At 69.8% G+C, this 57,671-nt stretch carries 42 protein-coding genes and 1 pseudogene (2 of these 43 running past the window's edge); 32 read left to right on the top strand and 11 right to left on the bottom strand.

Going from position 1 to position 57,671, the window contains the following annotated elements; all coding sequences use genetic code 11:
• Both AC1G9L_RS19335 and AC1G9L_RS19330 read left to right on the top strand, forming a co-directional pair.
• Positions 1-1,869, top strand: partial view of a glycoside hydrolase family 3 N-terminal domain-containing protein gene (locus AC1G9L_RS19335; RefSeq protein ID WP_481069745.1) — the 3' portion only. 309 nt of this gene lie to the left of the window's left edge; only the last 1,869 of its 2,178 coding nucleotides appear in the window; the start codon falls outside the window, past its left edge; it ends in the stop codon at positions 1,867-1,869.
• 168 nt (positions 1,870-2,037) lie between these two features.
• Positions 2,038-3,183, top strand: a complete 1,146-nt coding sequence (locus AC1G9L_RS19330; RefSeq protein WP_481069744.1) for a PQQ-dependent sugar dehydrogenase — start codon at positions 2,038-2,040, stop codon at positions 3,181-3,183.
• A 221-nt stretch (positions 3,184-3,404) separates the two neighbouring features.
• On the opposite strand, the gene AC1G9L_RS19325 is transcribed toward AC1G9L_RS19330, so the two are convergent.
• A complete protein-coding gene (locus tag AC1G9L_RS19325; RefSeq protein WP_010341635.1) occupies positions 3,405-3,713 on the bottom strand; it encodes a hypothetical protein in 309 nt (102 codons plus the stop codon).
• A 169-nt stretch (positions 3,714-3,882) separates the two neighbouring features.
• Here AC1G9L_RS19325 and AC1G9L_RS19320 point away from each other — a divergent pair, with 169 nt between their 5' ends.
• Positions 3,883-4,386: a CcdC protein domain-containing protein gene (locus tag AC1G9L_RS19320; RefSeq protein WP_019801084.1), complete on the top strand. Its 504-nt coding sequence runs from the start codon at positions 3,883-3,885 to the stop codon at positions 4,384-4,386.
• Positions 4,387-4,490: 104 nt separating this feature from the next.
• Here the strand turns inward: AC1G9L_RS19320 and AC1G9L_RS19315 are convergent, their stop codons facing one another.
• From AC1G9L_RS19315 to AC1G9L_RS19305, 3 genes are all read right to left on the bottom strand, one after another.
• Complete coding sequence (locus tag AC1G9L_RS19315) at positions 4,491-4,988, bottom strand: hypothetical protein (RefSeq protein ID WP_481069743.1); 498 nt, start codon at positions 4,986-4,988, stop codon at positions 4,491-4,493.
• A gap of 87 nt (positions 4,989-5,075) precedes the next feature.
• Positions 5,076-6,371, bottom strand: a complete 1,296-nt coding sequence (locus AC1G9L_RS19310) for an APC family permease (protein ID WP_481069742.1) — start codon at positions 6,369-6,371, stop codon at positions 5,076-5,078.
• Entirely contained in the window at positions 6,368-7,081 is a 714-nt protein-coding gene (locus AC1G9L_RS19305) for a L,D-transpeptidase family protein (RefSeq protein WP_481071194.1), read from the bottom strand. Before AC1G9L_RS19305 ends, AC1G9L_RS19310 begins: the two co-directional genes overlap by 4 nt.
• Before the next feature lie 935 nt (positions 7,082-8,016).
• On the opposite strand from AC1G9L_RS19305, the gene AC1G9L_RS19300 reads away from it, so the two are divergent.
• A complete protein-coding gene (locus AC1G9L_RS19300) occupies positions 8,017-8,181 on the top strand; it encodes a hypothetical protein (RefSeq protein WP_481069741.1) in 165 nt (54 codons plus the stop codon).
• Positions 8,182-8,232: 51 nt separating this feature from the next.
• On the opposite strand, the gene AC1G9L_RS19295 is transcribed toward AC1G9L_RS19300, so the two are convergent.
• The gene (locus AC1G9L_RS19295) at positions 8,233-9,210 is read right to left on the bottom strand and encodes a LacI family DNA-binding transcriptional regulator (RefSeq protein WP_481071193.1); all 978 of its coding nucleotides are present in this window, start codon (positions 9,208-9,210) and stop codon (positions 8,233-8,235) included.
• A 400-nt stretch (positions 9,211-9,610) separates the two neighbouring features.
• Here AC1G9L_RS19295 and AC1G9L_RS19290 point away from each other — a divergent pair, with 400 nt between their 5' ends.
• The 7 genes from AC1G9L_RS19290 (at position 9,611) to AC1G9L_RS19260 (ending at position 21,677) form a co-directional block, all read left to right on the top strand.
• Positions 9,611-12,748, top strand: a complete 3,138-nt coding sequence (locus tag AC1G9L_RS19290; RefSeq protein ID WP_019799515.1) for a TonB-dependent receptor — start codon at positions 9,611-9,613, stop codon at positions 12,746-12,748.
• A gap of 93 nt (positions 12,749-12,841) precedes the next feature.
• Positions 12,842-13,600: a SapC family protein gene (locus AC1G9L_RS19285; RefSeq protein WP_481069740.1), complete on the top strand. Its 759-nt coding sequence runs from the start codon at positions 12,842-12,844 to the stop codon at positions 13,598-13,600.
• 2 nt (positions 13,601-13,602) lie between these two features.
• The gene (locus AC1G9L_RS19280; RefSeq protein ID WP_019799513.1) at positions 13,603-14,622 is read left to right on the top strand and encodes a cupin-like domain-containing protein; all 1,020 of its coding nucleotides are present in this window, start codon (positions 13,603-13,605) and stop codon (positions 14,620-14,622) included.
• A gap of 13 nt (positions 14,623-14,635) precedes the next feature.
• The gene (locus AC1G9L_RS19275; RefSeq protein WP_019799512.1) at positions 14,636-16,165 is read left to right on the top strand and encodes a tryptophan 7-halogenase; all 1,530 of its coding nucleotides are present in this window, start codon (positions 14,636-14,638) and stop codon (positions 16,163-16,165) included.
• 54 nt (positions 16,166-16,219) lie between these two features.
• Positions 16,220-17,722: a xylulokinase gene (gene xylB, locus AC1G9L_RS19270; RefSeq protein ID WP_019799511.1), complete on the top strand. Its 1,503-nt coding sequence runs from the start codon at positions 16,220-16,222 to the stop codon at positions 17,720-17,722.
• 44 nt (positions 17,723-17,766) lie between these two features.
• Positions 17,767-19,101 (top strand): xylose isomerase, encoded by a 1,335-nt coding sequence (xylA, locus tag AC1G9L_RS19265; RefSeq protein ID WP_481069739.1) that lies wholly within the window; start codon positions 17,767-17,769, stop codon positions 19,099-19,101.
• Positions 19,102-19,124: 23 nt separating this feature from the next.
• Positions 19,125-21,677 (top strand): glycoside hydrolase family 3 protein, encoded by a 2,553-nt coding sequence (locus tag AC1G9L_RS19260; protein WP_481069738.1) that lies wholly within the window; start codon positions 19,125-19,127, stop codon positions 21,675-21,677.
• A gap of 14 nt (positions 21,678-21,691) precedes the next feature.
• On the opposite strand, the gene AC1G9L_RS19255 is transcribed toward AC1G9L_RS19260, so the two are convergent.
• Positions 21,692-22,750, bottom strand: a complete 1,059-nt coding sequence (locus AC1G9L_RS19255; RefSeq protein WP_019799081.1) for a substrate-binding domain-containing protein — start codon at positions 22,748-22,750, stop codon at positions 21,692-21,694.
• 111 nt (positions 22,751-22,861) lie between these two features.
• Between AC1G9L_RS19255 and AC1G9L_RS19250 the strand changes: the two genes are divergently transcribed.
• The 7 genes and pseudogenes from AC1G9L_RS19250 to AC1G9L_RS19220 all read left to right on the top strand — a co-directional run bounded on the left by AC1G9L_RS19250 (position 22,862) and on the right by AC1G9L_RS19220 (position 35,128).
• A complete protein-coding gene (locus AC1G9L_RS19250) occupies positions 22,862-25,003 on the top strand; it encodes an alpha-glucuronidase family glycosyl hydrolase (protein WP_019799082.1) in 2,142 nt (713 codons plus the stop codon).
• On the top strand, positions 25,000-26,979 hold the full coding sequence (locus AC1G9L_RS19245; protein ID WP_019799083.1) for a sialate O-acetylesterase: 1,980 nt from the start codon (positions 25,000-25,002) through the stop codon (positions 26,977-26,979). Before AC1G9L_RS19250 ends, AC1G9L_RS19245 begins: the two co-directional genes overlap by 4 nt.
• Positions 26,979-28,673: a family 43 glycosylhydrolase gene (locus AC1G9L_RS19240; protein ID WP_019799084.1), complete on the top strand. Its 1,695-nt coding sequence runs from the start codon at positions 26,979-26,981 to the stop codon at positions 28,671-28,673. Before AC1G9L_RS19245 ends, AC1G9L_RS19240 begins: the two co-directional genes overlap by 1 nt.
• Positions 28,673-31,378, top strand: coding sequence for a glycoside hydrolase family 3 protein (locus AC1G9L_RS19235; RefSeq protein ID WP_481071191.1), 2,706 nt, complete (start codon positions 28,673-28,675; stop codon positions 31,376-31,378). Before AC1G9L_RS19240 ends, AC1G9L_RS19235 begins: the two co-directional genes overlap by 1 nt.
• Positions 31,281-32,765 (top strand): annotated as a pseudogene (locus AC1G9L_RS19230) (MFS transporter); the annotation flags it as partial. The gene AC1G9L_RS19235 and the pseudogene AC1G9L_RS19230, both read left to right, overlap by 98 nt.
• Before the next feature lie 45 nt (positions 32,766-32,810).
• Positions 32,811-33,869, top strand: coding sequence for a glycoside hydrolase family 43 protein (locus AC1G9L_RS19225; protein WP_481071189.1), 1,059 nt, complete (start codon positions 32,811-32,813; stop codon positions 33,867-33,869).
• Positions 33,870-34,204: 335 nt separating this feature from the next.
• A complete protein-coding gene (locus AC1G9L_RS19220) occupies positions 34,205-35,128 on the top strand; it encodes an IS110 family transposase (protein ID WP_481069579.1) in 924 nt (307 codons plus the stop codon).
• A gap of 161 nt (positions 35,129-35,289) precedes the next feature.
• Here the strand turns inward: AC1G9L_RS19220 and AC1G9L_RS19215 are convergent, their stop codons facing one another.
• Positions 35,290-36,393 carry an enolase C-terminal domain-like protein gene (locus AC1G9L_RS19215; protein ID WP_019800148.1) on the bottom strand — a complete coding sequence of 368 codons (1,104 nt, stop codon included), beginning with the start codon at positions 36,391-36,393 and terminating at the stop codon, positions 35,290-35,292.
• Positions 36,390-37,784: a C40 family peptidase gene (locus AC1G9L_RS19210; protein ID WP_481069737.1), complete on the bottom strand. Its 1,395-nt coding sequence runs from the start codon at positions 37,782-37,784 to the stop codon at positions 36,390-36,392. The genes AC1G9L_RS19215 and AC1G9L_RS19210 overlap by 4 nt, the downstream gene beginning before the upstream one ends.
• Positions 37,785-38,127: 343 nt before the next feature.
• Between AC1G9L_RS19210 and AC1G9L_RS19205 the strand changes: the two genes are divergently transcribed.
• The 14 genes from AC1G9L_RS19205 to hglS all read left to right on the top strand — a co-directional run bounded on the left by AC1G9L_RS19205 (position 38,128) and on the right by hglS (position 53,947).
• Positions 38,128-40,920 carry a TonB-dependent receptor plug domain-containing protein gene (locus tag AC1G9L_RS19205; protein WP_481069736.1) on the top strand — a complete coding sequence of 931 codons (2,793 nt, stop codon included), beginning with the start codon at positions 38,128-38,130 and terminating at the stop codon, positions 40,918-40,920.
• A gap of 87 nt (positions 40,921-41,007) precedes the next feature.
• Positions 41,008-41,808 (top strand): N-acetylmuramoyl-L-alanine amidase, encoded by an 801-nt coding sequence (locus AC1G9L_RS19200; protein ID WP_481069735.1) that lies wholly within the window; start codon positions 41,008-41,010, stop codon positions 41,806-41,808.
• A gap of 113 nt (positions 41,809-41,921) precedes the next feature.
• Positions 41,922-42,842, top strand: coding sequence for a hypothetical protein (locus tag AC1G9L_RS19195; protein WP_481069734.1), 921 nt, complete (start codon positions 41,922-41,924; stop codon positions 42,840-42,842).
• Positions 42,843-43,226: 384 nt separating this feature from the next.
• Positions 43,227-44,012 carry a hypothetical protein gene (locus AC1G9L_RS19190; RefSeq protein ID WP_019801738.1) on the top strand — a complete coding sequence of 262 codons (786 nt, stop codon included), beginning with the start codon at positions 43,227-43,229 and terminating at the stop codon, positions 44,010-44,012.
• Between the two features lie 156 nt (positions 44,013-44,168).
• Complete coding sequence (locus AC1G9L_RS19185; protein ID WP_481069733.1) at positions 44,169-46,079, top strand: XVIPCD domain-containing protein; 1,911 nt, start codon at positions 44,169-44,171, stop codon at positions 46,077-46,079.
• 222 nt (positions 46,080-46,301) lie between these two features.
• On the top strand, positions 46,302-46,853 hold the full coding sequence (locus AC1G9L_RS19180) for a lysozyme inhibitor LprI family protein (protein WP_481069732.1): 552 nt from the start codon (positions 46,302-46,304) through the stop codon (positions 46,851-46,853).
• A 69-nt stretch (positions 46,854-46,922) separates the two neighbouring features.
• Positions 46,923-48,287 carry a VgrG-related protein gene (locus tag AC1G9L_RS19175; RefSeq protein WP_019801079.1) on the top strand — a complete coding sequence of 455 codons (1,365 nt, stop codon included), beginning with the start codon at positions 46,923-46,925 and terminating at the stop codon, positions 48,285-48,287.
• Between the two features lie 124 nt (positions 48,288-48,411).
• The gene (locus AC1G9L_RS19170; protein ID WP_481069731.1) at positions 48,412-49,173 is read left to right on the top strand and encodes a M15 family metallopeptidase; all 762 of its coding nucleotides are present in this window, start codon (positions 48,412-48,414) and stop codon (positions 49,171-49,173) included.
• Positions 49,174-49,203: 30 nt separating this feature from the next.
• Positions 49,204-49,401, top strand: a complete 198-nt coding sequence (locus AC1G9L_RS19165) for a CPXCG motif-containing cysteine-rich protein (protein ID WP_010340161.1) — start codon at positions 49,204-49,206, stop codon at positions 49,399-49,401.
• Between the two features lie 79 nt (positions 49,402-49,480).
• Positions 49,481-49,870 (top strand): hypothetical protein, encoded by a 390-nt coding sequence (locus tag AC1G9L_RS19160; RefSeq protein WP_019801077.1) that lies wholly within the window; start codon positions 49,481-49,483, stop codon positions 49,868-49,870.
• 236 nt (positions 49,871-50,106) lie between these two features.
• On the top strand, positions 50,107-50,496 hold the full coding sequence (locus tag AC1G9L_RS19155; protein ID WP_019801076.1) for a hypothetical protein: 390 nt from the start codon (positions 50,107-50,109) through the stop codon (positions 50,494-50,496).
• Positions 50,497-50,695: 199 nt separating this feature from the next.
• Positions 50,696-51,454 (top strand): HAD family hydrolase, encoded by a 759-nt coding sequence (locus tag AC1G9L_RS19150; RefSeq protein ID WP_019801075.1) that lies wholly within the window; start codon positions 50,696-50,698, stop codon positions 51,452-51,454.
• A 150-nt stretch (positions 51,455-51,604) separates the two neighbouring features.
• Positions 51,605-52,195, top strand: a complete 591-nt coding sequence (locus tag AC1G9L_RS19145; protein WP_481069730.1) for a hypothetical protein — start codon at positions 51,605-51,607, stop codon at positions 52,193-52,195.
• 390 nt (positions 52,196-52,585) lie between these two features.
• On the top strand, positions 52,586-53,947 hold the full coding sequence (gene hglS / locus AC1G9L_RS19140) for a 2-oxoadipate dioxygenase/decarboxylase HglS (RefSeq protein ID WP_481069729.1): 1,362 nt from the start codon (positions 52,586-52,588) through the stop codon (positions 53,945-53,947).
• A 395-nt stretch (positions 53,948-54,342) separates the two neighbouring features.
• Here the strand turns inward: hglS and AC1G9L_RS19135 are convergent, their stop codons facing one another.
• The 3 genes from AC1G9L_RS19135 to AC1G9L_RS19125 all read right to left on the bottom strand — a co-directional run.
• Positions 54,343-55,713, bottom strand: coding sequence for a leucyl aminopeptidase family protein (locus tag AC1G9L_RS19135; protein ID WP_481069728.1), 1,371 nt, complete (start codon positions 55,711-55,713; stop codon positions 54,343-54,345).
• Between the two features lie 49 nt (positions 55,714-55,762).
• The gene (locus AC1G9L_RS19130; protein WP_019800140.1) at positions 55,763-56,479 is read right to left on the bottom strand and encodes an HAD-IA family hydrolase; all 717 of its coding nucleotides are present in this window, start codon (positions 56,477-56,479) and stop codon (positions 55,763-55,765) included.
• Between the two features lie 118 nt (positions 56,480-56,597).
• Positions 56,598-57,671, bottom strand: partial view of an AI-2E family transporter gene (locus AC1G9L_RS19125; RefSeq protein ID WP_481069727.1) — the 3' portion only. 39 nt of this gene lie beyond the right edge of the window; the window shows 1,074 of its 1,113 coding nt (coding positions 40-1,113); its start codon lies off the right edge, out of view — the gene reads right to left on this strand; its stop codon occupies positions 56,598-56,600.

Genomic DNA, 57,671 nt, shown 5'->3' with positions numbered 1-57,671 from the left:
CTGGGCGAGGCTGCCAGCTTCGAGCCGGAGTTGGCCGCGCGCACCGCACGCGCCACCGCGGTCGAGGCCACCGCCGCCGGCATCCACTGGACCTACGCGCCGGCGGTGGACATCGCCCGCGACCAGCGCTGGGGCCGCGGTGCCGAAGGCGCCGGCGAGGACGTGGTGCTGGGCTGCGCCTTCGCCGCTGCACGCGTGCGCGGCTTCCACGGGCCGGATCTGCGCGCCGACGACGCACTGCTGGCCACGCCCAAGCACTTCGCCGCCTATGGCGCGGTCGCCGCCGGCATGGAGTACGCCAGCGTCGACATCGCCCCGCAGACCCTGCGCGACGTGCACCTGCCGCCGTTCCAGGCCGCCTTCGGCGCCGGCGCGCTGAGCGTGATGACCTCCTTCAACGACATCAACGGCGTGCCGGCCAGCGCCAACCACGAACTGCTGACCGAGATCCTGCGCGGCGAGTGGAAATTCCCCGGCGTGGTGATCTCCGACTACACCGCCGACATGGAGCTGATCGCGCACGGCTATGCCGCCGACGAGCGCGACGCGACCAAGAAGGCGTTCCTGGCCGGCATGGACATGAGCATGCAGAGCGGCTTCTACGCCGCGCACCTGCCGTCGCTGGTGGAGGACGGCGAGGTGCCGATGGCGCTGCTGGATGCGTCGGTGCGCCGCGTGCTGGAACTGAAGGAAGCGATCGGCCTGCTCGACGATCCGTACCGTTCGCTGGACCCGGCGCGCGAGGCCGACCCGTCGCACATCGCCGCGCACGATGCGCTGGCGCGCGACGCGGCGCGGCGTTCGATCGTGCTGCTGAAGAACGATGGCCCGGTGCTGCCGCTGCGCAAGCAGGGCCAGAAGATCGCGCTGATCGGCCCGTTCGTGCAGGACCGCGACAACATCGAAGGCTGCTGGACCCTGTTCGGCGACAAGAGCCGCTACGTGACCCTGGAAGCCGGCGTACGCGCCGCGCTGGACGACGCGCAGGCGCTGACCGTGGTGCCCGGCTGCGCGCTGGAAGCGCCGCTGGACGGCGGCATCGAGGCGGCGGTGGCCGCCGCGCGCGCCGCCGACGTGGTGGTGCTGGCGCTGGGCGAGCCGCAGCGCTACAGCGGCGAGGCGCAGTCGCGCACGCAGATCGTGCTGCCGCCGGCGCAGCAGGCGCTGGCCGAGGCGGTCGCCGCCACCGGCACGCCGCTGGTGGTGCTGCTGCGCAACGGCCGCGCGCTGGCGCTGCAGGGCGCGGTGCGCGACGCCGCGGCGATCGCGGTGACCTGGTACCTGGGCACGCAGACCGGCCCGGCGGTGGCCGACGTGCTGTTCGGCGACTACAACCCGTCCGCGCGCCTGCCGGTGAGCTTCCCGCTCGATGCCGGGCAGCAGCCGTACTTCTACAATCACCCGCGCACCGGCCGGCCGGAACTGCCGACGATGAGCGAGTTCAAGTCGCGCTGGCGCGAGGTGCCGAACGCGCCGCTGTATCCGTTCGGCCATGGCCTCAGCTATACCCAGTTCGCCTACGGCACGCCGCAGCTCGACCGCACCCAGGTGGGCTGGGACGACACCCTGACCGTGACCACGCGCATCGACAATGTCGGCGAACGCGAGGGCGAGGAAGTGGTGCAGCTGTACATCCACGACCGCGTCGCCAGCCGGGTGCGCCCGGTGCGCGAACTGAAGGCGTTCCGCAAGGTGCGGCTGGCGGCGGGGGAGGGCATGGAGGTCCGCTTCACCCTCGACCGCCACGCGCTGGCCTTCACCGGCCGCGATGGGCAGTGCGTGGCCGAGCCGGGCCTGTTCGACCTGTGGGTGTGCGCGTCCTCGGCCAGTGGCGAGCCGGTTGCGTTCGAGTTGTTGCCGCAGGGTTGATGACGGGCGTGGCGGCGTGGTCGCCGCGCCGACGTTGTTGAATACGCGACGTGTCTACCGGACCCGCTGCGGTGACGTGACCGTGGCCACGCCCTGGCCGCGGCATGCTTGCCGTGTACGCGGGGTCTGCTAGGTTCGGGATTCGACCCCAACCGATAGGTGCACGTCATGCAACGGACTCCCCTGGGTTTGGCTTGCGCGCTGGCCATGGGCCTGGCGATCGCTGCGGCACAGGCCGCACCCGCCGACACGGCGGCCGAGCGGCGCGGCGACTGGCCGTTCTCGGCGACCCCGGTCGCCACCTTCAACGAACCGTGGGCGATGAGCTTCCTGCCCGATGGCACCGCGCTGGTCAGCGAGAAGGGTGGCACGTTGAAGCGCATCGATCCGGTCAGCGGCCACACCGGTGCGGTCACCGGCATCCCGACGGTGGCCTACGGTGGCCAGGGCGGTCTCGGCGACGTGCTGCCGCATCCGGGCTTCGCCAAGAACGGCTGGGTCTACCTGAGCTACGCCGAACCCGGCGGCGGCGACACCCGTGGCGCGGCGGTGATGCGCGCCAAACTGACGCTCGACAACAACGGCGGCGGCAGCCTGTCGCAGCAGCAGGTGATCTGGCGGCAGCAGCCCAAGGTGTCCGGCAACGGCCACTTCGGCCACCGCCTGGCATTCGGCCCGGACGGCAAGCTGTGGATCAGTTCCAGCGAGCGGCAGAAGTTCGATCCGGCGCAGGACATGAGCGGCAACCTGGGCAAGATCGTGCGTCTCAACGACGACGGCAGCGTGCCGGCCGACAACCCGTTCGCCAACCGAGGCGGGGTCGCCGCGCAGGTCTGGTCGCTGGGTCACCGCAACGTGCTCGGCCTGGCCTTCGACGCCAACGGCCGCCTGTGGGAACACGAAATGGGCCCGGCCGGCGGCGACGAACTGAACCTGATCCAGCGCGGCGCCAATTACGGCTACCCGATCGTGTCCAATGGCGACCATTACGATGGGCGCCCGATTCCCGATCACAGCACGCGCCCGGAATTCGCCGCGCCCAAGGTGAGTTGGACGCCGGTGATCTCGCCGGCCGGCTTCGTCATCTACAACGGCAGCCGCTTCCCGCAGTGGCGCGGCAACGGCTTCATCGGCGGCCTGTCCTCGCAGTCGCTGGTGCGGATCGAGTTCAACGGCGAGACCGCACGCGAGGCGGCGCGCTACGACATGGGCAAGCGCATTCGCGAGGTGGAGCAGGGTCCGGATGGTGCGCTGTGGCTGTTGGAGGATGGCGCCGGTGGGCGCTTGCTGAAGTTGCAGCCGCTGGAGAGCTGAAGAACGCGCTTGGCAGCGGTGATGGCGTCGCTGCCGGGCGCGCGGTGTGGGTCGCACGCTGGGCGATGCCGGGATTTCGTCGAAGTTGGCCTGCGTGGAAATGCCAGGAACTAAGGCCACGTTGCCCTCGTAGGAGCGGCTTCAGCCGCGACGGGTTTTACCGACAAAGCCCATCGCGGCTGAAGCCGCTCCTACACAACCCTGGAATGTGGCGCGTCGCCTCATTCGCCGTTGCCGGCACGCTCCCAGGCGCGGCGCACCGCGTGGCGGGCCTTGCTCCAGCTCAGCGTCTGCGAGCCCTTGTTGCTGTCCCAGTCGCGGTGCAGTTCCGCTTCCACCTGCTCGTAGGCGCGGTTGAAATCGCGGATGCGGGCCTCGTGGCCTGCGTGGTAGGCGGGTTCGTAGTCTTCGAAGCGCTCGCCTTCGCTGTAATAGGGTTCGTCGGCGAAACGGTCGCGCCAGTACTGCGAGACGCTATTGCGGTCCTCGTCGTTGGGCGCACGGCCGGGAATCTGATACGGAACGCTCATGATGGTTCTCCGTGGGCGATGAATGCGCTTCACGCTAGCCACGGCTGCGTTAAACCTGCCCCTGCGCGGCGTGATCGCGATATGAAACATTCATGCCTTCTGGCAGGCTGCGCCGGCGCTCAGGGTGGCTTACGATCCGCCGCTACGCCCCTCTCTTCCGGCAAACCCCATGGCCGCCAACGGCATCGCCTTGTTGACCCCGTACCTGGCCACGGCCGGTGTGGGCTGGCTGTATTACCGGCGCATCCGCCGTTATTTCGGCCGCCAGCCCTGGCAGCCACGGCGCACCGGCGTGCGGCTGGGGTTCCTGCTGCTGGTCGCGGTCCTGCTGACCTGGCTGGCCGTCCAGTTGCCGGCTGTGCGCCTGGGCATGGCGCTGGGCGCCGTGGGCGGCGCCGCGTTGGGCGCCTTCGCCCTGCACCACACGCGTATCGAACTGCAGGACGGCGCACGCTGGTACACCCCCAATCCCTGGATCGGCGCCGCGTTGAGCGTGCTGCTGCTCGGGCGCCTGGCCTGGCGCTGGGCCAGCGGGGCGTTCGCCGGCGGCAGTGCCGAGACCTTGCAGAACGCCAGTCCGCTGACCATGAGCATCGCCGCGGCGCTGATCGCCTACGGGTTGGTGTATGCCGCCGGCTTGCTGATCCGCATGCGGGCGCTGACGCCGGCCTGATCGCGGGGCCCTCGGTGGGCCTTGCAGTCTGTGCAGACCGTTGCGCGCAATCCCGCGCCCGGGCGAGATCGCAATGCAGGCTGTCGCGTTCGCCTGGCGCCGCGTCAGTGCGCGGCCGCCGCTGCCTCGTACGGCAAGGCCGTGGTGCCGGCCGCGCGCAGCGGTGCGTCGGCGGCGTCCAGTTGCTCCGGCTCGCCTTCGATCACCACCAGGATGCGCCCGGCCTCGATTTCCTCTTCGAAGTTGCGCCGCACCGGGTCCGGCACGGTGGAGCCGACCAGCGCCGAGGACCAACTGCCGACCAGGGCGCCAGCGATCGCCATGACCCCGGCGCCGGCCAGGGTGATGCCCAGCGGCGGCACCGCGATCGCCGCCAGCCCGGCCAGCAGGCCGGCCGCACCGCCGCCCAGGGCGCCACGCGCGGCGGCCGGCACGGTGTCGGTCTTGCCTTCCTTGCGGTCGTCGGGGATCGCTTCCAGCTCGATGTCGCCGCGCGCGACCAGGGACAGGTCGTCGTTGTCGAGACCGACGCTGCGTGCGGCCTGCAGCGCGCGGGTGGCGGTGGGCAGATCCGGAGCGCTGTAGACGCGGCGTCGTTTCATGGCGGGCGGCTCTCGCTGGTGGGCGTCCAGCGTCCGGGCGCCGCGGTTATCCGCGCGTGACCTGCGCGCAAGGCGGCGTGAAGGCGTTCACGCCGCGTCCTTGCGTGGGAACCGATAGAACAGCGCGCCCACCAGCAGCGCCACGCCCGCCGCCGCCAGGTTCTGCCAACTGGCGCTGAGCAGCAGCGCCAACGCCAGCAACAGCGCCGCCAGCGGAATCAGCGGCCCACCCGGCAGGCGCAGCGCGCCGGGCCGGTCGCGATAGCGCCGTGTCAGCACCAGCACCGCTGCGGCGGTGCCGATGTAGGCGAACAGGCGGGTGACCATCGACAGCAGCGCCAGTTGCACGAACGAGCCGGACAGCGCCAATACCAGCGACAGCACGCCTTGTAGCAGGATCGCCGCGGCCGGCGTGCGGAAGCGCGGATGCACCCGCGCCAGGAACGCCGGGCCGTAGCCGTCCTTGGCCAGCGCGAACAGGAAGCGCGGCCCCAGCATCACCGTGTTGCTGGTGGTGCCGAGGATGGAGATGGTGGCGCCGACGGTGAGGATCAGCGCCAGCGCCTCGCCGCCGAAGCCGCTGGCCGCGTCGGCCAACGGCGTCGCCGATTGCGCCACGTTGGGCAGCGTGCCCTGCGCCACCACCTGCACCGCGGCGTAGATCAGGGTGACGGTGACGATCATGGTGATCAGCGCGAACGGCACGTCGCGGCGCGGATTGCGGTACTCGCCGGCGGCGGCCGGGATGTTCTCGAAGCCGGCATAGGCGAACAGCAACAGCAACGCGGCCTCGCCGAGGTTGCCGACATCGCGCGGGTCCGGGGCCTTGCCCGAGAACGCCCACGACCAGTCCACGTAGAACACGCCGATCGCCACGAACAGCAACAACGGCACCAGCTTGCCGATCACCAGCGCCACGCCGGTGCGCGCGGCCGACTTCACCCCGATCACGTTGATCGCGGTGAGCAGGCCGAGCGAGCCGACCACGATGGCCAGGCGCGCGCCGCCCCCGGCCGCGGCCGGCCAGAAGCGCACCACCGCATCGGCCAGCCCGTTGCTCAGCGCCGCCGCCGAACTGATGCGGGTCAGCCAGATCATCCAGCCGATCTCGAAGCCGGCGAAGCGGCCGAACGCCTCGCGCGCGTACAGATAGCTGCCGCCCGGTTCGTCGAAGTAACTGGCGGCCTGCGCGTAGCACAGCACCAGCAGGGCCACGGCCACGCCGGCCAGCAACACCGCCCACAGGCTCAGCGGCCCGAGCAGGGCGGCGGTGGCGGCCGGCAGCAGGTAGATGCCGCTGCCGATCACATCGTTGATCGACAACCCGACGATCTGCCAGCGGCTGACCGCGCGCACCAGTCCGGGTGTGGGCGCCTGGCTCACGATGCCGGCTCCACGGCCGGCAGCGCCCAGTCGGCCTGCAGGCGCCGGTAGGCGTCGCGCGGCAGCAGCACGAACAGCGGCGCGGCGGACGGGCGCAGCCATGCCAGCAGCCGCTGCATGTCGGCCGGCTGCATCGCGGTGCAGCCGGCGGTGGGCGCGCCGGGCGCGCGCCACAGGTGGGCGAAGATGCAGCTGCCGGCGCCCGGCGTGGCCTGCGCGTTGTGCTGGATCACGAAGCCCTCGCGGTAGCGCTGGTCACCGGCGTGTTGCAGGTCGAGGCGCATGGGTTCGGTGGACCCGGCGACCGCCTCCTTGCCGACCTTGTCGGCATCGACGATCTGGTTGTACAGCGGCGATCCGGGCACATCGATGCAGTAGTTGCTCTGCTGCATCGCCTGGTAGGGCATGGCGCTGTCGATGCGCGGCGCGTAGCCGAAGGCTTCGCCGATGGTGAACACGCCGGCCGGGCTGCGGCCGTCGCCTTCGCGTTTCTGCGGTCCATCCGTCTGCGCCGGATGCAGGCCCAGGCCCCAGGCGCTGCCGTGACTGCCGAGACTCACGTCGAAGGCCTTGCCCTGCGCGCGCCAGCCTTGTGCATCACGCTCGAACGCCTGCAACGTGCCCTGCGGGCTGTCCCAGTCCGGCGCCAGCACCAGGATCAGCTGCTGCGCGCGCTGCACGGCCGGCACGGCGGTGTCGGCGGCGGCCATGCCGGGCGCGGTGATCAGGGCGCATAGCAGGGCCACGCCGATGCGCCAGGCGCGATTGCGGCTGGTGTGCAGTGGCGCGGCAGGGGATCGATGGAGCAGGGGCATGGGGATCTCCGGGGCGGCATGGGCGCGAGGGCGCCTTGGGTGCAAGGTAGCGCAGTTGCGAGGCGGATGGCGCGCGCTGGTGCGGCGATCTTGTCGACGACTTGGTCGATGCGGTGGATGGAGAGGAACTAGGTGTGGGCAACGCGTCGCCGGCGGCCTGATTTTTCGATTGCCTGTTTCCGCACCGAGCAAGATGCTCGTTGCCGTTGCCGTTGCCGTTGCCGTTGCCGTTGCCGTTGCCGTTGCCGTTGCCGTTGCCTGTGCTGTTGCTGTTGCTCCGGCTTTTGACTTGCCGGGTTCCCTTCCGAAGCGGCGGCCAGCCCGGGGAAAAACCCCGAAGGGGCGGCGCACATGGATGTGCGCCGTTCGCGGCAGGGGCAGGATGCCCCTGCCGCGAATCCCCGGGCTGGACGCGGACCCGGAGCGCGTTAGCGCGGAGGGCGCGAGGCAGGGTGTGCTTTCTTTTGGTTACTTTTCTTTGCACAAGCAAAGAAAAGTAACTCGCCGCAAGGCGAAAGCTTTGCTCCTGAAGATGCTGCCGCAATGGCTGAACTGTAGGAGCGGCTTCAGCCGCGACAGCGAGAGTCCATTGTGCCTGTCGCGGCCGAAGCCGCTCCTACAGATCTTCTCGCCTGACATGCAAGCTTGAAGCAACAGCAAAGGCTTTCGCCCTTGCGGGCGAGTTACTTTTCTTTGCTCGCGCAAAGAAAAGGTAACCAAAAGAAAGCGCGCCCTGCCTACGCGCCCTCCGCGCTGCGCGCTCCGGGTCCGCGAACCAGACGGGATCCGCGGAAGGGGCATCCTGCCCCTGCCGCGGACGGCGTACATCCATGTACGCCGCCCTTCGGGTTTTTCCCGCCTGGTTCGCCGCTTCGGAAGGGAACCCGGTAAGTCAAAAGCAGCAGCAACAGCCAAAGCCAAAGCCAAAGCAAGCGAAAGCCACGGCAAAGGCAACGGCAAATGTGCTCGACGAATGTGCATTGTTGCGCGCCTGAGACATAGGCGCCGTATCTGCGCCTGCCTCACGGTCCGCCTATGGCATGAGGTTAGCGAGCCAGCGAAGGCCGCAACACCGAATCGCGCGCAACCAATCGGTGCGGCACCACATGATCGACATACGCGCGCCCAGAACCAGCCGCCTGCCGGATCTCCCGCAACAACAGATCGATGGCCGCGTCGGTCATGTCCGCCACCGGCTGATGGATAGTGGTCAGCTCCGGCCACACCATCGTCGACGCCGACGTGTCGTCGAATCCCACCACCGACAGATCCTCCGGCACCTTCAGGCGCCGACGATGCGCCACCGACACCACCGCCGAGGCCATGTCGTCGTTGCTCGCGAAAATCGCAGTGGGGCGCGGCTGCAGCGCCAACAGCCGCTCGGCGGCCTCCAGCCCGGCACGATAGGTGAAGTCGCCCGGCTGCACGAGCGCGGCGTCGTAGCCGATGCCCGCATCCGCCAGCGCATCGCGGTAGCCCTGCCAGCGGTGCGCACTGGCGGTCTGGTTCGGGTCGCCGGCGATGTAGCCGATGCGGGTATGACCGTGCGCGATCAGGTGCGACACCATGTCGTGGCTCGCACGGCGATCGTCGATGTGCACGCAGGACATCCTGTCGCGGAACCGGCTCGACGCGATGGAGACCACGGGAATGCCGGCCTCGACAAACACGGCGACGATGGCCTTCGATTCGCACAAGGGCGCAGGAAGCAGCACACCCGCCACGCTGCTGCAGAGCGTATGTGCGGCTGCGCGACGCGCGCGCGGACCCAGTCCGTCCCAGGTGGCGATGACCAACTGTGCGGCCACGCGCGTGGACCCGCGCAGCGCGCCGACCAGCAGTTCGCGCAGATAGCTGGAGCTGGGATTGGTGTAGATCAACGCGATGCAGGTGTGCTGCGCGGCGGCAAGCGCGCTGGCGGCCGGGTTGGGCCGGTAGTCCAGCGCACGCACGCTGCGCATCACCCGTTCGCGCGTGCTCTCGCGCACGCCGGCGTGACCGTGGGTGACGCGCGAGACGGTCATCGGCGAGACGCCGGCATGCGCGGCGACGTCGTCGATGGTGACCGCGTTCCCTCGGCGACGCGCCGTTTTGGGGGTGTTGTTCAAGAAATGCCGTCCTTTGTTGCGACGCATGATGACAAGCGATATCGCCGGTGCGTAGTCTGCGCCGTGACGTGATGGTAGCGCTATCAGTTAGCGACAGCCGGGCCTAGGGGGGCCTTGCCACACGTGGTCTGGCAATCCTGAAACGGAGTTTGAGTCGCAGCGAACGCTCAGCGCGCTGCGATGTTCGGCGTGGAAAACGGGCATCGCCCGTGCGTGCCTCTTGGGGGAGGGGCGATACATCCATCGATCGCATGTCAGAGGGGAGAGTCATGAGCGCTTCTATGTTTCGTCGTACGCCAGACCTGAGGGCTCGTCCATGAGCCGCGCACTGGCGAAGTTCAAATCCAGGGCCATGTTCACGTTCGTCGGCGGCGTGCTGGTCATCAATCCCGCCTTCGCACAGGACGCCGCAACGCCGGCGCCGGCGCCGGCCGCGCAGCAGCAGGCGCAGAGCAGCCCGACGCAACTGGATACCGTCCAGGTCACCGGCCTGCGCAACAGCCTCAGCCAGGCGATGGACATCAAGCGCGACGCCGCGGGCGTGGTGGATGCCATCAGCGCCGAGGACATCGGCAAGTTCCCCGATACCAACCTGGCCGAATCCCTGCAGCGCATCACCGGCATCTCCATCGAGCGGCGCGATGGCGAAGGCGCGCAGGTCACCGCGCGCGGCTTCGGCCCGCAGTTCAACATGGTGACGCTCAACGGGCGGCAGATGCCGGGCGCCGATGCGTTCGGCGCCGCCGGGCAGGTCGCCATCGGCGGCGTCGACGGCGGTACCCGCGCCTTCAACTTCGCCCAGCTCGCCGCCGAAGCGATCAACGGCATCGAGGTCTACAAGACCAGCCAGGCCAACATGCCCAGCGGGGGCATCGGCGCCACCATCAACATCCTGACCGCGCGCCCGTTCGACCACCAGGGCATCGTCGCCAGCGCCGGCGCCAAGGCGGTCTCCGACCGCAGCCAGCCGTTCGACGATGACATCACCCCGGAACTGTCGGGCATCTTCAGCTACACCAATCCGGACAAGACCTTCGGCGTCGGCGTGAGCGCGAGCTACCAGAAGCGCAAGGGCGGCTCGGTGCAGGCCACCGAGAACTACTGGAACGTGCAGCCGTGGACCGGCTCGATGCCCGGCAACCCGACCGTGGTGAATGCGCCGCAGATCGGCGCGCTGTACGCGCGCCCGAACGACCTGCGCTATGCGTTCTCCGAGTTCGAACGCGAGCGCGTCAACGGCCAGGCGGTGCTGCAGTTCGCGCCCACCGACAGCCTGACCCTGACCCTGGACTACACCTACTCGACCAACGAGATCACCGAGAATCGTGGCGAGCAGGGCATGTGGCTGCAGAACAGCAACTACACCGACGTGACCTTCGACACCAGCGGTGCGGTGGCCGTGCCGACCTACATCCGCGAGATCGCCGGCACCAAGGATTTCGGCCTCGAGCAGCAGCGCAGCATGCAGAAGTACAAGCTGGGCTCGCTCGGCCTGAATGCGGTGTGGAACGTGACCGACCGGCTCAAGCTGAGCTTCGATGCGCACGACTCGAAGAACGAAAGCCGCCCCAACGATCCGTTGACCGGCGGCGGCTCGCTGTTCATGAGTATTGCCGGCACCAACAACTGCACCACCGGCCCCCACTGCGGCGGATCCTGGGTGCAGGAGCTGAACTTCAACAACGGCCTGCCGATCGGCACCCAGGTCTGGTATCCGAGCGACGCCGCTGCCGCGGCCAACGTCAACGGTGTGGTCAACCCGGGCTTCGTGCCGGGCGAGATCGGCACGCAGGTACTGCGGGTCAATTCGCAGAGCCAGATCAGCCAGATCAAGCAGGCGCGCGTGGACGGCGAGTGGAGTTTCGACCAGGGCCGCTTCCAGTTCGGCGTGGACACCAACAAGTCGACCACGCACCGCATCCAGGCGGCCGAGGCGTATTCCACCCTGGGCGACTGGGGCGTGGCCAACGTCGACCGGGATACCGCCGGCGGCCTGATGAACCTGATGCAGCCGGTCAACATCATCGGCCTGTTCCATGACTACAGCGGCACCAGCTGGCCGGCATGGCGCGGCGATGCCGGCCGCCTCGCGGAGTGGGCGGCCAGCCAGTACGGCGTCGGCCTGGGCGTGAGCCCGCAGCGCGCCGCCGACAACTTCGTGGAGGAGAAGACCCGCTCGGCGTATTTCCAGGTGGAACTGGATGGCGAGCTGGCCGGTCGGCGCACCAATACCCGGCTCGGCGTGCGCTACGAGACCACCGACGTGGTGTCGACCTCGATCATCGCCACGCCCGAGGCGATCGAGTGGCAGTCCAACAACGACTTCCGCGTGGTGCTGTCCAACGAGCAGCAACCGTTCAGCGAAAAGACCACGTACAGCTACATCCTGCCCAACCTGGATTTCAGCATCGACCTCACCGACACGCTGAAGGGCCGCGTCTCGTTCGGCAAGAGCATCGCGCGTGCGCCGATCGGCAATCTGTATGCCGGCCCCGGGGCGCAGCAGCCGTTCGGCTCGGTGCTGATCGATCCGTCCTCGCGCGCCAGCGGTACCGCGCAGAACCCGTCGCTGAAGCCGCTGGAATCCGACAACCTCGACCTGGCGCTGGAGTGGTACTTCGCCGACGCGAGCTATCTGTCGGTGACGTACTGGAACAAGTCGGTCAACAACTTCATCGGCAACACCGTGGTGCAGGAGAACCTGTATGGCCTGCGCGATCCGACCTCCGGTCCGGACGCGAGGACGGCGCTGGCGTTCCTCACCAGCGGCGCCTGTCTTGCACAGGTCGGCCCGGCTAATGCGGCGGCCTGCTCGGCCAACGATACCTCGCTGTTCACCGCGCTGGCCCTGCTGCGCAACAACCCGGCCGGCCTGGCCGCCTACAACGGCACCGGTGCGCAGGTGCTGGCGACCGAAGCGGCCTACGATATCTACGGCGAGGCCGACGACCCGCTGTACGAGTTCAACGTCAACCGCCCGATCAACCAGAACCAGGCCAAGCTGCACGGCTGGGAGCTCGGCGGGCAGTACTTCCTCGGCGATACCGGGTTCGGCATCCTCGCCAACTACACCATCGTCAAGGGCGACGTCGGCTACGACAACGGTGGCGACCCGGGCATCGACCAGTTCGCGCTCACCGGCCTGAGCGACACCGCCAACGCGGTGCTGATGTACGAGAAGTACGGCTGGTCGGTGCGCCTGGCCTGGAACTGGCGCGACCAGTACCTGATCCTGGCCAACCAGGGCACCAGCCGCAACCCGTACTATGTGGAACCCTACGAACAGTGGGATCTCAGCGTGAACTATACGTTGAACGACAACTGGTCGTTCGGCCTGGAAGCGATCAACCTGACCGGCGAGGACGTGCGCTGGCGCTCGCGTACCTCGCAGATGATCGTGAAGCTGGCCGACCAGAGTCCGCGTTACATGCTGGGCGTTCGCTACAGGTTCTGAGGAAGGCGGGGAGTTTCTCTTCGCGTGCCCACCGACGCCGCTGCGCTCGCGGCGGCGTCCGGTGCAAGGCGTCAACCCGGAGTGCGCAACACGATGCCGCGTTACGAAATGCTCAACAACATCGCCCACCGCGACCTGCGCGTGGCCACCGACTTCGGCCCCGAGTTCGGCGACGCGGTGGGCATGCTGCCGGCCTACCCGAGCGAGTTCGCCGAGTTGCAGCGGGAGTATCCGATCTTCCTGCGCAAGGACCCGGCGGACGGCGCCTGGCAGTCGGTGGCGCTGCTGGGGTTCGAGCAGCACGAGAACCTGTTCCTGCAGGATCGGCGCTGGACGGCCTCGTATCTCCCCGGGGCGGCGGCCAAGGGGCCGTTCCTGATCGGGTTCCAGGAGCAGCGCATCGATGGCGTGCTCACCCAGGAAGCGGTGCTGCACGTGGACATGGAGCATCCGCGGGTGACGGCGATGCAGGGCGAGCCGGTGTTCCTGCCGCAGGGCGGCAACACGGCCTATCTCGACCATATCGCCACGGTGCTGCGTGGCATCCACGAGGGCAACGCCTTCGGTGCGGACATGTTCGCCGCGCTGGATGCGCACGGGTTGATCCAGCCGGTGGCGCTCGACGTGCAACTCGATGCGCAGCATCGGGTCGGCGTCAACGGCCTGCACGCGATCGACCGCGAGCGCCTGGCCCAGTTGGACGGTGCCGTGTTGGCCGCACTCAACCGCGCCGGCTATCTGGAAGGCGCGTTCCTGATGCTGGCGTCGCTGCACAACATGCGGCGGCTGATCGCCGAAAAGCAGCGACGCCTGCGCCTGCACGATGCCGCTGGCGCGGCAGGCAGGAACTGAGCATGCCGGACGGCGGCGCCATGCGGACGCTGGAGGGCGTGCAGCCCACCGCGTTACCAGTGCAGGACCTGGTGGCGGCCGGGGAGCCGGTGGTGCTGCGCGGCATCGCGCGCGACTGGGGGCTGGTGCAGGCCGGGCTGCGCTCCATGCAGGACGCAATGGCCTACCTGCGCGGGTTCGATGCGGGCGTGCCGGTGCCGTATTCGTTCGGCGAACCCGGGATCGAAGGACGCCCGTTCTACAACGCCGAGTTCACCGCGTTGAATTTCGAGGTCCGCCGCGGACCGCTCACGCAGGTGCTGGAGGCGATCGCCGCGACCTTCGAGGATCCGCGGCCGCCCACCTACTACGTCGCGTCGCTGCCGATCGCGCGGGCGCTGCCCGGATTCGCGCAGGCCAACGATGCCGGCCTGGCCGGGCAGGGCATCGATGCACTGGCGAGCATCTGGATCGGCAACCGCGTGACCGCCTCCTGCCATTTCGACACGCCGGACAACCTGGCCTGCTGTGCGGTGGGCCGGCGCCGCGTCACCCTGTTTCCGCCGGAGCAGATCGACAACCTGTATCCGGGGCCGCTGGACCCCACGCCGGGCGGCCAGGTGGTCAGTGTGGTGGATTTCGATCGCCCCGACTTCGCGCGTTATCCGCGCTTCCGCGATGCCCTCGCCAGCGCGCGGCACGCCGAGCTGGAGCCGGGCGATGCGCTCTTCATCCCCAGCATGTGGTGGCATCACGTGCGCAGCCTGGCGCCGTTCAACGTGCTGGTGAACTACTGGTGGCGCAGTGCGCCGGCCTTCCTGCCCTCGCCGCTGACGGCGCTGCAGCATGCGATGTGGGCGCTGCGCGATCTGCCGGCGCGCGAGAAGCAGGCCTGGGCCAAGCTGTTCGAGTACTACGTGTTCGGCCCCGGCGAGCGCGCAGGGCAGCACCTGCCCGAAGCCGCCCGGGGCGAGCTGGCGCCGTTCGACGAGGCACGGGCGCGCCGGGTGCGCGCGCAGTTGCTGGCGCGGCTCAACCGCTGATGGGGATCTTGTCGTGAACCTGGCCAACACCACGGACGGACGCATCCGCAAGGTCGTCATCGCCGGCGGCGGCACCGCAGGCTGGCTGGCCGGCTGCGCGCTGGCCCACCAGTTCCGCGATCGCCTGGACATCACCCTGGTGGAGTCCGAGCAGATCGGCACCGTGGGCGTCGGCGAATCGACCGTGCCGCCGATCCGCACCTTCCACCGCTTTCTGCAGATCGACGAGCAGGAGTTCCTGCGCGCCGTGGCCGGCACGTTCAAGCTGTCGATCTCGTTCGAACATTGGCGTCGCCCCGGCGATCGCTTCATCCATCCGTTCGGCACGATCGGGCAGGGCACCTGGGCTACGCCGTTCCATCATTTCTGGCTGGACAGCCTGCGCCGCGGCATGCCGTCGGACCTGGGCGATTTCTGCCTGGAAAGCGTCGCCTCGCGTGCGGACCGGTTCTCGCTGGAGACCCAGCCGCAGGTCAACTACGCCTATCACTTCGACGCCGCGCTCTACGCGAAGTTCCTGCGCAAGAAGGCCGAAGGCTACGGCCTGCGCCGGGTGGAAGGGCAGATCCGCGAGGTGCGGCAGCATGCGCACGACGCCTCCGTCGCGGCGCTGCTGCTGGAAGACGGGCAGCTCATCGAAGGCGACCTGTTCATCGACTGCACCGGCTTCCGCGGCCTGCTGACCGAGCAGACCCTGCACACCGGCTACGAAGACTGGCGCGAGTGGTTGCCCAGCGATCGCGCCGTGGCGGTGCAGACCGAGGCGGTCGCGCCGCCGGTGCCGTATACCCGTGCCATCGCGCATGAGGCCGGGTGGCGCTGGCATATCGCGCTCCAGCACCGGGTCGGTTGCGGGTTGGTGTTCTCCAGTCGGCACATGTCCGACGACGAGGCGCACGCCAAGCTGCTGCGCGACGTCGACGGCCCGCCGCTGCGCGACCCGTGGCTGGTGCCGTTCCGCAGCGGGCGCAGGCTGCAGGCATGGAACAGGAACGTGGTGGCGCTGGGTCTGGCCAGCGGCTTCATCGAGCCGCTGGAATCGACCAGCATCCACCTGACCATCAGTGCGGTGGTGCGCCTGATCCAGCTGTTTCCACACGAGGGCATCAGCCCGGCGCTGGTGGAGCTGTACAACACGGTCAGCCGCCAGGAGATGGAGCACGTGCGCGATTTCATCATCCTGCACTACCACGCCACCCAGCGCGACGAGCCGATGTGGAAAGCCTGCCGCGAGATGGCGCTGCCGGAGTCGCTGGCGATCCGGCTGCGCGCCTGGCGCGAACGGGCGCACGCCTGGCAGGACCCGGGCGAGTTGTTCCGCGTGGATTCCTGGACCAGCGTGTTGCTGGGCCAGGGGATCCAGCCCGGGCCGCCGCATCCGCTGGCCGCGGCCATTGGCGATGCGGATCTGCGCACGCTGCTGACGCGGATCCGGCAGCCGCTGCAGCAGGCCAGCGCGGCGATGCCGTCGCAGGCGGAGTTCATCGAGCGCTACTGCAAGGCGACCCCGGACGTCTGGCAGCGGAGCGCGTCCCTGGCGTAACGGCACACACGCTGCCGTCCAAAAATGATAGCGCTAACGAGAAGGCGGTACGACGTGGAAGAACGGGAACTGGTAGCCGGAATCGATGCGGGAACGCAGAGCCTGAAGGTCGTGGTCTACGATCCGGTCGGGCGCAGCGTCGTGGCCAGCAGCAGTGCGCCGCTGGAGCTGCATTCCGCCGCCGATGGCAGCCGTGAACAACATCCGGCCGACTGGGTCGCGGCCCTGCAGGCCTGCTTCCACGCCATCGATCCTGCGCTGCGCTCGCGCCTCGGCGCGCTGGCGGTCTCGGGCCAGCAGCATGGGTTCGTGCCGGTCGATGCGGCAGGCGAGGTGCTGGCACCGGCCAAGCTGTGGTGCGACACCAGCACCTCGGCCGAGTGCGTGCAGATCATGGACGCGCTCGGCGGCGCGGCGCGCACCATCGCGCTGGCGGGCAACCCGATCCTGGCCGGCTACACCGCGTCCAAGCTGCCGTGGACCAAGACCCATCGGCCCGACGCCTACGCGCGGCTCGCCACGATCCTGCTGCCGCACGATTACCTCAACTTCGTGCTGACCGGCCAGCGCTTCTGCGAATACGGCGACGCCTCGGGCACGGGCTGGCTGGACGTGCGCACGCGCACCTGGTCGACCGAGTTGCTGCGTGCCACCGATCCGCAGCGCGATCTGGCGGAGTGCCTGCCGCGCCTGGCCGCACCCGATGCCCTGTTCGACATCGACCCGGCCGCGGCCAACTTGCTCGGCGTGCCGGCGACGCTGAAGGTCGCCGTCGGCGGCGGCGACAACATGATGGCGGCCATCGGCACCGGCTGCGTCGTCCCCGGCCGCCTGGCGATGAGCCTGGGCACCTCCGGCACCCTGTTCGCCTACTCCGACACGCCGGTGGTCGACCCGGACGGCGCGTGGGCCGCGTTCTGCTCCTCCACCGGCGGCTGGTTGCCGCTGATCTGCACGATGAACTGCACCGTGGCGACCGAGCAGGTCGCCGCCGCGTTCGGCTTCAGCAGCCGCGACGGCGATGCGCACCTGCACGCCACCGCGCCCGGCGCCGACGGGCTGGTGATGCTGCCCTTCCTCAACGGTGAGCGCACGCCCGACCTGCCGCTGGGCAAGGGCGTGCTGGCGGGCCTGGACACGCACAACATGACCCCGTCCCACGTCTATCGCGCGGCGATGGAAGGGGCGACCTACAGCCTGAAGTACGGCTTCGACGCCTTCGTGCGTGCCGGCATGCACTTCGAGCGCATCGTGCTGACCGGCGGCGGCAGCAACAGCGGCGCGTGGCGGCAACTGGTGGCCGATGTGTTCGGCCTGCCGGTGGATGTGCCCACGCAGCCGGAAGGCGCGGCGTTCGGCGCCGCCTTGCAGGCGCTGTGGGCCGTGGGCCTGGCACGCGGCGATGCCGCCTCCATCGCCGACATCGCGCAACAGCATGTGGCGGTCGATCCGCAGCTATCTGCCCGTCCGGATTCGGCGCGCACCCAGGCCTATGCCGCGGCCTATGCGCGCTTCCTGCGCCACCTCGATGCGTTCATGCCGCTGTTCCGCGGCTGATCTTCCGTTTCGCACTCCCTCCCACCACGACAGGAACCCGCACCATGCATACCCAGCCCTTCATCGGCGCCAAGGAATACTTCCCCGGCATCGGCCGCATCCCCTTCGAGGGCCGCGGCTCGGACAACCCGCTGGCCTTCAAGGTCTATGACCCCAACAAGGTCATCGGCGGCAAGACCATGCAGGACCATCTGCGCTTTGCGGTGTGCTACTGGCACACCTTCTGCAATGCCGGGCAGGATCCGTTCGGCCCGGGCACGCGCCAGTTCCCGTGGGAGGTCGGCGCGCCGATGGCGACCGCCGAGGCGAAAGTGGATGCGGCCTTCGAGTTCTTCACCAAGCTCGGCGTGCCGTACTGGTGTTTCCACGACATCGACCTGGCGCCGGACGCCGACGATGCCGGCCAGTACGAGAAGAACCTCAGGCACATGGTCGGCCTGGCCAAGGCGCGCCAGGACGCGACCGGCATGAAGCTGCTCTGGGGCACGGCGAATCTGTTCTCGCATCCGCGCTACATGAACGGTGCCGCGACCAATCCCGATTTCGCCGTGGTGGCGCGCGCCGCGGTGCAGGTCAAGGCGGCGCTGGAGGCGACGGTGGAACTGGGCGGCGAGCACTACGTGTTCTGGGGCGGCCGCGAAGGCTATGCCTCGCTGGTCAACACGCAGATGAAGCGCGAACTCGAGCACTTCGCGCGCTTCCTCAGCATGGCGCGCGACTACGGCCGCAGCATCGGCCTGAAAGGCAACTTCCTGATCGAGCCCAAGCCGATGGAGCCGATGAAGCACCAGTACGACTTCGACAGCGCGACGGTGGCGGGCTTCCTCAAGCAGCATGGCCTGGACAAGGACTTCAAGCTCAACATCGAGGCCAACCACGCCACGCTGTCCGGCCACACCTTCGAACACGACCTGCAGGTCGCTTCCGACCACGGCCTGCTGGGCAGCATCGACGCCAACCGCGGCAACGCGCAGAACGGCTGGGATACCGACCAGTTCCCCACCGACCTGTACGACACCGTCGGCGCCATGCTGGTGGTACTGCGCCAGGGCGGCCTGGAAGGCGGCCTGAACTTCGACGCCAAGGTGCGCCGCGAGTCCACCGAACTGGAGGATCTGTTCATTGCCCACATCGGCGGCATGGATGCCTTCGCCCGCGGGCTGGAAGTGGCCCACGCGCTGCTCACCGACTCGCCCTGGGAACAGTGGCGCCAGGAGCGCTATGCCAGCTTCGACAGCGGCGCCGGCCAGGACTTCGCGCGCGGCGCGCTCGGCCTCGCCGAGCTGGCCGCAGTGGGGGCGAAGGGCGGCGAGCCGCGGCAGATCAGCGGCCGCCAGGAGCGCTACGAGAACCTGATCAACCAGTACCTGCTGCGCTGAGCGCGGCGGCAAGGAGCAGCGCCGTGACCGACACCCATTCCACCCGCCACAGCGGCGCGTTGCTGGCCGCGCTGCTGCTGGCGCTTGCCGTGTGCAAGGGCGACGTCCAGGCCGCGGCGCCCGCCCGCGCGGAGGCCAGCCCCTGGCCCAGCGTGCGCTGGCCGCTGCCCGAGGATCCCGCGCTGGAACAGCGCCTCACCGACCTGATCGCCACCATGACGGTGGAGGAGAAGGTCGGCCAGCTGGTGCAGGGCGACATCGGCAGCCTCACCCCGGAGGACGTGCGCAGGTATCGGTTGGGGTCGATCCTGGCCGGCGGCAACTCCGATCCCGGCGGCCGCTACGATGCCGCGCCGGCCGAACGGCTGGCGCTGGCCGATGCCTTCTATGCCGCGTCGATGGATACCTCGCACGGCGGCAAGGCGATTCCGGTGCTGTTCGGCATCGATGCGGTGCACGGGCAGAGCAACATCGTCGGCGCCACGCTGTTCCCGCACAACATCGGCCTGGGCGCGACCCGCAACCCGGCGCTGCTGCACCGGATCGGCGAAATCACCGCGCTGGAAACGCGCGCCACCGGCATGGAGTGGACCTTTGCGCCGACCGTGGCGGTGCCGCAGGACGACCGCTGGGGCCGCACCTACGAGGGCTATTCCGAATCGCCCGAGGTGGTGGCCAGCTACGCCGGCGCGATGGTCGAAGGGCTGCAGGGCAAGGTGGGAACGCCGGACTTCCTCGATGGCCGCCATGTGAACGCCTCGGTCAAGCATTTCCTGGGCGATGGCGGCACCACCGACGGCCGGGACCAGGGCGACACCAAAATCGGCGAAGCCGAGCTGGTGCGCATCCATGCCGCCGGCTATCCGCCGGCCATCGCCGCCGGCGCGCAGACCGCGATGGCCTCGTTCAACAGCGTCAACGGCGAAAAGATGCACGGCCACAAGGCGTACCTGACCGATGCGCTGAAGGGACGCATGCACTTCGGCGGCTTCGTGGTCGGCGACTGGAACGGCCACGGACAGGTCAAGGGCTGCACGCCCACCGACTGCCCGGCCACCATCAACGCCGGCCTGGACATGGCCATGGCCACGGACAGTTGGAAGGGCTTCTACACCACCACGCTGGCGGCGGCGAAGAACGGCACCATCTCGCAACAGCGCCTGGACGATGCGGTGCGCCGGATCCTGCGGGTCAAGATGCGGCTGGGCCTGTTCGAGGCGGGCAAGCCGTCGGCGCGCGCGGTCGGTGGGCAGTTCGCGCTGATCGGCGCACCGGCGCATCGGGCGGTGGCACGGCAGGCGGTGCGCGAGTCGCTGGTGCTGCTGAAGAACCAGGGCGGCGTGCTGCCGCTGTCGCCGACGCAACGCATCCTGGTGGCCGGCGACGGCGCCAACGACGTCGGCAAGCAGGCCGGCGGCTGGACGCTGAACTGGCAGGGCACCGGCACCACCCGCAAGGACTTCCCGAACGCGGACACCATCTACGAAGGGTTCGCGCAGCAGGCCAAGGCCGCGGGCGGCGAGGCCGTGCTGGCGGTCGACGGCAAGTACACGACCAGGCCGGACGTGGCGGTGGTGGTGTTCGGCGAGAATCCCTACGCGGAGTTCCAGGGCGATCGGCCGACCCTGGCCTACAAGCCGGGAGACGACACCGACCTGGCGCTGATCAAGCGGCTCAAGGCCGATGGCATTCCCGTGGTCGCGGTGTTCCTCAGCGGGCGCCCGCTGTGGGTCAACCGCGAACTCAACGCGGCCGATGCCTTCGTGGCGGCGTGGCTGCCCGGATCTGAAGGCGCGGGTATCGCCGACGTGTTGCTGCGTACTGCGCAGGGCGGCGTGCAGCACGACTTCAAGGGCACGCTGAGCTTCAGTTGGCCGCGCACGGCCACGCAGTACGCCAACAACGTGGGGCAACAGGGCTACGACCCGCTGTTCGCCTTCGGCTACGGCCTGCGCTATGCCGACAACGGCAACCTGGCCAGGTTGCCGGAAGTCTCCGGCCTCACCGGCAACGAAGGTGCGGCCGGTGTGTTCTTCGCCCGCGGCGCGGCCGGCCCGGGCATGGCCCTGCGCCTGGAAGGAAGCAACGGGCAGGGCGTGACCGTCACCCGCGTGCCGGAATCGCTCGACGGCGCGCTGTTGAACGTCACCGGCGTGGATCACCTGGCGCAGGAAGACGGGCGCCGCCTCGCCTGGTCGGGCGGACGCGAAGCAGTGGTCGCGCTGCAGTCGCATACGCCGCTGGACCTGCAGCGCGAGAGCAACGGCGACCTGATGCTGGTGACCACGCTGCGGGTGGACGCCGCACCGCGGGGCGAGGCGTGGCTGGCGGTCGGCTGCGGCAGCGGCTGCACTGCGCGGGTGGCGATCGGGCCGACGCTGACCGCCCTGCCGGTGGGCCAGTGGACGCGCATGGGCGTGCCGCTCAAGTGCCTGGCGGCGGCCGGCGCGGATCTGGGCAAGCTGGATCGCCCCTGGGCATTGGCGACGGCGGGCACGATGACGCTGTCGGTGTCGCGGGTCGCGCTCGGCGCACTCAACGAAGCGGAGACCACCGTCGCATGCCCGAGCGCATGAGCCTGCGTCCTGCGCTAGCGCCCCTTGGGCGGACCGGCGACCGAACCGCGCAGCACCAGCCGGTGCGGCACCACGTGGTCGCTGGACACGCGCGCATCGTCGCGCTTGCGGCGGATGCTGCGCAGCAGGATGTCGATGGCGGCGTCGGCCATCGAGGCGATCGGTTGGTGGATGGTTGTGAGTTCCGGCCAGACGGTGGTGGCGGCCGAGGTGTCGTCGAAGCCCACCACCGACAGGTCGCGCGGCACCTCCAGGCCGCGCCGGTGCGCGACCGAGATCGCCGCCGCGCCCATGTCGTCGTTGCTGGCGAAGATCGCGGTCGGTGGCCGCCGCTGCGACAGCAGCTTCTCGGCGGCGGCCAGCCCCGAGCGGTAGGTGTAGTCCCCCTGCTGGACCAGGCCGGGCTCGATCTTCAGCCCGGCCTCCTGCAGGGCGGTGACGAAGCCCTCGTAGCGCCGCGCGCTGGCGCTGAGATCCTGGCGGCCGCGGATGAAGCCGATGCGCCGATGGCCCTGGCCGATCAGGTGCTCGGCCATCTCCTTGCCCGCGTGGAAGTCGTCGATGCGCACGCAGGAGATCGCGTCGCTGAGCCGCCCCGCGGCAATCGCGACCACCGGAATGCCGGCCTTGACCAGTTCGGTCACCGCCGCCTGCGACTCGCACAACGGCGGCGGCAGGATCACGCCGTCCACGCGCCCGCCCAGGGCACGCGCGGCCTTGCGCTCGGCGTCGGCGTCCAGGTCTTCCCAGTAGTGGATGACCAGCTGGATGGCGGCGTTGGACGCCACGCGCAGCAAACCGACCAGCAGTTCGCGCAGGTAGGCGCCGCTGGGATTGATGTAGATCAGGGCGATGCGCGTGTGCTGCGCGGCGGCCAGCGAACTGGCCGCCAGGTTGGGCGTATAGCCCAGCTCGCGCACCGCGCGCATCACGCGCTCGCGCGTGGCATCGCGCACCTTGCCCTGGTTGATCGCGCGCGAGACGGTCATCGGCGAGACGCCGGCCAGGGCCGCCACCTCGTCTATCGTCACCCCGCTGGTCTTGCGGCGGACCGCTTTCTTCGGCTTGTCCAAAACGCGTTCCCTTTCTTTTTGCTGACGCTGCCGCGCCGCGGGCACGCCCGCAGCTTACAAGGTTTGCTGGCGCTGCCTGGTGGGCATTCGCATGTCATTCGGTGTCACTGGATGGCGTGTGCTGCCATCGCGCTGATGGCCTGCGCGGGCGTCGCGCGCGCGGAGGACGGCGCTGCGCTGTGGATGCGTTATCTGCCGTCGCAAGGCGCCGCGCGCGCGGATGACAACACGCGTCTGGACGAGGTGGTGGCGCCGGAGCAGACCCCGACGCAGCGTGTGGCACGCGACGAGCTGGTGCGTGGCCTTACCGGCTTGCTTGGGCGCGCGCCGGCGATGCGGGCCGCGGCGACCGGCGACCACGCCGTGGTGCTGGGCACGCCGCAGTCGTCGCCAGCGCTTGCGCCGTTCCGCGAGGAGATCGCGGCGCTGGGCGAGGAGGGCTACCTGCTCAAGCGCACGCGCATCGACGGGCACGCGGTGCTGCTGGTGGCCGCACGCCGCGATATCGGCGTGCTGTACGGGGTGTTCCATCTGCTGCGCCTGCTGCAGACCGGCGCGTCGCTCGACGCGCTCGCGGTGTATGAGTCGCCACGGATCCGGCTGCGCGTGCTCGACCATTGGGACGATCTGGACGGCCATGTCGAGCGCGGCTATGCCGGCCGCTCGTTGTGGGACTGGCAGAGCCTGCCGGAGTGGCGCGACCCGCGCTACACCGACTACGCGCGCGCCAATGCCTCGGTCGGCATCAACGGCACCGTGCTGAACAACGTCAACGCCAATGCGCAGAGCCTGGCGCCGGCCTACCTCGCCAAGGCGGCGGCGCTGGCGGACGTGTTCCGGCCCTACGGCATCCGCGTGTACCTGAGCGCACGCTTCAGCGCGCCCATCGAACTGGGCGGGTTGAAGACCGCCGATCCGCGCGACCCGGCCGTGCAGCGCTGGTGGCGCGACAAGGCCGACGAGATCTATGCGCGCATTCCGGATTTCGGCGGCTTCCTGGTCAAGGCCAATTCCGAGGGACAGCCCGGCCCGCAGGACTACGGCCGCTCGCATGCCGACGGCGCTAACCTGCTGGCCGATGCGCTGGCGCCGCATGGCGGCGTGGTGATGTGGCGGGCCTTCGTCTATGCCCACGACGTGCCGGTGGATCGCGCCATGCAGGCGTACACCGAGTTCGTGGGCCTCGACGGCGCCTTCCGCCCGAACGTGATCGTGCAGGTCAAAAACGGGCCCATCGACTTCCAGCCGCGCGAGCCGTTCCATCCGCTGTTCGGCGCGATGCCGCGCACACCGCTGATGCTGGAGGTGCAGATCACCAAGGAGTATCTGGGCTTCGCCACGCACCTGGTGTACCTGGGGCCGCTGTACGAAGAGGTGCTGCAGTCCGACACCCACGCCCGTGGCGCGGGGTCCACGGTGGCGGATGTGGTGGACGGAACGCTGGAGGGCCATGCCCTGACCGGCATCGCCGGCGTCGCCAACATCGGCAACGACCGCACCTGGAGCGGCTCGCACTTCGAACAGGCCAACTGGTACGCCTTCGGTCGCCTGGCCTGGAATCCGCACCAATCCGCCCGCGCCATCGCCGAGGACTGGGCGGCGATGACGTTCTCGCCGGCGCCCGAGGTGGTGCAGCCGATCGTGGGGATGATGATGGGCTCGCGCGAGGCGGCGGTGAACTACATGACCCCGCTGGGCCTGCACCACCTGATGGCGCGCGGCCACCACTACGGTCCCGGCCCCTGGGTGGACGGCGGCCCGCGCGCGGACTGGACCGCGGTGTACTACCACCGCGCCGACCGCGATGGCATCGGCTTCGATCGCACTGCGCATGGCAGCAATGCGGTGAGCCAGTACGCGCCGGACGTGGCGGCCGTATATGGCGACGCGGCGCGGGTGCCCGAGTCGCTGCTGCTGTGGTTCCACCACGTGCCGTGGGACTACCGCATGGCCTCCGGACGGCCGTTGTGGGACGAACTGGTTGGGCGCTATACGCAAGGCGTGCGCCAGGTGCAGGCCATGCAGTCCACCTGGGACGGCTTGCGCGGCAAGGTGGACGCCGAGCGGCACGCGCAGGTGGCGGCGTTCCTGCGCATCCAGCTGCGCGAAGCGCAGTGGTGGCGCGATGCCAGCGTGGCGTATTTCCAGTCGGTGAGCGGACGGCCGTTGCCCGCGGGCGAAACCGCGCCGCCGCATCCGTTGGCCTGGTACCAGGCCCTGCAGTTTCCTTCCGCACCGGGAGATGGACGATGAAGCCGACAACGTGGACGGGCTGGTTGCTGGCGGCGGCCTTGGGGTGCGGCGCCACGCCCAGCGTGGCGCAGGACGCGGCGACGCCGCTGTTGCATGCGCTGTTCCAGGATCACGCCGTGCTGCAGCGCGACCGGCCGATGCCGGTGTGGGGGAACGCCGCGCCGGGTGCCACGGTGTCGGTGACCTTCGCCCGGCAGGCGGTCAGCGCACGTGCCGATGCCGGAGGCCACTGGCGTGCCACGCTCAAGCCGGTCGCCGCGGGCGGTCCTTACGACATGACCGTGCGCGCGGGACAGGCGCGCCAGGTCGTGCGCGATGTGCTGGTGGGCGATGTGTGGCTGTGTTCCGGGCAGTCGAACATGGAGCTGCCGGTGTGGCGTGCGCTGGATGCGAGCCGCGAACTGGCCGCCGCTGCCCAGCCCAACATCCGTCTGTTCACCGTGCCCAAGGCCGCGGCGGTCGCGCCGCGGGATGCGTTCGCGGCTGCGGTCGCGTGGCGACCCGCTGCGCCGGACACGGTGCGCGAGTTTTCGGCCGCGTGCTTCTACTTCGCGCGGGAGCTGCAGAAGACGGTCAAGGTGCCGATGGGGCTGATCCAGGCGGCCTGGGGCGGTGCGCGGATCGAGGCCTGGACCAGCGCCGACGCCCTGCGTACACAGGGTGGCATGGACGCCGCGCTGGACGTGCTGGCGCTGTCTGCCACCGACCCCATCGCGGCGAGCGCGCGCTGGGGCCGGCACTGGCAGCAGTGGTGGACCACACGCGCTAGTGCCAAGCAGGGCGATACGCCATGGCAACCGGGTGCTGACAGCACGGGGTGGCAGGACGCGCCGGAGGCGCTCGGCGCATGGGAGCGCTGGGGCGTGCCGGCGCTGGCCGACTACAACGGCATGGTCTGGTATCGCACGCAGGTCAGCCTGAGCGCCGCGCAAGCGGCGCAGGGCGCATGGCTGGTGCTGGGGCCGGTCGACGAAACCGACGTGACCTGGGTGAACGGCGTGGCCGTGGGCAGCCAGAACGCGCCGAGCGATCCACGCCGGTATGCGCTTGCGCCCGGCCTGTTGAAGGCGGGCCTCAACACGGTGGTCGTCAACGTGCTGGATACCTACGGCGAAGGCGGACTGGCAGGCCCCGCCACTGCCCATGCTGTGGAATTGGCCGATGGCACGCGCATCGTCCTGGATCGGCATTGGCAGTACCGCATTGCGCCCGATCCGCAGTCACCGCCGTTGGCGCCATGGCATGCGGCCTCTGGCATGTCGACGCTGTCCAACGGCATGATCGCGCCGCTGGGACGTTACGGGCTGCGCGGCATGCTGTGGTACCAGGGCGAATCCAACACCGGCGACGCCGCCGCCTACGCGACGCGGTTGCGTGGCCTGCGCGACGACTGGCGCCGGCAGTTCGGCGTAAAGATGCCGCTGCTGGTGGTGCAGCTCGCCGGCTACGGCCTGCCGCCGCAGGCCCCGGTGGACAGCGGTTGGGCGCAGGTGCGCGAGGCGCAGCGCCGCGTGGCCGCGGAAGACCCGCACAGCGGCCTCGCGGTGGCCATCGACATCGGCGATGCCTACGACATCCATCCGCCCAACAAGCAGGAACTGGGGCGACGCCTGGCACAGGTGGCGCGCCATGTGGTCTATGGCGAACGCGCACTGGCACCATCCGGTCCGACGCCACGCACGGCGTCGCGCACGCAGGGCGCGGTGCGGATCGCGTTCGACGATGTCGTCGGCCGCCTGGTCACGACCGGCGCCAACGGCCCCATCGGCTTCGAACTCTGCGACGCGCAGGCGCAGCGCTGTACCTATGCCGACGCCGCGCTGGACGGGTGCGACGTGGTGCTGCGCAGCCCGCAGGCTGCCTCCGCCAAGCGCGTGCGCTACTGCTGGGCCGACGGCCCGGTCTGCACGCTGCGCGACAGTACCGGCGCGCCGGCGGGACCGTTCGAACTGCCAGTTTCTGCAGAGGTTCCCTGATGCGTGCGCTGATCGCCACGGCCTTGCTGCTGCTGTCCGCGGCGTTGCCGCCGCTGTGGGCCGCGCCGGCACCGCCGGTCTATTTCGATTGGTTCGACTACGCCGGGCGCGACACGGCCTTCGATGCGCCGCTGCCGGCCGGGCATTACCGCAACCCGATCCTGGCCGGTTTCCACGCCGACCCGAGCATCGTCCGCGCGAACGGGCGGTTCTATCTGGTCAATTCCAGCTTCACCTACTTCCCTGGCATCCCGGTGTTCGAGAGCGTCGACCTGGTGCACTGGACGCAGATCGGCAACGTGATCGAGCGGCCGGAGCAACTGGATTTCGATGGCCTGAGCGTGTCGCGCGGCATCTTCGCGCCGGCCATTTCCTACCACGACGGCGTGTTCTACGTGGTCACCACCGCCGTGGACAGCGGCGGCAACTTCATCGCCACCGCGCGCGATCCCGCCGGCCCCTGGTCGGACCCGCACTGGCTGCCGGGCATCGGCGGCATCGATCCGTCGCTGTTCTTCGATGCCGACGGCCGTGTCTACCTGCTCAACAACGACGCGCCGCCTGGCCCGCCGCGCTACGAGGGCCACCGTGCGATCTGGATGCAGCAGCTCGACCTGGCGACCTTCACCCCGGTCGGGCCGCGCAAGGTACTGATCGACGGCGGCGTGGAGCCGGCAAAGAATCCGATCTGGATCGAAGGGCCGCACCTGTATCGACGCGACGGCTGGTACTACCTGTCCGACGCCGAGGGCGGCACCGGGCCGCAGCACTCGCAGGTGGTGCTGCGCAGCCGCGAGGTCTGGGGGCCTTACCAGCCGTACGCGGGCAATCCCATCCTCACCCAGCGCGACCTGCCCGACGCTCGGCCGCTGCCGATCGCCAATGCCGGGCATGCGGACCTGGTGGAAGGGCCCGACGGTTCCTGGTGGGCGGTGTTCCTGGCCAGCCGCACCTACGACGTGCGCCACTACAACACCGGCCGCGAGACCTACCTGCTGCCGGTGCAGTGGCGTGACGGCTGGCCGGTGATCCTGCCGGCCGGGCAGGCCATCCCGTATGCGGTCAAGGCCCCGTCGTGGATGCAGGGCGAGGTGTCGCAGGCGCCGTCCACCGGCAACTTCGCCGAGCACGACGACTTCGACGCACCGACACTTGGTCGCGGCTGGTTGCGCGTGCGCGTGCCCAGGCAGGACTGGGTGGACCTGCGCACGCGTCCGGGCAGCCTGGCCGTACATCCGCTGCCGGAGAGCCTGGACACCTTGCGCAACCCCGCGTTCCTGGGACGCCGCCAGCAGCATCTGCGGTTCGAGGCCAGCACCGCATTGACGCGCCCCGAAGCGGGCGTGGCGGCCGGGCTGGCGGCGTTCCAGAACGAGGACTGGTGGTATTTCCTCGGCGTGCGCAGTCTCGGCCGCGATCGCGTGGCCGTGTTCCTCGAAGCGCGCGCGGGCAAGGGCGCGACCAGGACCGTTGCCAGCCGCGAAGTGGACGCGTCCACGTCGCTGCGCCTGAAGATCGCCGGCGACACCGGCACGTTTGCGTTCGCGTTCGACGCCGGCGCGGGGCAGGGCTGGCAGACCCTCGCCGACGACGTCGACGGAACCGTGTTGAGCACGGATCGTGCAGGCGGCTTCGTGGGCGCCCTGCTCGGTCCCTTCGCGCGCGACGAGCGCGCCCCCAGGAGCAAACGATGATGACGCGCAGGTCTTCCTTTCGCAGCGGTGTTCGCAGCCGCCTGTTCCGCACGCTGGCCCTGTGCGCCGCCACCGCGCTGGCCGGCGTGGGCCATGCCGCCGACGCCGTCGACGCCAAGCCGTGGCAGGACACCTCGGCCAGCTTCGAAGCCCGCGCGGCGGCGCTGGTCGCGCAGATGACCCTGGAGGAGAGAGCGGCGCAGATGCAGAACGCCGCGCCGGCGATCGAACGCCTGGGCGTGCCGGCTTACGACTGGTGGAACGAGGCGCTGCATGGCGTGGCGCGGGCCGGGCAGGCCACCGTGTTTCCGCAGGCCATCGGGCTGGCCGCCACCTTCGACGTGCCCTTGATGGGGCAGGTGGCCACCACCATCAGCGACGAGGCGCGCGCCAAGCACCACCAGTTCCTGCGCGAGGGCGCGCATGGCCGCTACCAGGGGCTGACCTTCTGGTCGCCGAACATCAACATCTTCCGCGACCCGCGCTGGGGCCGCGGCCAGGAAACCTACGGCGAGGATCCCTACCTCACCGCGCGCATGGGCGTGGCCTTCGTGCACGGACTGCAGGGCGACGATCCGGTGTATCGCAAGCTCGACGCCACCGCCAAGCATTTCGCCGTGCACAGCGGCCCGGAGGCCGACCGCCACCACTTCGACGCGCGCCCCAGCAAGCGCGACCTCTACGACACCTACCTGCCGGCGTTCGAGGCGCTGGTGAAGGAGGGCAAGGTGGATGCGGTGATGGGCGCCTACAACCGGGTGTACGGCGAGTCCGCCAGCGCCAGCCAGTTCCTGCTGCGCGACGTGTTGCGCCGCGACTGGGGCTTCACCGGCTACGTGGTGTCGGACTGCTGGGCCATCGTCGATATCTGGAAGCATCACCATCTGGCGCCCAGTCGCGAGGCCGCCGCGGCGCTGGCGGTCAAGAACGGCACCGAACTGGAGTGCGGCCAGGAGTACGCCACGCTGCCGGCGGCGGTACGCCAGGGGCTGATCGGCGAAGCGGAGATCGACGATGCGGTGACGCGCCTGTTCACCGCGCGCATGCGGCTTGGCATGTTCGACCCACCCGAGCGCGTGCGCTGGGCGCGGATTCCGGCGTCGGTGAACCAGGCGCCCGCGCACGATGCGCTGGCGCTGCAGGCCGCGCAGGAATCGCTCGTGCTGCTGAAGAACGATGGCGTGCTGCCGCTCTCGCGCACGCTCAAGCGCATCGCCGTGGTCGGCCCGACCGCCGACGACACCATGGCCTTGCTCGGCAACTACTTCGGCACGCCGGCGGCGCCGGTGACGATCCTGCAGGGCATCCGTGACGCGGCCAAGGGCATCGAGGTGCGCTATGCGCGCGGCGTGGATCTGGTCGAAGGGCGCGACGATCCGAGCGCCACGCCGCTGATCGAAGCGACGTATCTGCGGCCCTCGGCGGACTCGCCGGAACGCGGCTTGCGCGGCGAATACTTCCGCACGCCCGATCTGTCGGGAACGCCGGCGCTGGTCCGCACCGACGCGCAGATCGGCTTCCGCTGGGACCGCGGTTCGCCGACCGACAACCTGCTGGCCCGCGGCGAAGCGGGGCCGGGGCAGGGCATTCCCAACGATCATTTCAGCATCCGCTGGAGCGGCCAGTTGCTGCCGCCGGTCTCGGGCCGCTACCGGATCGAGGCGGCGGCCGACGATGGCTTCCGCCTCTATCTGGACGGCAAGCTGGTGCTGGATCACTGGACCGACAGTGACCGCATGCGCGCCGACGGCGTGGACCTGGACCTGCAGGCGGGCCGCGCCTATGCGGTGAAACTGGAGTACTACGACGCGGAGCGCGACGCCGGCGTGCGCCTGGGCTGGCGCATGCCCGGCGCGAAGCCGCCGTTCGACGAGGCGCTGGATGCCGCGCGCAGCGCCGATGTGGTGGTGTTCGTCGGCGGCCTGACCGGCGACGTCGAGGGCGAAGAGATGAAGGTGGACTACCCGGGCTTCGCCGGCGGCGACCGCACCGACCTGCGCCTGCCCGCGCCGCAGCGCGCCCTGCTGGAAGCGCTGCACGCCACCGGCAAGCCGGTGGTGATGGTGCTGACCGGCGGCTCGGCGCTGGCGGTGGACTGGGCGCAGGCGCATCTGCCGGCGATCCTGATGAGCTGGTATCCGGGGCAGCGCGGCGGCACCGCGGTGGGCCAGGCGCTGTTCGGCGAGGTCAACCCCGCCGGTCGCCTGCCGGTGACGTTCTATCGGGCCGACAAGGCGCTCCCCGCGTTCGACGACTACGCGATGGAAGGCCGCACCTACCGCTACTTCCGCGGTAAGCCGCTGTATCCGTTCGGCCACGGCCTGTCGTATACGCGCTTCGACTACGGCAAGCTGCATCTGGATGCGCCGCGCATCGCCGACGACGGACGCCTCAAGCTGCAGGTGGAGGTGGCCAACACCGGCAAGCGCGCCGGCGACGAAGTCGCGCAGCTGTACGTGCGGCGGCTGGCGGCCGCGCCCGGCGATGCGCAGCAAACGCTGCGCGGTTTCCAACGCGTTCGCCTGGCCCCGGGCGAGCGGCGGACCCTGACGTTCGAGCTGGATGCGCAGCAGGCGCTGCGGCAGTACGACGAGGCGCGCAGCGCGTATGTCGTGCCGGCGGGACGCTACGAAGTGCGGATCGGCGGCTCCAGCGCCGATGCCCGCGTGCATGCCGGCTTCACCGTGGAGGCGCGCCGTGACTGAGGCCCGCAGTGCGGAGACCACCGCGCACACGCTGTCGATGCGCGAGAAGTTGGGCTACAGCCTGGGCGACCTGGCGGCGAACCTGATCTTCCAGACGCTGATCACCTACCTGGCCTTCTTCTACACCGATGTGTACCGGTTGCCGGCGGCCACGGCGGCGACGATCATCTTCGTGATCGGTCTGCTCGGCGCGTTCGTGTTCACCCCGCTGATCGGCATCGCCGCCGACCGCACGGCCACGCGCTGGGGCAAGTTCCGGCCGTGGATCCTGTGGACGGCGATCCCGTTCGGCGTGCTGTCGCTGCTCGCCTTCAGCACCCCGGACCTGGGCGCGCGCGGCAAGGTGCTGTACGCCCTGACCACCTACGGCCTGCTGATGCTGGTGTACGCGGCCAACAACCTGCCGTACTCGGCGCTCAGCGGCGTGCTCACCGGCAACATGACCCAGCGCAACAGCCTGTCGGCCTACCGCTTCGTGGCGGTGATGATTGCGCAGTTCATCATCCAGGTGCTGCTGCTGCCGCTGGTGCTGATCCTGGGCGACGGCGACAACGTGCGCGGCTTCGAGCGGCTGATGACGGTGTTCGCGGTGGTGGGCACGCTGTTCTTCCTGATCACCTTCGCCACCACCCGCGAGCGCATCGTGCCGGCCAAGGAACAGAGCGCCGGTGTGCTGCAGGACCTGACCGACCTGCTGCACAACCGGCCGTGGAAGGTGATGCTGGCGCTGACGGTGCTTGTCTTCGTCAACCTGGCGCTGAAGGGCGGCACCTACATCTACTACTTCCAGTATTACCTCAGCGGGGCCGCGCTGGCCGGCTTTCTCGATGCCTCCGGCTTCAACGGTTTCATCGGCGGGGTGAACGCGCTGCTCGGCGGATGGGGCCTGTCCGGCTTCACCTGGCCGCAGGATCCGGCGACCTCGGCGTTCAGCCTGTTCAACGCCTGCGGCATCCTGTGCATGATCCTGGGCATCGGGTTCTCGCGGCGCCTGGCCGACCGCTTCGGCAAGCGCGATGCCTTCGGCGGCGCGTTGCTGGTCTCCACCCTGTTCCTGCTGGTGTTCTACGTCCTGCCACCCACCGCGATCGGCGTAGCCTTCGCCGCCTTCATGCTGCACGGCTTCTGCTACGGCATCACCATCCCCTTGCTGTGGGCGATGATCGCCGACGTCGCCGACTACTCCGAATGGAAGAACCATCGCCGCGCTACCGCGATCATCTTCTCGGCGATGCTGTGCGGGCTGAAGATCGGGCTCAGCATCGGCGGCGCGCTGGTCGCCGGCATCCTGGCGCACCACGGCTACCAGGCGGGCGCGCCGCAGCAGCCGCAGGCCGTGGTGGACGGCATCCGCCTGACCGTGAGCGTCTACAGCGCCCTCCCGTTCCTGGTCGCGGTGGCGCTCTTGTTCTTCTACAGGATCGACAAACGCATGGAACGTCGCATCGAACACGAGCTGCAGGCACGTCGGCAGGACAGCGACGTGCGCGACCTCAGCGACCTCGGCCACCTCGCGGCGCATGCCATCGCGCAACCACTGGTGACCCACATCTACACGGCCGATCCATCGGCACACGTGTTCGAGGGGCGCCTGTACATCTATCCGTCCCACGACATCGACAGTGGCGCGCCGTTCGACGACGAGGGCGGCCACTTCGGCATGGAGGACTACCACGTGCTGCGCATGGACGCGCCCGACGGCGCGGCCACCGATTGCGGCGTGGCCCTGCACGTGCGCGACGTGCCCTGGGCCAGCCGGCAGATGTGGGCGCCGGACGCGGCCAGCCGCGACGGCCGCTATTACCTGTATTTCCCGGCCAAGGACGCGCAGGATCTGTTCCGCATCGGCGTGGCGGTGGCCGACCGCCCGGAAGGTCCGTTCGCCGCGGAGCCCGAGCCGATCGCCGGCACCTACTCGATCGACCCGGCCGTGTTCGAGGACGACGACGGCACGCACTACCTGTGCTTCGGCGGCATCTGGGGCGGGCAGTTGCAGAAGTACCGAGACGGCCGCTTCGATGCGGCGCACGCCGAGCCTGTCGGCGACGAACCGGCGCTGGGCCCGCGGATCGCCAGGCTGGACCTCGGCATGACGCAGCTGGCGGAGCGCACGCGCGAAATCGTCATCCTCGACGAATACGGCCAGCCGCTGCGCGCCGACGACCACGCGCGCCGCTTCTTCGAGGGGCCGTGGCTGCACAAGGACCAGGGCCGCTACTACCTGTCCTACTCCACCGGCAACACGCACCTGTTGTGCTACGCCATCGGCGACAACCCGTATGGACCGTTCACCTATCGCGGCGTGCTGCTCAAGCCTGTGGTGGGCTGGACCACGCACCACTCCATCTGCAGGTTTAAAGGCCGGTGGTACCTGTTCTATCACGATGCCCTGTTGTCCGGCGGCGTGACCCACCTGCGCTCGGTCAAGTGCACGCCGCTGCATGTCGAGCCGGATGGCAGCATTCGCACTGTCGATCCCTATGGTGGCTGAAAGGCCGCTATCAAGGACTGCACAGGGCTGGCCGTGGCAAGGCGGTCGCCCTGTCCCTTGTAGGAGCGGCTTCAGCCGCGACAGGCCTTCCCACTAAAGTCTGTCGCGGCTGAAGCCGCTTGTGTCAAATAAGGGTCTATCGTTGCAGGTGAGAGCGGAGTGCGGCAGGCCGTTTAGCCGCAGTGCCAGCAAGCACGAGTAGGAGTCAGCGCCGCCGCACTCCGGTTCTCCTGCCTGACAAGCCCGAACAGTTGCCCGAGTGACGAGCTCGAACTCCACAAGCATGGGCATCGGCAGGAGCGCTCTCGTCCCTGAGTCTACTGCGGAGAACGTCTATGCGGCGCTATGTCGGGATCGATGTATCCAAGGCCGAACTGGTCATTCATGTCCTGCCGGACGAGCAGGCCTGGACCCAACCCAATACGCCACAGGGGCAGCGTGCGCTGGCCCAGCGCCTTGCCGAGCTGGGCTGCGAGCGGATCGTGCTGGAAGCCAGTGGCGGCTACGAACATGCCGTGCTGCAGGTGCTCCGAGAGGCAAACCTGCCGGCAGTGCGGATGGCCGCCGATCGTCCGCGCAAGCTCGCCCAGGCCTTGGGCCTGCATGCCAAGACCGATGCCCTGGACGCGCGCCTGCTGGCCATCGCCGCCCAGCACATCCCGACCATGCCCACGCCCGTGGCGCCCGAGCATCAGCAGTCTCTTCGCGAACTGCTGGACCTGCGTGCCACCCTGGTGAGCCAGCGTGATGCCCATCGGCGGCGCCTGGAGCACATCACCAGCGCCAAGGTGCAACACCGCTGCCGAGAGGTGATCGCCCTGCTGAACCAGCAGATCCAGACATTGACGCAGGAGATCGAGCAGCAGGGCAAGACCTGCTCGAGCCTACCCAAGGTGCCTGGGCTCGGGACGATCCTGCGCGCGGTTCTGGCCGCGCGGCTGCCAGAGCTGGGCACGCTGCCGCCACGCAAGCTCGCTGCCATGGTCGGGCTGGCCCCGTTCAATCACGACAGCGGTTGCTGGAAAGGCCAGCGCCGCATCAAAGGCGGACGTGCCGACGTGCGGCGCGTGCTGTACATGGCCACCTGGGCCAGCATCCGCGCCAAATCCCCCTTGGCCAACACTTACGCGCGCCTGCGCGCAGGCGGCAAACCGGCCAAGGTCGCCATCGTCGCCTGCATGCACAAGTTCCTGCGCTGGCTCAATGCCATCGCGCGCGATCAGGCCCCGTACGCTCCTCCTGTCATCGCAGGTGCATGACAGTTGACTCCTACGAGTGCATTGTCGATCGTGATTGGAGACCTGCTCCAGTCACGGGCGGACGCTGGAGAATTGGCCTTCGTGTCCGCCAGTGCAGCCAGGCGCCGCTCTTCGCCGCATGGCGCAGCGCGCCCGGTGCGACGCAGGGCGCAGCGCCATCCCTACACCGACCGCGGCAACAGCTCCAACCCCTGGATCTCGCGAATCCCCAACCCCGGCGCATCGCCAATCCGGATCTGCGCCTCGTCGAACTGCACCCCGCCCACCACCGGGTCGAACGCCCCCAGCGACGGGCCGTCCAGGTCCACCTTGGTGATGACGTCCGCGCGCGCCACCGCCAGGTGCGCCGCCGCGGCCACGCCGATGCTCGATTCGAGCATGCAGCCGATCATGCACGGCACCCCGTACACCGCGGCGATATCGGCGATGCGCAGCGCGTTGGACAGGCCGCCGGCCTTGATCAGCTTGATGTTGACGATGTCCGCCGCGCGCCGCTGCAGCAGCGCGATCGCCTGCGCCGGCGAGAACACGCTCTCGTCGGCCATCACAGGGGTCTGCACGCGCTCGGTCACGTACTGCAGGCCGTCCACGTCGCCGGCCTTGACCGGCTGCTCCAGCAGTTCCAGCGTCACCCCGGCGCGCTCCAGCGCGTGCATGGCCTGCACCGCCTGCTTCGGCGTCCAGCCCTGGTTGGCGTCCAGCCGCAGCTGCGCGCGGCCGGCGACCGCGGCATGGATCGCCTTGACCCGTGCGATGTCCTCGGCCAGATCGGTGCCGATCTTGATCTTCAGCGCCACGAAGCCGCGTGCCAGCGCCGCCAGCGCGTCGGCCACCATCGTGTCCACGGCATTCACGCTGATGGTGAGGTCGGTGGTCAGGTGCGGCGTGCCACCGCCGAGCAGCCGGTACAGCGGCGCATCATGCAACTGCGCCCACAGGTCGTGCACGGCGACCTCCAGCGCCGCCTTGGCGCTGCTGTTGTGTTCCAGCGCTCCCTGGATCAGGCCGCGCAGGCGCTGCAGGTCGGCGATGTCCTCGCCGATCAGGCGCGGTGCCAGGCAGCGCTCGATCGCCGCGATGATCGATCCATGAGTGTCGCCGGTGATCGGCGGGGTGGCCGGTGCGCTGCCATGCCCGATCCGGCCATCGTCGGTGTGGACCATGACCACCACGTCCTCGATCGCCTGCACGGTGCGCAGCGCGGTCTTGAATGGGGTCTTCAATGGCACGCGCAGCATGCCCAGGCGGATCTCGGTGATCTTCATTCGGCGGTCGGCGCGCGCAGGCGCTGGATGCGGGTGATGCGGTCGATGAGGGGCGTCCCGTTGCCGAGCAGCAGCGGTTCCAGCGGCGTCACCGACACGCCGTTGAGGCGCACGCGCTGCAACCGGCCGGCGGCGTCGCGGTAGCTGGCGCCGGCCACGTCGTGGATCACCCAGGTCTGGCCGTCTTCGTGGCCGATCACCAGCATCACGTGGCCGGGGATGTAGACCAGGTCGCCGACGCGCAGTTGCGCCAATGCCTGCCGCCGCTGCGGCAGCGGATCGGTGGCGGTGTAGGGCACCGCCGTCAGTGCGGGGCTGCGCGCCTGGTCGCCGGTGTTGCGCGGCAACTCGATGCCGAGGCTGCGATGCAGATCGACGACGAAGCCGCTGCAGTCGCGCGCGTCGTAACTGTTGCCCCAGCCGTAGCGCTCGCCGAGGAACTTGAACGCCTGCTGCAGCAGCATCTGCGGCGTGGCCGGCAGCGGCGCCTCGGCGACGTCGGCGCTGCGCGGCACCAGGGCGGGCGCCAGTTGCAGCCGCCCGTCGCGGTCGCGCAGCGGCAGCTGCACCACGTAGGCGGCCAGCGGCGACTGGCCGTTGACACTGTTCTGTGGCGGCCAGTCGCGCAACAGCGGCAGCGCGCTGCCCATGTCCAGTGCCACCTGCGAGGCCGCCTGCAGTTCCGGGGTGAACACGGTGGCCGCGCGCGCGCCGGTGACCAGCAGTCGCGGCGTGCGTTGCGCGTAGGCGAGCACGCTGGCGCGGTCGCCCTCGGCGAGGCGGTCGCGGGCGATCCAGGCAGCGTAGTTGTTCGCCAGCACGAACAGCCACTGGCCATCGGCGCTGGCGTGCAGGATCGCCACCGCGCTGCCCGGATACAGCGCCGATTCCTGGAAGCGGTCGATGTCGCGGTCTTCGCGGTCGCTGAACACGCGCTCGGCGGTGGGGAAGCGCCGCAGGTCGGCGCGTTGCACCACCAGCGCGTAACGCGGCTGCACTTGCGCCGGCAGCGCCTCCAGCGCCAGCGCTCGCTGCAGCGCCTGGACGCGCGCGGCGTCGAGGACGGCGCCCTGGGTGTCGTAGAGCGTGCGCGTCGGCGGCGCCGACAGCGCCAGGATCTGCGCGCGCACCTGCGCGGCGGGCAGTTGCGTCGGCAGCGCGGCCAGGTCGTGCATCGACGCATCGTCGCGCAGCAGCCGGGCGTTGAACGCGGCGCGCTGCGTCGCCTGCAGCAGCGGCGGCGACGCCGCCGGCAGCCGTGCGATCCAGTGTTCGGCCTGCAACTGCGCCGGCTGTGCCTGCAGCGGCATGGCGTCGGTGGCGCGTGCTGGTGCGGTGCCGCCGCTCGCCGCCACGGCGAGCAACAGGCACAGGCCGCGCATCGTGATCATGGCATCCCGCTGTCTGGAAAGAAGGCCGGCGCAGGCGGCGCGCCGACGCCAGGATCTTCGATTCCCGGTTTTTTTCTGTCAAGGCGCTGCGTTGACAGGTTTTGCGAGCGCGTGTTACACCCGACTGCACAGGGGAAGCGTGGCGATGGCGCTGGGGAACGTGCAGGCAGCGCACGGCAGCGCCGCGTCCGCTCTGCAAGATGCAGGAACCCGCAACACGATGGCCGCGTGCCGCGCACGCGCCATCGCCGTGTGCGTGGACGCCAGGGACAGGCGCGCGGCGGTGGCCGCGCCCGCGGCGTTCGCGCCATCCACCCGCGCCATGCAGGAGAGCCGCGTGCCCATGCGAATCGTTCGTCGTCCTTTTCCCTTGCGGCCCGTGCGCGTGGCGCTGGCCGCGCTGACGACGCTGGCCGCGGCCTCGCCGGCAGCGGCCGCGGCGCAGGAACAGGCGGCGACCCCGCGCGATCTCGATGCGGTGCTGGTCACCGGTTCGCGCATCGCCCGCGCGCAGGTGGAAGGCCCGGCGCCGGTCACCGTCATCACCGCCGAGGACATCCGCAAGCAGGGCTTCGCCACGGTGTGGGAATCGCTGGGCACGCTGACCCAGTTCAGCGGCAGCACCTTCAACGAGAGCGACCAGACCGGCAGTTCGCCCAACGGCCAATACCTCAACCTGCGCGGGCTGGGGCCGGGCTACCAGCTGATCCTGCTCAACGGCAAGCGCATGGCCGACTACCCGCAGCCCTACGGCGCCAACGGGACCGCGGTCAGCCTGGGCAGCATTCCGGCGGCGGCGGTGGAGCGCATCGAAGTGATGAGCGGCGGCGCCTCGGCCATCTACGGCTCCGACGCGGTCGCCGGCGTGGTCAACATCATCACCAAGCGCGATTTCCAGGGCGATAGCCTGCGCGTGCGCGCCGGCATCACCACCCGCGGCGGCGGCGATACCGGGCAACTGCAGTGGAGCGGCGGGCGCCGCGGCGACGGCTGGAGTGTCACCTACGCCTTCGAGCGGCTGGACCGCGAACCCATCGTGGCGCGCCAGCGCAGCTTCATGGATTCCTACGACGACCATCCTGCCAACAAGGCCGACCCCAGCTCGCCCAACGTGTCGATCTCCGGCGTGTACCTGCGCCGCGGCAGCACCTATCTGTGGCCGCAGGCGGGCACGCTGTCGACCTCGCCGCAGGCGCTGGCGGCAGCCTGCACCGCGACCAATCCGGCGTTCCGGCCCTACCGCACCAGCGACAGCCTGGCCGCGCCCAACCGCTGCGGCGCGTTCGACTACTACGCCGGGCGCTCGGTGCAGAACGGCTACGGCAAGACCTCGGCCTACCTGGCCGGCGATGCCGAGCTCGGCCACGACGTGGTCGCCTATGCGCAACTGCTGGCCAACCGCTCGCAGGACAAGAGCTCCAGCCAGACCCACTACTACATCGGCGAAGGCGCGTTCACCGCCTACGATCCGGACCTGGGGCTGGTCACCGCGCAGCGCATCTTCCTGCCGGACGAGGTGGGCGGGATCAAGACCATCGACTACGACGAGCGCAGCTGGAACCTCAACGCCGGCGTGCGCGGCAAGGCGCTCGGCGGGCGCTTCGACTGGGACGCCAGCGTGTCGCTGTCGCGCTACGACATCACCACGCGGCGCCCACGCTTCCTCACCAATGCGGTGCGCGATTACTACTTCGGGCCGGTGCTGGGCTATCGGCCGGACGGCACCGAAATCCGCCGCGTGCGCCCGGACCGGTTGTTCGCGCCCGGCAGCCCGGCGCTGTACCAGCAGCTCACCACCGAAGTGGTGAGCCGCGGCGAATCGGCCACCGACCAGGCCCAGTTCGTGGTCAGCGGCGACCTGTTCGAGCTGCCGGCGGGCATGGTGCAGATCGCCACCGTGCTCGAAGCCGCCCGGCAGACCTACGACCTGCAGCCCGATCCGCGCACCACCGTCGACTACACCGGCAGCGAGCGCATCTACAACCTCACCCAGACCCCCGGCGGCGGCCCGCGCAAGCGCTACGCGGCCGGCCTGGAGCTGCGCGTGCCGATCGCCAGCCGGCTCAGCGCCACCCTGGCCGCGCGCTACGACGCCTACGACGACATCACCGCGGTCGATGGCGCAGCCACCTGGCAGGCCGGCCTGGAGTGGCGTCCGTTCGACACCCTGCTGCTGCGCGGCAGCCACGCCACCAGCTTCCGCGCGCCGGACCTGCTGTGGATCTATGCCGGCACCAGCGCCAACAACCCCACCGTGGTCGACGAATACCTGTGCCGCCGCGACGGCCTGGATCCGTTGTCGGCGGCCTGCGCGAGCGCGCACGAGTACCAGACCTTCTCCACTCAGGCCTCCAATCCGCTGCTGCGCGAGGAGACCGGCAAGTCGACCACGCTCGGCGCGGTGTGGGACGCGCTGCCGGCGCTGTCGCTGAGCGTCGATTACTACCGCATCGAACTCAAGGGCCGGGTCGAGGCCATCTCCAGCGAAACTCTGCTGGAGAACAACGCCAACTGCCTGCTCGGCCGCGACCGCGCCGGCGCCGCGGTGGACACCGCCTCGACGGCCTGCCGCTTCTATCTGGACGCGGTCACGCGCAGCCCCGGCACCGACCTGACCAGCGAAGGCCAGATCACCGCGTTCAAGACCTTCCCCATCAACCAGTCGCTGATGCGCACCGATGGCATCGACGCCAGCCTGCGCTACGACCTTGACCTCGGCGCCTGGGGCACGCTCGGCCTGCAGGGCGGGCTGACCCGGGTGCTGCGGATGGAGGTGGCGCAGTTCGCCGGCGCGCGCCCGGTGGACGTGATGAACGACGTCGACTACCTGGCGTTCCGCACGCGCAGCAACTGGCGTGCGAACTGGAGCCGCGGCGACTGGTCGGCCAGCGTGTACGGCTACCGCTACGGTTCGCGGCCCGACTACGCCGACCGTGGCCGCGTGGCGCCCTACCTGGTGTGGAACCTCGACCTCGCCAAGCAGATCACCGACAAGGCCACCGTCGGCCTGAGCGTGCTCAACGTGTTCGACGCGCTGCACCCGCGCGACGACACCTACACCACCTGGCCGTACTTCCCGCGGGTGTACAGCGCGATCGGGCGGCAGTGGGCCGTCAACTTCAACTACCGCTTCTGAGCGCGCGGCGGTGAGCGCCGACGTGCCCCTGCACACCGCCGCCGCACCGATTGCGTACGCTTGTGCGTCCCCGACCAGGATGTGCCCATGACCCGCGTTCCCGTGCCGTCCCCATCCGCCGTGCGCCGGCTGCTGCTGCTGGGCACGCTGGCGCTGCTCGGGGCCTGCGCGCACGCGCCGCAGCGCAATCCGCTGGCCACCTGGGTGCCGTCGCCGAACTACGACACGCGCCGGCCGATCCTGATCGTCATTCACTACACCGACCAGCACTCGGTACAGCAGAGCCTGGACACGCTGCGCTCGCACAACAGCAGGGGCAAGGTCAGCGCGCACTACCTGATCGGCCGCGACGGCACGCGCTACCAACTGGTCGCCGACCAGGATCGCGCCTGGCACGGCGGCGCCGGACGCTGGGGCACCATCACCGACATCAATTCCGCCTCGATCGGCATCGAACTGGACAACGACGGCAAGACCCCGTTCGCGCAGGAACAGATCGCCAGCCTGCTGATCCTGCTCGAGGACCTGTGCACGCGCCTGCGCATCCCGCGCAGCCAGGTGGTCGGGCACGAGGACTTCGCGCCCTCGCGCAAGGTCGACCCGGGTCCGCTGTTCCCGTGGAAGCGGCTGGCCGAGGCCGGCTTCGGCCGTTGGCCAGCCGCCGACACGCCGCCGGCGCCGCCCGGCTTCGATCCGTGGCAGGCGCTGGCGCTGATCGGCTATCCGGTCGACGACCGCGCCGCGACTCTGCGCGCCTTCCACCACCACTACCGTGGCAACGACGCCACCGACTTCGACGCCGAAGACCTGCGCATCCTGTACGCGCTGACCCAGCCGCTGCTGGCGCGGCCGCAGCCGGTCCCGGCGATGGAGCCGGACGCACCCTGAGCCGGCGCGCCGTGGCGCCAGCGTCGGTCCTGGCGGCGTGCACGCCTGTCACTTGGCGCCGCCGCGGTTCTTGGTAGCATCGCGCGCCAACGGACTCCAAAGGACGCAGTGCGATGAGGCGAGGAACCACGGCCCTGTGGGCGGCCACCTTCCTGCTGTTGGGCGGGTGCAAGGACAAGGCTGCCGATGCGCCGGCGGCGCAGACCCCGGCAACGGCGAGCGCCCCCGCAGCGCCTGCCGACACGAACGCGGCGGCACAGCCGGTCGTCGCCGAGGTGCCGGCGCCGGGCCAGGTGCTGGCCGACATCTACGGCGCCAAGGGCGATGGCTCGGCGTCCTATGCCATCGACAACGGCGCGGTGGCCAGCTTCTGGTACGGCTATCGCTTCGACCTCGGCGGCAAGCAGTACTACACCGGGTTCGCCAACGCCACCGGCGGCAAGTACGCCAAGCCCGGCGACCAGGGCGGCGACCAGGACATGCCCGATCCGGCCGCCACCGTCAGCATCAGCCAGGCCACCTACGTGCTCGACAGCGCCGGCGGCAAGCCGACCTGGACCCTGTTCCACGCGCAGCGCTGGGCCGGCGACTTCGGCTCCGACGGCAAGGCCGACACCCTGGACGAACAGCGCAAGCCGCAGAGCACCCCCACCCAGGACGGCCACCTGCTGCTGGCGCTGCCGACCACCCGCTTTGCCGACGGCATCACTAGCGCCGGCTTCGCGATCTTCACCTTCGACCCGAACAAGAACGACCTGGGCGACTACAAGGGCTGGGTGTACCTGGGCACGGTCGCCGCAGGCGAGGACAACAGCGCCGCCTGCGACGACCAGGGCACCATGAAGTGCGCCACCAGCACCGGCACGCTGAGCTTCGTGCCGCCGGCCAGCGGCACTGTGCCGTCGCTGCGGATCGCCCTGCAGGGCACGGCGGTGGAAGGGCCGGGCAAGGTCCGCACGCTGGGCCCGGCCGACGCCGTCACCTACACCTACGACCCCGCCAAGCAGCAATACACCCCGCCGCTGGACCGCTGAACGGACGGCGCGGGGACGTGACGCGGCGCGCGCGGCGGCGGTGGTTTCGGGCGAGGGACCTGGTTTAAGATGCGCCCCACGGGGCCTGATGATCAGGCGAGTCATTCGCGAGCGGCATGGGATGCTGCACTCGCCCGAAGATGCCGGTGTGGATTGCCGGCGTGCGGTTCGCCATGCGCGACCGCCATCACCGCCCCTGCTCGGGGCCGCAGTGCACGTCACCGTCGTTCCGTCCGAACTCGCGCCTGCCGGCAGCATCGTCCATGCCGGGGCGTCGCGTCCGTGCCATGCGCGTCTGCGCCATGGCGCACGCGGCAGCAGGGCGTGGCGGACGGTGCGGGTGGGCTCCCTCGGCTTCTTCACCGAATACAGGATGTTCTGGACATGTCGAACGACAACAAGCGCGCCGCCGCTCCCGAAGCGCCACCCGATGCGGGCAGCGTGCTGTACCTGATCTACGGCTGGGACGGCGATGGCGCCGTGTCCTACGAGATCGACAACGGCGCCGTGGTGAATTTCTGGGGCGGCCAGCATCTCGAGCTGGAAGGCAAGCAGTACTACACGGGTTTCAGCTACGCCACGCCGGGCCACTACGGCATCGACGATGCGGAAACCTTCCCGAACCCGGGCGAGGGCGTCTCGCTCGGTGCCGCCACCTTCCTGCTGACCACGCCCGGCGGCGAGCGGCCGTGGATGGTGCTGCACGCGCAGCGCTACATCGGCAGTTTCGGCGCCTACGCGCGCGCCGATGCGTTTGATACCAGCCGCGCGCCGCAGCAGCATGCGCTGGGCAATGGCCGGTTGCTGCTGGCCATGCCCACCACCCGCTTCGGCAACGGCATCACCGAGGCCGGCTTCGCGCTGTTCGTGTTCGATCCGAACCGGCACGACCTCGGCGATTACCGCAGCTGGGTCTATTGCGGCACGGTCGCGGCCGGCGAGGACAACGAGGCGGCCAGCGATCCGGATGGCGTGGTGCCGCACGTCTCCAGCACCGGCACCCTGGAATTCCAGGCGCTGCCCGGCCAGCCCATGCCGGCGCTGCGGGTGGCGCTGCACGGCACCGCCATCGCCGGTCCCGGCCGTGCACGCCTGCTCGATGGCAGCGACGTGCTGCAGTACGCCTACGACCCGGACAGCGGCCAGTACCGTCCCACGCCCGACGCATGACCCCGGCGGCGCGCGGCGGCGCGCCGCTGGACGCAGCACCCGATGTTCCGCAGTACGCAATCGTTCTGTTGACCGCGCACTAACAAGCTCATGGACGAGCTCGGTTGACCCAGGCGGCCGCGATGGCCGTACCTCAACCTCAAGGAGTTACACGAGATGGCACGCGATACCACCAAGGCAGAGAATCTCGACATCATCGAGCGGGAAGCCAGGCAGCGGCAGATTCCGGTCGACGACTTCATGCGCTTCGCCTACATCGAAACCGGCGGCCGCTTCGACGAGCAGGCCAGTCGCGGTCCCAACAGCGCCAAGGGCCTGTTCCAGTTCACGCCCGGCGCCGCCAGCGCCTACGGCATCCGTGGCCGCGAACTCGATGCGGTAGCCAACACCGATGCCGCCGCGCGCATGTACCAGGACAACCGCAACAGCCTGACCCGCCAGCATGAGCGCGACGGCCGCCCCTACCTGTCCGGCAACGCGCAGCCCGACGGCCTGGACATGTACATGGCGCACCAGCAGGGCGCCGGCGGCTACCGCTCGATCCAGGCCGCCATCGCCACCGGCCACTTCGAACTGAAGGGCACCCGCGCCAACATCCTCAACAACGTGCCCGGCGAAAAGGACGCGCAGGGCGCGCGCCAGTTCCAGGCCTACACCGGCACCTCGCTGGCCGACTTCAAGAAGCTGTCCGACCAGGACATGGCCAAGGCCTTCGTGAAGTACTGGGACGCCAAGTACGACCACATCGCGATCCCGGAAAAGGGCATCAAGCCGCTCGCCGAGGGCCAGGCCGCGCCGGCGCCCGCGCGCACGCCGGCAACGGCCGGCGGCAAGCAGGGCGGCCACGACGGCATCGCCCTGACCGCCGCCTATGACCTGGGCGTCAAGCACGACGACGTCAAGTACGCGATCAACGTCAAGAGCAGCAAGTACTACCACCCGGGCGTGGACGGCAAGCATCTGTCGCAGGGCTACATCGACTGTTCCGGCTGGGTGACCGAGCTGCAGAACGCGACGATGAACGAGATCAACCGCAAGGCCGGCCGCGACGTGTTCACCCAGAAGGACATGCTGGTGCAGGGCATGACCGGCTCCGGCGAGATCGTCAAGAAGGCCTACGACAGCTCCGGCGTGCTGCTGGAGGGCAAGGACGTGTTCAAGCCCGGCGCGTTGAAGGAAGGCATGGTCATCGGCGTGGACTCGGGCAAGACCGCGCACGAGCACTGGAAGGGCATCGACCACATCATGATGGTCGTGCGCGATCCCAAGAGCGGCGAACTGCTGGTCAGCCAGTCCACCGGCAGCAAGGGCGTCAACACCATGCCGCTGGACGACTACCTGGCCACGCACCACAACGCCAAGCTGTTCGCCTCCGATCCGCTGGCCAAGGGCCGCGACCTGTTGCAGGACCGCCAGCAGACCCAGGCGCAGACGCAGGGCGCGCAGGAACCGCGCACGGCGCTGAAACCGGGCGAGCAGGGCGCCGACGTCAAGGCGATGCAGCAGCGCCTGATCGAACTGGGCATCAAGGACGACCAGGGCAAGCTGCTCAGCGGCACCGGCTACTACGGCGATCGCACCAAGGAAGTGGTCGCCAACCTGCAGCGCGAGAAGGGCCTGGCGCCGACCGGCGTCGCCGACAAGGCCACCCTGGAGGCGATCGCCAGGCAGCCGGCGCAGGCCAAGTCCGACGCGGCGACGCTGGCCGACAACCCGCTGTACAGGCAGGCCCTGGAGCACCTGCAGAAGCAGGGCCCCAACGGCGGCTTCAAGAGCGCCGAAGAGATGCAGCGCGCCGCCGGCCAGGTCGCGTTCGAGGCCAAGGTCAGTGGCATGCAACGCATCGACGACCTGGTGCCCAGCGGCGACCGCCGTGGCCTGATCGCCGTGCAGCGCAATCCCGACAATCCGCACGACGTCAATCGCGCCTACGTGGACAGGCAGCAGGCCGCGGCGGTGCCGCTGGAGCGCAGCCAGCAGCAGTTGGCCGCCGAAACCCAGCGGCAGGCGCAGGAGCAGGCGCAGCAGCCCGACCCGCAACGCGAAAAGACCCAGTCGCCGCGCTGATCGGCCTCGCGGCAACGGCCGCCGTCGCGCTTCGTGCGGCGGCGGTCGTGCGCGGAGATGCCGATCGCTGCGCAAGACCGCCGTGCATGCGCCGGCGCGACATTGCCCAACGCCGGCCAAACACGATCACCTGCCATCGCGGCGTGCGATGGACAGGGTGCACGACGATCGATTAGAACCTCGCCTTCCCGCTCGCGCAAACGACAAGGACGCATTCCGACCATGGCCATCGCCAAGGCGTTCCAACGCTCTTCCCTGCTGCTGTTGTGCGTGGCCGCCGCCGCGTGCAGTGCGCCGTCTTCCACGCCCAGCCAGACGCAGGCGCCGGCCGCTCCGGCGGCGGACGCTGCGGCCGCCGCGTCCCCTGCCGCCGCGCACGCTGCCGGTACCCAGGCCGACGCGGGCGCGGCCACGCCGTCTGCACCGGCTGCGCCACCCAGCCCTTCCACCGCTTCAGGAGATTCCCCCGTGCTGCGACCGTCCTACGACACCTGCATCACCGCCGCCGGCGGCGCGACCCCGGCGATGCTGGACTGCATTTCCGACGAACACGCCTACCAGGACCAGCGCCTCAACACCGCCTACAAGGCGGCGATGGCCAAGCTGGGCGAGGCCGAGCAGCATGCGCTGCGCGAGCGGCAGCGCAAGTGGATCGCCGAGCGCGACGAGAAGTGCGTCGCCGATCCGGACGGCGGCCAGGCCGAGCGCGTGGATGCGGCCGAATGCCGCCTGGAAATGACCGCACGCCGCGCCGACGAACTCGAAGCGCACTGATTTCACCCTCTGCATTGAACCCCGACGCGCGGCGCCTTCCACGCCGCGCGTCCTGCCAAGGAGAACGCGATGAGCGACAAGGATTGGGAACTGGGCCAGACCTCCAAGCACTACGAGACCGGCGGCCGCGGCGCGTCGACCGTGTCCTCCGGCGTCGACGACCCGGGCGGCGTGTCCTACGGCTCGTACCAGATGACCTCGCAGACGACGACCCGTGAGGGCAAGGTCATCAACGGCGGCACCGTCGCTGCCTTCGTCAAGGAAAGCAAGTACGGCGACGACTTCGCCGGCCTCAAGCCGGGTTCGGACGCCTTCAGCGCCAAGTGGAAGGAACTGGCCAAGACCGACCCCGGCTTCGGCCAGGAACAGCACGACTACATCAAGCGCACCCACTTCGACAAACTGGTCGACCGGCTCAAGGACAAGGGCATGGACCTGTCCGACCGCGGTCCGGCGGTGCAGGATGCCATGTGGAGCACCGCGGTCCAGTACGGCCCCGGCAGCGACAAGAAGCCGGGCGGGTCCGGCGTGTTCCTGCGCGCCATGGAGGAAAAGTTCGGCAAGCAGGCGGATCTGTCAAAGATTTCCGACAAGGAGATCGTCAGCGCGGTGCAGGACTACAAGGCCGAGCACGTCAAGGAGCTGTTCCCGCGGGTGCACAAGCAGAAGACCCTGGACTCGCTGCAGAACCGCGCCGAGAACGAGAAGGCCGACCTGCTCAAGCTGGCCGACCTCGGCAAGACCGTCGCCAAGCCCGGCGAGCAGCGCGACGGGCACACCGCGCCGAAGCCGCACGACGGCCATCGCGAGCCGGCCGCGCACAACGGCGTGCTGGCGCGCAATGCGCAGGGCGAGGCGGTGAAGGGCCTGCAGGAGAAACTGGCCACGCTCGGCTACCTGGAGGCCAAGGATGCGATCGGCACCTACGGGCCGAAGACCGAAGCGGCGGTGGAGAAGTTCCAGCAGGACCAGCACCTGAAGGGCGTGGACGGCAAGGCCGGCCCGGAGACGCTGGCCGCGATCGAGCGTAGCGTGCAGCGGCAGCAGGGCGTGGAGCAGATGCGGCGCGACAGTCCGCTGTTCGATCAAGCGGTCGCGCAGCTGGAAAAGCAGGGGCGCAACGGTGGCTACGGCGACCGCGAGTCCATGCAGCGGGCGGCCGGGCAGCTGGCGTTCGAGGCCAAGGTCAGCGGCATGTCGCGCATCGACGACCTGGTCGCCAGCACCGATGGCCGCGGCATGATCGCCGTGCAGCGCAATCCGGAGAACGCGCACGACGTGCATCGCGCCTATGTCGACCGCCAGCAGGCGGCGGCCGTGCCGCTGGAGCAGAGCCAGCAGCAACTGGCGGCCGAAACCCAGCGCCAGGCGCAGGAGCGGCAGGTGCAGGACCAGCAGCGCACCCAGACCCAGGCGCAGACGCCCGGGCGCTGAGTCGCGCTGCGCAGGGCGGTCATCGGCACGCGCCGCTGGCCGCCATGCATTGCGCAGTTCGCATCGCGCGTAGTTGCAGGCGCGCGGCAGGACAGCGGCCGCGGCCATGGCCTATGCTGCGTACATGTCGCATGACCGCCGCTCCGACTACCACCGTTCCTCGCGCACCTGGGCCCGGCCTGGCGCACTGCGCGCAGTGGGCCTGGCGCTCGCGCTCGTCGTCGCGCCTGCCGCGCTCGCCGCCGAGCCCACCACTTCGCCGGCGACCACGCCGGAACAGGCGGGACTGGTCGACGTGCACACGCTGGCGCCGGACATCGCGATGGACATCCGCTACGCCGGCCACGACAACTTCACCGGTCGCCCGGTGCCCGGCTACGACGCACCCAAGTGCTATCTGCTGGCACCGGTGGCCAAGGCCCTGGCGCAGGTACAACGCGACCTGCATGCCAAGGGTTACCGCCTGCAGGTGTTCGATTGCTACCGGCCGCAGCGCTCGGTCCGCGCCTTCGTCGCCTGGGCGCGCGATCCGCAGGACCAGGTGGCCAAGGCGCGCTACTACCCCAAGCTCGACAAGGGCGTGCTGCTCGGCGACTACATCGCCGAACACTCCGGCCACAGCCGCGGCGCCACCGTCGACCTGGGCCTGCTGGACTGCCGCCAGGGCGCGTGCCGCGCGCTGGACATGGGCGCCGGCTTCGACTTCTTCGACCCCAGCGCGCACACCGACACGCCGGCCATCGACGCCACCCAGCGCGCGCATCGTCAGCAATTGCTGAAGGCGATGGCCGCGCGCGGCTTCGTCAACTACCCGATGGAATGGTGGCACTACACCTTCCAGCCCGAGCCCAGTCCCGGCGTCGCCTTCGACGTGCCGGTGCGCTAGCGTCTCCCTCCCATCGCCACGGACTCGCCCATGACCGGTACCCACCAGTTCGTCGACCTGCAATGCCCTTACTGTGGCGAATGGATCGACGTCGCCCTGGATCCGTCGGTGGACGTGCAGCAATACGTGGAGGACTGCCAGGTGTGCTGCAAGCCGATGCTGATGACGGTGCGCTGGGACGAGGACGGCGCGCCGGTGGTGAGCGCGATCGCCGAAAACGCCAGTTGATCCGCGCGCCGGCGCGGCGCGCCGCACGCCGATGCGCGACAGCCTCTAGACTTGCGTCCTTGCCGACCGAGGACACCCGATGAACCTGCCGCTGCACTTCGGCCTGCTGGGCTCCCTGGAAGCCGGGCTGATCGCCTTGGCGGTCGGTTTCCTGGTGTATGCGCTGTGGCAGTGGCTGGGCCGGCGGCTGGGCTGGTCCGAGGGCCAGCAACTCGGCGGCGCGTGCCTGATCGCGGTGGCGGTGTCGGCCGGCATCGACTGCTGGAACCTGTTCTACACCAGCATCGTGCGCCTGGAGTCGCCGCTGTACGCGCGCATCGCCCTGGCCAGCATCCACGATCCGGACGAACTGGGTTCGCGGGTGGTGCTGGAGGTGGCCGGCGCGCTGTCCGGCGTGGCCCTGGCGTGGATCGTGTTCAGGGCGCGTTCAAGCGAAAACGTCGGCGACGGTGGTCACGAAACACGCTGAAACAGACGTTTTCTTTCTGCAATCCAAACGTCTCGAATGGACGCCTTACTGCTTGCTGACGGAATCCTAACCAGTTCGGTAGCGCGCCGCAGGAGCGCCGTGGTTAACGATCCGTTTTGCGGCGATTTTCGACAGGGAATGGATTCAGTCTGAGGCCGGCACGGTAGCGCCGTGTTCCGGAATCGACCGGACATGCCACACCGAGAGCCAAACCGAACGCCAAGGAGAATCCACCCATGAACATCCGCACCCGCACCCCGCTGATCGGTACCGCCGCCATTCTCGCCGCCGCGCTGGCCCTGCCGGCCTTCGCCCAGGATGCGCAGGCCGACGCCGCCGCGCAGGCGCAGACGCAGTCGTCCACCAGCGCCACCGGCCAGAGCGGACAGGCCGGTGCGGCCTCGGGCGGCGCCCAGACCTGGGCCGACGTGGACGCCGACAAGGACGGCGCCATCAGCAAGCAGGAGGCGCAGGTCAACGCCGGCCTCAGCCAGATCTTCGCCCAGGCCGACACCGACCATAACGGCAAGCTGACCCCGGACGAATACAAGGCCTACGTCGCCAAGCAGCAGGGCGGTGCGGCCACCGGCGGCAGCACCGGCAGCGACAGCAACGGCGGCCAGTAACGGGAGCTGGACCGGCGCGGCGGTGGCGCGGCGATGAGGACGCGCACCGCCCGCCGGGACCGAATCGATCAAGACTGACGCGCAGTGGCGCGCAATGCGATCCACACGACGGCGGCCCTCGGGCCGCCGTCGTGCGTTTGTACGGGATGCAGCACCGCATGTCCTACGGCCGTCTGTGCGGCGCTGCTATGCTTGGCCGATGCCCACGCCCACCGCTCTGCGCTCCTCTCCCATCGCCCTGGTCGGTTTCGACGGCGACGACACCCTGTGGAAGAGCGAGGACTATTACCGCGACGCCGAGGCCGCGTTCGAAGCCATCCTCGGCCAGTACCTGGACCTGCATGACACCGCCACCCTGCAGCATCTGCTGGCGGTGGAGCGCCGCAATCTCAAGGTCTTCGGGTATGGAGTGAAGGGCATGACCCTGTCGATGATCGAGGCGGCGATCGAGCTGACCGAGGCGCGCATTTCCGCGCGCGACATCGGGCGCATCGTCGAGATCGGCCGCGCCACCCTGCAGCATCCGGTGGAGGTGATCGCCGGCGTGCGCGAAGCGGTGGCGGCGATCGCCGCCGAGTTCGAGATCGTGCTGATCACCAAGGGCGACCTGTTCCACCAGGAAGCCAAGATCGCGCAGTCCGGCCTGGGCGACCTGTTCCCGCGCATCGAGGTGGTATCGGAGAAGGACCCGCAGACCTATGCCAGGGTGCTGTCCGAATTCGGCATCGGCGCCGAGCGTTTCGTGATGATCGGCAACTCGCTGCGCTCGGACGTGGAGCCGGTGATCGCGCTCGGCGGCTGGGGCATCCATACGCCGTACACCACCACCTGGGCGCACGAGGCCGAGCACGGGCTGTCGGCCGACGAACCGCGCCTGCGCGAAGTGGCCGCGGCCGCGGACTGGCCGCAGGCGGTGGCGGATCTCAACCGGCATGCGGTGAGCCTGCAGCGGGGCTGAGTGGATCCCTCGCCCAGCGGCGTTGGCATCACCGGCCGCTGGCTGTGTCGCGTAGGAGCGGCTTCAGCCGCGACACCGCCGAGCCCGCGGTGCACATCCCTGCCAGCGTGCCGCGCTGACAGAGCCCACGGCCTCCGGCAGAATCGACGCATGCGTCTGCTTCCGTCTCCTGCCGGTCTGTTCCTGTGCGCTGCCCTGTTGGCTGCCGGCCCGGCCATGGCGCAGGGGGCGGCGGCGCCCGCGCGCGCCCCTGCCTCCGAGGGTGGGGATGCGGCACCGGTCGAGGTGCCCGGCACCGACGATGCCTGGATCGATCGCCAGTTGCTGGATATCGACCGCTACGCCGCGCGCTACCCCGACAGTTTCCTCGACGAGGTGGTGCGCTACGCACAGATGCCGCGCGGCTACGCCGAGGTGCTGCTGCGCGAGCGGCGCTGGCCGCCGCGCGATGTCTATGTCGCCGCGTTCCTCGCCAAGGCGGCGGGACGGCCCTACCGCGAGGTGGTGCGCGCGCGCACGGCCGCCGGCGTCCCGGCCGGCTGGGCGACCGTGGCGAGCGACATGGACGCGCCGCCCGGTTCGCTGGCCTACCGCGCGCTGCGCCATGCCATCGTCGCCAGCTACGACCACTGGGACCGGCCGATCGTGCTGGACGCGCTGTTGCGCCGGCAACTGGGCGACCGCGCCGCACGCGACCGCGCCGCGGCGCAGCCGCAGGACGGATCTGCGCGCACGAAATAGGCGCGGTGCAGCACGACGACACGGGGCGGCCGCCTGCACGTGCGCCCATGTCGTTGCGCGAACGTCCCGTTGCCCTGCACGGCATGCAGGCACAGGGATGCATCAACGTCAGCACACACAAGCCCCTCTCCCCCGGGAGAGGGGTTGAGGTGAGGGTCGGGGCGCGCAGCGCCTCAGGCAGTTTGGGTGCACGAGGCTGCGCCCGGACCCTCATCCGCCCCTGCGGGGCACCTTCTCCCGGCGCGAGAAGGAGACAGCGGTGCCGGCCACTTCCGTGCCGCACCGGTACGCGCCGCCCATTCATCCACACTGGCCGCGCCGCCGCCACAGCGCGAGAATAGGCGTTCTGCCGGTCCTGCCGCCGGCGCCACCGCCGTCCCGGACCGCCCGATGACCAACGCCTTCGTTTCGCCCGACGCTATCCGCAGCCTGTTCGCGCAGGCCATGTCCGACATGTACCGCACCGAGGTGCCGCTGTACGGCACGCTGATGGAGCTGGTGGCGCAGGTCAATGCGCAGACCCTGGCCGCGGACCCGGCGCTGGAGGCGCAACTGCAGCGCAACGACGAGCGCGCGCGGCTGGATCAGGAACGGCATGGCGCGATCCGTGTCGGCACCGCCGAGGAACTGGCCACGCTGCGCCGCCTGTTCGCGGTGATGGGCATGGCGCCGGTGGGCTATTACGACCTGTCGGTGGCGGGCGTGCCGGTGCACTCCACCGCGTTCCGTCCGCTGGACGCCGCGTCGCTGGCGCGCAACCCATTCCGCGTGTTCACCTCGCTGCTGCGCCTGGAGCTGATCGAGGACCCGGCACTGCGCGAACAGGCCGCGCAGATCCTCGCCAAGCGGCGCATCTTCACCGACGGCGCGCTCGCGTTGATCGCGCAGTGCGAACGCGACGGCGGCCTGGGCGAGGCCGATGCGCAGCGCTTCGTCGCCGAGGCGCTGGAAACCTTCCGCTGGCACAGCGATGCCACCGTGAGCCTGCCGACCTACCGCGCGCTGAGCGAGGCGCACAAGCTGATCGCCGACGTGGTCAGCTTCCACGGCCCGCACATCAACCACCTGACGCCGCGCACCCTGGACATCGATGCCGCGCAGGCGGAGATGCTGCGCCGGGGCATCGACGCCAAGGCAGTGATCGAAGGCCCGCCGCGCCGCGCCTGCCCGATCCTGCTGCGCCAGACCAGCTTCAAGGCCCTGGAGGAAACCGTACGCTTCCCGGCGGGCGCGGACGGCGCCGAGGCCGGCACCCACACCGCGCGGTTCGGCGAGATCGAGCAGCGCGGTCTGGCCCTGACGCCGAAGGGCCGCGCGCTGTACGACGCGTTGCTGGAACGTGCACGCGCCGCCGATGGCAGCGCCGGTGCCGACTACGCCACGCGCCTGCAGGCGGCCTTCGCCGATTTCCCCGACGACTACGCCACCCTGCGCCGCGAGGGCCTGGGTTATTTCCGCTACGCCCTGACCGATGCCGGTCGCGCCGCGGGCGCTGCGGCCCTGGCCGGCAAGCCGGCCGAAGCGCTGATCGCCGACGGCCTGGCCAGCGCCGACCCGATCGTCTACGAGGACTTCCTGCCGGTCAGCGCCGCCGGCATCTTCCAGTCCAACCTCGGCGGCGGCGAACAGCGCGCCTACGCCGCACACGCCAACCGCGCCGCGTTCGAGCAGGCACTGGGCGCGACGGTGCACGACGAGTTCGCGATCTACGCCGGCATCGAACGCGATTCGCTGCAGGCGTTGGCGGGTTGAGGCGGGGGAATGGGGAATGGGGAATGGGGAATGGGGAATCGCAACAGCGGCTTCCCATCTTCGTTTCCCCACACGCGCACGACCGATGTGGCGGTGCATTGTGGGAGGGACTTCAGTCCCGACGGCGTCCGAAGCCAACCACGCTGCTCACACCATTGCGCGTCGCGGCTGAAGCCGCTCCTACGAGGGCGCGGCCGGCGCGACGGAGACACTGTGGGAGGGACTTCAGTCCCGACGGCATCCGAAGGCGACCAAACCGCACACCGCCGCATCGCAGCCGAAGTGGCTCCTGCACCAGATGCATGCGCGGCAATGAACCGCGTGCTGTTGCCTAGCCACCGGCGCAGCAGCGCCAGCCTGCGCGACCTCGGCCGCACAGCCGCATCGAACGGGGCTTACCCCGCGTAACGCGCCTTGAGCATGGCGTACGCCGAACGCAGCGCCAGTGCTTCGCCACCCGCCGGGCGGCCGGGGCGGTCGCTGTCGTTCCAGGCGTACACGTCCAGGTGTGCCCACGCCTGCCGCGCCGGTACGAAGCGCTCCAGGTACAGCGCCGCGGTCACCGCGCCGGCCATGCGCGAGCCAGCGTTGGCCAGGTCGGCGACCGAGCTGGTGAGGTAGCGCAGGTAAGGGCGCCACAGCGGCATGCGCCAGACCGGATCGCGGGTGCGCTCGCCGGCGGCGATCCAGGCTTGCGCCAGCGTGTCGTCGTTGCAGAACAGCGCCGGCAGATCCGGACCCAGGGCGATGCGCGCGGCACCGGTCAGGGTGGCGAAATCCAGGATCGCGTCGGGGCGCTGCTCGCCGGCATAGGCCAGCGCATCGCACAGCACCAGGCGGCCTTCGGCGTCGGTGTTGTCGATCTCCACGCTGGTGCCCTGGCGGGTGGCGATGACCTCGCCCGGGCGGAACGCATTCGGGCCCACGGCGTTTTCCACCGCCGGCAGCAGCACGGTCAGCCGCAGCGGCAGGCGCTGCGCCATCACCAGTCCGGCCAGCGCCAGCGCGTGTGCGGCGCCGCCCATGTCCTTCTTCATGTTGCGCATGCCGTCGGCCGGCTTCAGGTCCAGGCCGCCGGTGTCGAAGCACACGCCCTTGCCGACCAGCGCCACGTGCGGATGCGCCTCCTCGCCCCAGCGCAGCACCAGCAGCCGCGGCGCGCGGTGCGAGGCGCGGCCGACTGCGTGGATCGCCGGGAAGTTCTGCTCCAGCAGCGCGTCGCCGACGATGCTCTCGAACTGCGCGCCGTGTTCGTGCGCGATCGCGTGTGCGGCCTCTTCCAGTTGCTCCGGCCCCATGTGCTCGGTCGGCGTGTTGACCCAGTCGCGCACGCGCAGGCTGGCGGCGATCAGGTCGCGCACTTCGGCCTGCGGCGTGGCCAGCAAGTGCGCCGGCAGCCGCGGCGGTTGCTTGTAGCGGGCGAAGCGGTAGCTGCCCAGGCCCCAGCCCAGGTGCAGCGCCGCCAGCGTGTCCGCGTCCAGCGCCGTTTCCACCCGCCAGGTACTGCCGGCCGGCAGCGCGAAGGGCGCATGCGCGTAGGCATACGCATCGCCGCGATCGCCGACGCCCAGCACCGCGGCGGCCACGCCGTCGGCGCCCGGCAGCAGCAGCACGCTGCCCGGCGCGGCCATGAATTGCTGGGTATCCATCCACGCCACCCAGGCCGGCGATTGCGCTGCGCGCCATTCGGCCAGGTGTTCGCGGTCGAGCACGTACAGCGGCAGGGCGTGGGGGGAGGCGTCGGTGAAGCCGGTCGGCAGGGACATCAGCGGATCCTTGAAAGGGGGAGAGGACCGGCGGGCGAGGGCGCGCGAATCAGGCGCGCGCCGCGGCGGCCGGCTGGGTCGCGTCCAGCCAGTCGGCCAGGCCGGTGAGGGTGTCGAAGTGCAGGTCGGGCGGGGTCGACGGATGCCAGGCCTGCGCGTCGCGGTTGATCCAGCAGCCGCGCAGGCCGGCCTGCATCGCGCCGACCACGTCGATCTCGATGTGGTCGCCCACGTGCAGCACCTGCGCGCAGGGCAGGCCCAGGCGCGCGCAGGCGGCGCGGAAGATGCCCGGGTCCGGCTTGGCTGCGCCGTGTTCGCGGGCGCTGAGCTGGAAGGCGAAATGGTGGTCCAGGCCGATCGTGGCCAGGTCGGCATTGCCGTTGCTCAGCGCCACCATCGGCACGCGCGCGGCGATGCGCTCCAGCGCGGCGATGCTGTCCGGATAGCACTCCACTTGGTTGCGCGCGGCATGGAACACCGCATACGCAGGCTCCAGCAACGCTTCATCGGCACCGCTGTCCTGTAGCGCACGGCGCAGGGTCAGCCGGCGCAGTTCGCTGAGGTCGTGATGCAGGTGCGGGTTCGCGGCGAACACCTCTTCGCGCAGTTGCCGCATCGCCGCGACCGGGAAGCGCGCGGCGGTGGCCGGGCTGTGCTGCAGCAGCCAGTCGTGCAGCACCTGCTCGATGCGCGCACCGATGGGCGCGAACGGCCACAGGGTGTCGTCCAGATCCAGCGTGATCGCGCGGACGGGGAAGGAGGGCATGGAAGTCACCGGCGCATTTTACGCCAAGCGCCGAGGCCTACGATGGCCGTGCCCGGTAGACATTACCCGCGCGCTTCCACCAATCCCCAATCCCGACTCCCGACTCCCGACTCCCTTCTCACTCCAGCAGCCGCGCCCAGCGCTGCATGCCGTCCACCCGCGCCAGCACCATCTTGATGCACACCAGCAGCGGCACCGCCAGCAGCAGGCCGATCATGCCCCAGAGCCAGCCGAACAGCATCAGCGCCAGGATCAGCATCAGCGGCGAGATCGCCATGCGCCGGCCGAGCACGATCGGCGTCACCACCTGGCCTTCCAGGGTGTGCAGGGCCAGGTACAGGATCGCCGGCAGCGCCGCGCTCAGCGGATCGCGGAAGGCGACGAAGCCCATCAGCAGCATCAGCACCGCGCCGATCAGTGGCCCCACGTACGGCGCGAAGTTCAGCAGCGCCACTACCGTGCCCCACAGCAGCGCTTCCTGCGGCGGGATCTTCAGCACGATCAGGATGCCGGCGAAGATCAGGCCGACCAGCGTGTTGATCACGGTGATGGTCAACACGTAGCGCGAAACCTCGCGTTCGATCGAACGCAGGATCTCGGTGGTGAACTTCTGCTGCTGGCGGCTGGGCAGCAACGCGATCGCATGGCGTTGCAGGTTCTCGCCGAACACCATGAAGAAGAACGTCAGCAGCACCACGGCCAGCGCCGAGGCGGCCAGCCGCGGGGTCCGCACCAGCGCCTTGTAGGGATCGTCCATCTGCGTGCGGATCACCTGCACGCGGCGGCCGCTCTCGCCGCCGGCGGCGCGCGCGAAGTTTTCCGCGGCCTGGTTGGCCTGCTGCATCGGCTTGGTCAGATCGCGCACCTGGGTGGCCAGGTGGCGCAGCTGCGCCGGCGCCTGCTGCGCCCACTCGGCGGCGGGGCCTGCCAGCTGCACGGTGAGCGTCGTCGCAACCGCCATGCCCGACAGCAGCACCAGCAGCGCGGCCAGGAAGCGCGGCAGGTACAGCCGTTGCAGCATCCGCAGGATCGGGTTGCCGACCAGGGCGAAGAAGGCCGCAAGCAGGATCGGCAGGATCACGTCCTGCGCGGCCCACAGGGTGTAGCAGACCGCCAGGGTGGCCAGCACCACCAGCGAGACCGGTCCGCGCGGACGCGGTGCGGGCGGCGGCGGCAGGGTGCCGTGCGGCGC

The organism is Xanthomonas sp. NCPPB 1132, assembly GCF_056629235.1.
The sequence above is the reverse complement of the archived record's forward strand: the minus strand, read 5'-3'. Positions and strand labels throughout refer to the sequence as shown.

Coding starts and splice junctions, on each gene's coding strand:
- AC1G9L_RS19210 (WP_481069737.1), bottom strand. CDS start 37,784: ATGATCACGATGCGCGGCCTGTGCCTGTTGCTCGCCGTGGCGGCGAGC.
- AC1G9L_RS19150 (WP_019801075.1), top strand. CDS start 50,696: ATGCCCACGCCCACCGCTCTGCGCTCCTCTCCCATCGCCCTGGTCGGT.
- AC1G9L_RS19300 (WP_481069741.1), top strand. CDS start 8,017: ATGTACGCCGCCCTTCGGGTTTTTCCCGCCTGGTTCGCCGCTTCGGAA.
- xylA (WP_481069739.1), top strand. CDS start 17,767: ATGCATACCCAGCCCTTCATCGGCGCCAAGGAATACTTCCCCGGCATC.
- AC1G9L_RS19295 (WP_481071193.1), bottom strand. CDS start 9,210: ATGACCGTCTCGCGCGTCACCCACGGTCACGCCGGCGTGCGCGAGAGC.
- AC1G9L_RS19220 (WP_481069579.1), top strand. CDS start 34,205: ATGCGGCGCTATGTCGGGATCGATGTATCCAAGGCCGAACTGGTCATT.
- AC1G9L_RS19280 (WP_019799513.1), top strand. CDS start 13,603: ATGCCGGACGGCGGCGCCATGCGGACGCTGGAGGGCGTGCAGCCCACC.
- AC1G9L_RS19285 (WP_481069740.1), top strand. CDS start 12,842: ATGCCGCGTTACGAAATGCTCAACAACATCGCCCACCGCGACCTGCGC.
- hglS (WP_481069729.1), top strand. CDS start 52,586: ATGACCAACGCCTTCGTTTCGCCCGACGCTATCCGCAGCCTGTTCGCG.
- AC1G9L_RS19325 (WP_010341635.1), bottom strand. CDS start 3,713: ATGAGCGTTCCGTATCAGATTCCCGGCCGTGCGCCCAACGACGAGGAC.
- AC1G9L_RS19240 (WP_019799084.1), top strand. CDS start 26,979: ATGCGTGCGCTGATCGCCACGGCCTTGCTGCTGCTGTCCGCGGCGTTG.
- AC1G9L_RS19135 (WP_481069728.1), bottom strand. CDS start 55,713: ATGTCCCTGCCGACCGGCTTCACCGACGCCTCCCCCCACGCCCTGCCG.
- AC1G9L_RS19225 (WP_481071189.1), top strand. CDS start 32,811: ATGGAACGTCGCATCGAACACGAGCTGCAGGCACGTCGGCAGGACAGC.
- AC1G9L_RS19235 (WP_481071191.1), top strand. CDS start 28,673: ATGACGCGCAGGTCTTCCTTTCGCAGCGGTGTTCGCAGCCGCCTGTTC.
- AC1G9L_RS19205 (WP_481069736.1), top strand. CDS start 38,128: ATGCGAATCGTTCGTCGTCCTTTTCCCTTGCGGCCCGTGCGCGTGGCG.
- AC1G9L_RS19215 (WP_019800148.1), bottom strand. CDS start 36,393: ATGAAGATCACCGAGATCCGCCTGGGCATGCTGCGCGTGCCATTGAAG.
- AC1G9L_RS19305 (WP_481071194.1), bottom strand. CDS start 7,081: ATGGCCGCCGCCGACACCGCCGTGCCGGCCGTGCAGCGCGCGCAGCAG.
- AC1G9L_RS19130 (WP_019800140.1), bottom strand. CDS start 56,479: ATGCCCTCCTTCCCCGTCCGCGCGATCACGCTGGATCTGGACGACACC.
- AC1G9L_RS19330 (WP_481069744.1), top strand. CDS start 2,038: ATGCAACGGACTCCCCTGGGTTTGGCTTGCGCGCTGGCCATGGGCCTG.
- AC1G9L_RS19175 (WP_019801079.1), top strand. CDS start 46,923: ATGAGCGACAAGGATTGGGAACTGGGCCAGACCTCCAAGCACTACGAG.
- AC1G9L_RS19195 (WP_481069734.1), top strand. CDS start 41,922: ATGAGGCGAGGAACCACGGCCCTGTGGGCGGCCACCTTCCTGCTGTTG.
- AC1G9L_RS19165 (WP_010340161.1), top strand. CDS start 49,204: ATGACCGGTACCCACCAGTTCGTCGACCTGCAATGCCCTTACTGTGGC.
- AC1G9L_RS19245 (WP_019799083.1), top strand. CDS start 25,000: ATGAAGCCGACAACGTGGACGGGCTGGTTGCTGGCGGCGGCCTTGGGG.
- AC1G9L_RS19160 (WP_019801077.1), top strand. CDS start 49,481: ATGAACCTGCCGCTGCACTTCGGCCTGCTGGGCTCCCTGGAAGCCGGG.
- AC1G9L_RS19290 (WP_019799515.1), top strand. CDS start 9,611: ATGAGCCGCGCACTGGCGAAGTTCAAATCCAGGGCCATGTTCACGTTC.
- AC1G9L_RS19190 (WP_019801738.1), top strand. CDS start 43,227: ATGTCGAACGACAACAAGCGCGCCGCCGCTCCCGAAGCGCCACCCGAT.
- AC1G9L_RS19155 (WP_019801076.1), top strand. CDS start 50,107: ATGAACATCCGCACCCGCACCCCGCTGATCGGTACCGCCGCCATTCTC.
- AC1G9L_RS19200 (WP_481069735.1), top strand. CDS start 41,008: ATGACCCGCGTTCCCGTGCCGTCCCCATCCGCCGTGCGCCGGCTGCTG.
- AC1G9L_RS19180 (WP_481069732.1), top strand. CDS start 46,302: ATGGCCATCGCCAAGGCGTTCCAACGCTCTTCCCTGCTGCTGTTGTGC.
- AC1G9L_RS19145 (WP_481069730.1), top strand. CDS start 51,605: ATGCGTCTGCTTCCGTCTCCTGCCGGTCTGTTCCTGTGCGCTGCCCTG.
- AC1G9L_RS19315 (WP_481069743.1), bottom strand. CDS start 4,988: ATGAAACGACGCCGCGTCTACAGCGCTCCGGATCTGCCCACCGCCACC.
- AC1G9L_RS19320 (WP_019801084.1), top strand. CDS start 3,883: ATGGCCGCCAACGGCATCGCCTTGTTGACCCCGTACCTGGCCACGGCC.
- AC1G9L_RS19170 (WP_481069731.1), top strand. CDS start 48,412: ATGTCGCATGACCGCCGCTCCGACTACCACCGTTCCTCGCGCACCTGG.
- AC1G9L_RS19250 (WP_019799082.1), top strand. CDS start 22,862: ATGGCGTGTGCTGCCATCGCGCTGATGGCCTGCGCGGGCGTCGCGCGC.
- AC1G9L_RS19185 (WP_481069733.1), top strand. CDS start 44,169: ATGGCACGCGATACCACCAAGGCAGAGAATCTCGACATCATCGAGCGG.